The sequence below is a fragment of the Tardiphaga sp. 841_E9_N1_2 genome (assembly GCF_051811065.1).
GTDB classification, from domain to species: Bacteria; Pseudomonadota; Alphaproteobacteria; order Rhizobiales; family Xanthobacteraceae; genus Tardiphaga; species Tardiphaga robiniae.
The window spans coordinates 5,915,656-5,971,825 of the sequence record NZ_JBPWQC010000001.1 but is presented as its reverse complement, the minus strand read 5'-3'; the positions used below and the strand labels follow the sequence as shown (position 1 = coordinate 5,971,825).

Genomic DNA, 56,170 nt, shown 5'->3' with positions numbered 1-56,170 from the left:
TCGCTCGGCGTCGCCTTTCCGATCTATATCAACGCCACGCTCGGCATTCGCCAGATTGATCCGAAGCTGATCGAGCTCGGCCGCGTTCAGGGCCTGTCCACGCTGCAATTGATCCGGCGCATCATCCTGCCCGGCGCGCTGCCGTCGATCCTCACCGGTGTCCGCTATTCGCTGGCAACGGCATGGCTGGCGCTTGTGGTGGCCGAGACCGTCGGCGCGCAATCAGGCCTCGGGTTCCTGGCCATGGACGCCCGTGAATTCCTGCGCACAGACGTGATCGTGCTGACCATCGTGATCTACGCGCTGATCGGCGTTGCCGCCGACTCCATCGCCCGGCTGCTCGAACGCAAATTGCTCGCCTGGCATCCGAACTACGGCAAGGGCGCACGATCATGAGCCCGACATCCGTGACATCTAGCGAAACCGCCGTAACCGTGAGCGGCCTGACGCGCGCCTATGGCCCGCGGGTGGTGATCGACAGGCTGGATCTCCGCATCGGGCGCGGTGAATTCGTCGCACTTCTCGGTGAGAGCGGCTGCGGTAAGACGACGTTGCTGCGCGCCCTCGCCGGCCTCGACCCGATCCAGGGCGGACATATCGATGCGCCTGGGCGACCTGCCGTGGTGTTTCAGGAACATCGCCTGCTGCCCTGGGATACGCTCTGGCAGAATGTCTCGCTCGGTCTTCCCGGCGCGGATCCACGCAAGCGCGCCGCCGCTGCTCTGGTTGAGGTCGGACTCGGCGACCGGCTGGACGACTGGCCGCGTAATCTGTCTGGCGGACAGGCGCAGCGCGTCGCCCTCGCCCGCGCGCTGGTGCAGGAGCCCCGGTTGCTATTGCTCGACGAGCCCTTCGCAGCACTGGACGCGCTGACGCGAATTCGCATGCATGTGCTGGTCAAGGAGCTGGTCGCCCGCCACCAGCCTGGCGTTCTTCTCGTTACACATGACGTCGATGAGGCGATTGCTCTGGCCGACCGAATTCTGGTGATGCGCAACGGCGTGATCGCCTCCGAGCACCGCGCCGACACTCATGGCGGGCCGGCTGCATCCCGCGATCAACTGCTTCGCGAACTCGGCGTCGCCACCAATCTCCAGGTCGCCTAATTCCACCTCACAGGAAGTTTTCTCATGTCAAATCCGTTCTTCACATCGTCACGCCGGGATTTTCTCAGTCTCGCGATGGCTGGTGTCAGCGCCTATGCCGGCATTCATCTCGCGAGCCATGACGACGCCATCGCGCAAGGCACCGGGCGAAAGACCGACAAGGTCCGTCTCACCTGGGGCTATCACGGCCTCACGCTGATCGCGAAGGAACGCGGCGAGTTCGAGAAGGCACTCGCCCAGCATGACATCAAGGTGGAATGGCTCGGCCCATTCCCGAACCACGCGCCGACCTTGCAGGCAGTGACCGGTGACAGTGCTGATTTTGGCTTTGGCGGTAGCACCACGCCCGCGCTGGCGGCCATCATCGCCGGCTCGCCGCTCGTCTTTACCCAATTTGTGCTCTACGAGCCGCGCACGACGGCGATCATCGCCAAGGATGATTCCGGCATCAACAAGGTCGAGGACCTTGTCGGCAAGTCGGTCGCGGTCAACCGCTCCGGGCTTGGCGAATTCCTGCTCATCGCAGCGCTCGAGAAGCACAAGGTTGATCGCTCCAAGGTGAAATTCGTCTATCTCAACCCGCCGGACGCAGCGCCGGCACTCGCATCCGGCAAGGTGGATGCCTGGTCGATGTGGTCGCCGGGCGTCGACATCGCGCGGCTGGACTACAAGGCTCACGACGTCTTCCTTGAGGGACGCGACCTGCCGTTCCAGATCGACTTCTCCTCTTACGTGACGGCGCGCAAATTCGCGAAGGACAATCCGGCCATCCTGCGGGCGCTCAACGCGGCCTACGAGAAGGAAGCGCAGTGGGTCAACAAGAACACCACCGACGCCGAGCATCTCATCCAGAAGGTCGCGAAATATGACGACCGGATTCGAGACCAGTTCATCGAGCGCAAACGCAACTACACGCTCATCCCCGTGTCGGACAAGAAATTCGTCGGAGAACTGCAAACCGCAGCGAACTGGCTGACCGAGCGAAAGGTCCTGCCCGAATCCGTCACCGTCTCGGATCATCTGGCCAGTCTTTAAGTTTTTATCGCCGCTCGATCCTCCCACCGGAATCGCCGAGAAGGAATCCCATGAACAAGCCCACACCACATCACGCGTTCGACGTGTCGCAGCCGATCCGGATCGGCTCGTCCGATCTGCAACAATTGTTTGATCACATCGCGCAGGGCGAGGCAGAGCGCGAGCACGACCGTGTTCTGCCTTACGACATCATCGCGCTGATCCGCCGATCGCGGATCGGCGCGCTCCGCATTCCCAAAGCCGACGGCGGCGGCGGCAGTACCGTACGAGAATTGCTCACTACGGTCATCAGGCTGGCGGAAGCCGATGCCAATGTCGCGCATATCCTGCGCAATCACTATAGCGTGGTCGAGCGCCTGCTGGCCTCGCCGCCAAGCACGCAGAATCGCAAGTGGCGCGACGACGTCGCGGCCGGCGCCATCATTGGCCTTGCCACCACCGAGCTGGGCAGCTCGCAGGTGGGAGACATCGCTCCCGCCACCACCGTCACGCCGGATGGCGACGGCTACCGCCTGAACGGCACCAAATATTACAGCACCGGCACGCTCTATGCGGACTACGTGCTGGTGCGCGTCGCGGACGGCAATGAAGCACTCGCGACCACGATCATTCCGGTCAAGCGCGAGGGCATCGAGCTGGTCGATGACTGGGATGGTTCGGGCCAGCGCCTGACCGGAAGCGGAACCACGCATTTCCGCAACGTCCGGGTGGAAGCGGCAGAACTGATCTTCGATCAGCCCAATATCGGTTATGGGGCCGCCTATCAGAACACGTTCGCGCAACTCTACCTGACGGCCATCAATGCCGGCATCGCCGCAGCCATCCTGCGTGACGCCAGCGACCTGGTCAGGCGGCGCGCGCGCAGTTTCTATTACGCGCCCACGCTTCGCCCACGCGAGGACCCCATCCTGCAACAGACTGTCGGCCAGATCGCAAGCAACGCGTTCGCGGCAGAAGCGACCGTGCTGGCCGCGGCCGATGCGCTTGACGTATCGAGCAAGGCCCCTGATCGGGAAGATACCAAGCCGGCGCTGGATGCCGCCCTCGCATCGTCCAAGGCCAAGATCGTCGTCGACGAACTGGCCATCCGCAGTGGCAGCCTGTTGTTCGATGCCGGCGGCGCATCCGCGACCAAGAAGTCCGACAACCTCGACCGTCACTGGCGCAATGCGCGGACGCTGTCGTCGCACAACCCGGTGACCTACAAGGCACAGGCGATCGGCGCCTATGAGATCAACGGCACGCCGCTGCCGGCCAAGGGCTTCTTCTAGGTCATCCGGAAGGCTGCGCCGTCGTAGCGAGCGCGATACATTCACTTCATTCCCAACCTGGATACATCATGAAAGCTGCATCTCGATTTCTCATTCTCTCCCTTTCAGCGCTTGCACTGTCATTACCCGCCTTGCAGGCCAACGCCGCCGACAAGCCGCTCAAGGTCGGCGTTTCGGCAGGGCCCTATGGTGACATTCTTCGCGAGGCCGCGCGGCTTTCCGAGAAAGAGGGATTGAAGGCGGAGATCATCGAGTTCAGCGACTGGAACCAGCCCAATGCAGCGCTGCAGGCAGGCGACATCGACCTCAACAACTTCCAGCACCGCTTCTATCTCGCCAATCAATCGAAGGCGCGCGGTTACAAGCTCTCCGCCCTCGATGAATCGATCCTGGTGCCGGCCGGCGTCTTCTCCAAGAAATACACCAAGGCCTCCGACATTCCCGACGGGGCCAAGATCGCCATCCCCAACGATCCGACCAATGCAGCGCGCGCATTGTTGCTGTTTCAGACCGCTGGACTGCTCAAGTTGAAGACCGATGCTGGCCTCTCGGCGAGCATTCTCGATGTGACTGAAAATCCGAAGAAGCTGCAGATCGTTGAAATCGACGCGGCCCAGTTGCCGCGGTCTCTCGATGACGTGGCTGCCGCCTTTGTGTCGTCCAACTACGCCTATCTCGCCGGCCTGGACCTCAACAAGGCGCTTGCGGCCGAGACCAGCGTTGTCGAAGCCAAGCCATACTATACCCTCGTCTTCGCCGTGCGTGACGATCGCAAGGACGATTCGCAGATCAAGAAATTCATCTCGATCTATCGTTCGCAGCCGGTGAAGGATTTCATCCGCACCAAGTTCAACGGCTCGATCCTCGCCGCCTGGTAATCCCAACGGTAGGGCAGCTCGCCGATCCCTGACGCGATATGGCATGGCCCGACCACGGGCCGCGCCTGTCGCGACAGCGGCAGCGGGCCGGCTATCCAACCATCATCGCGGGCTGATCTTGCTGCGCACCGATGCCTGCGTCACGAAACTGTTGGGCGGTACGTCTTCGGTCAACCAGACATTGCCGCCGATGGTGGAGCCGCTTCCGACCACGATGCGTCCCAGAATGGTCGCGCCCGCATAGATGATGACATCGTCCTCGATGATCGGATGGCGCGCATTGCCCTTGATGGCCTTGCCCTCGTGATCGGTGGGGAAGTGCCGGGCTCCAAGCGTTACCGCCTGATAGATTCGGACGCGATCGCCGACGATGGCAGTTTCGCCGATCACGACGCCGGTGCCATGGTCGATGAAGATGCTGGCGCCAAGACGCGCGCCCGGGTGAATGTCGATTCCCGTTGCGCTATGCGCCAGCTCGGCGATCAGCCGCGCCACCATCGTCGCCCCGAGATTGTAGAGCAGGTGCGCGACGCGGTGATGGATGATTGCCACCATGCCGGGATAGCCAATCAGGATTTCGGGAAAGCTCGTCGCAGCAGGATCTCCCACGAAGGCGGCCCTGAGATCGCTGACCAGCCTGCCTCGGATCTCCGGCAGCCGGGCGGCGAAGTCGCGCGTCAACGCAACAGCATCCTCGAAATGTCGCTCGGTCGGTGCGCCGTCGGAAACGAAAGTCTGCCCGCGGTAGACTTGCTCAAGCAAGCCATCCAGCGCAGCGCCCAGTTTGCCTTCGACAAATGCGTCGATGCTTTCGGTGCCGAAATCGGAACGGCCGTAATGCCGGGGGAACAACGCCTCGGTGAGGCTCTTGAGCACCTCCGCGAGGGCCTCGCGCGACGGCGCCCGTCTGCTCGGCCCACGCTGCCAGATATTATGGGCAACGTCGCGGGACTCGCGCAGCCCGGCAACGATCGTACCCAGGTCCCAAAGTGGCGCCGGACCGTCCCGATCTGTGTCTTGTTTGACGTCCTCGGCAACCCTCGACATCGCGGCTCCCCTGTTGCGATCTCATGCAGCTGCAACTGTGACTCATGAGCCGAGGACAAGGAATTCCAAAAGTGCAGCATTTTCGATACGTCCATGCTTCCTTCTCACGCACCGACCTCACGTCACGTGCCCTTCGCTTCCGACACGATCGCGGTCGGGCACTGAACCAGCGTGCGCGCAGCTCCCAAGCCTGTGCAAGCTGCACGGCGGAACGATTTTACCGTGATCGGATGGCTGCTGCCGTCGCCAAACGGCCGTTCATTCGCCGCACATGCCTGCGCGCAGCATCGTCGTCATTGCGGCGCCGATAAATTTAGATGGCCATTTCATTGACGAACGAACGCCGACGTCGGATATTCCTCACACAGATTATGCACTTCGGAATGCCTGCAATGACCGCATATGAGACAACAGTAGTGAGCCAGTTGCGCAAGCGCGTAACCCGCCGCTGCGTGTCCGCGGCCACCGGCGCGTGTTGTTGATTCCAGCGTAACGGCTCACACCGAACATCCCATCACTCACCGATAGGATCGCTGCCTCGGCGGCGAACAGAACGCGCATGTCCAATGCCTATGTCATCGAAGTCTTCAATCGTACTGCCGGAATCGTCGTCGCCGAAGAGCGCGGATTTCGTTTCTTTTCATCCGAGCCTGCCTTCGACACGCTCGAAGGCGACCATTTCGGATCGGCCCGTGCAGCGGAACGCGCGGCGAAGGCACTCATGGACCAGCGAAGTCACAAAGCTAGCCAGTACCGTATCGTCACGGCTCGCTGAGTTCGAGACTGTCCTCGCTCGACCAGAATGACAATCAGCGTCGAACGAACAAAATTGCCCGGCGCAGACGGCATGGAGAATATTACTCCACGCCGGAACGCACCGGCGTGCTGATCATCATTATTTCTGGCACGCGCTTGCGTAGACCGGATTTATCGCCTTGTTATCTGCAAATGTCGCGTTGGAGAAAGATGATGCGTGAACTATCCGCGGAAGCCCGGTTGCATAACCGTGCGCGCGCGTCGTCGGACCGCACAGCGGTGCGCCTGCACACGGCTGCCGTTTACGGCGCATTTGCGCTAATCGCAGCCATCGTGTTCGGCGCGACATCGGTGCGCCCATTTTGATAACGGCACGGGACGGTGAGTCGCACGCAAAAATGCGATCCCATCGTCAGAGGACATCATGAGCGATCGTTCGGAGTTTCTTTGGTACATCCCGAATGACGTGAAGGCAGGTCACCGCGGCGATGTCGTCGATCCAAACCACAACAGCGTCGAGACGCTTGCCGATCAGGCGCAAGCGCTGGAACGTCATGGGTGGCAAGGCGCGCTGATCGGAACCGGCTGGGGAAGGCCGGACACATTCACCGTCGCGTCAGTGCTGGCGGCCCGAACGACGCGTTTCGAGCCGCTGATAGCAATCCGTCCCGGCTATTGGCAGCCGGCGCATTTTGCATCTGCCGCAGCCACACTGGATCAATTGAGCGGTGGCCGGGTTCGCATCAATATCGTCTCCGGCAAGGACAATCTGGCGGCTTATGGGGATGACGAAGCCGACTCGTCGCAGCGATATGCGCGGACCAAGGAGTTCATGCGCATCGTCCGGCGGCTGTGGACCGAAGAAAACGTCACCTATTCCGGCGCACATTTTTGCGTTTCAGACTCGACCGCGGCGCCGCGCATACTCCAGCGCGGCAATCGCCGACATCCGAAGCTGTATTTCGGCGGGGCGTCGGACGCGGCCGAGCACGTCGCCGCAACTGAAGCCGATGTCCAGCTGTTCTGGGGCGAACCGCTTGGCGACGTCAAACAGCGCATCGAACGGCTCAAGAGCTTAAGTCAGCGCCTTGATCGGGATCTCCCGCCCCTTGAGTTTGGACTCAGGATCACGACGCTTGTCCGGGAGAGCTCCGCCGAAGCCTGGGCTGCGGCGGAAGCCAAGGTTGCCGACATGGCGCAGAAAGCAGGCGCGGGCTGGAACGACCACGGCCCTGCAGTCGCCATCGGCCAACGACGACTGCTCGACCTGCAGGCCCGCGGCGACGTCCTTGACGACAATCTCTATACGGCACCAGGAAAATTCGGCGCAGCCGGCGCCGGCACCACCTGGCTGGTCGGTTCGGCATCCGAAGTGGCCAGTTCGCTGCAGAAATACCGCGATCTTGGAATCAAGTATTTCATCCTGTCCGACACGCCCTATCTGGCGGAGATCGAACGGCAAGGCAAAATACTCCTGCCCTTGCTTCGAGATTGATTTGCACGGCACCATCCGTCCTGATCCGGATTGGCACCATCATTCTCTGTCCTGTTCGAACCAGCCTATTGCTACCTTGATCTTGCGCTCGATACGCCTGAAGAAGACGCGCATTATATAATTGATATCATTATATAATTTATGGGAGCGCCTTTAGGCTCAATCGTGCCGAGGGCCGCTTGCGGCCCAGTCCCGCTTCCAGAAGGACGATGTAGCCCGTCCGGAATGCAGCGCCGGCTTCCGCCGGATCGCTTTCGCTCCGACGAGGTAAACTAGGCGGATATCGCTGCCCCGTTCGCGATACTCTGGCGCGCAAATTTAATTGCGGCGGGCTGCCGTAAGTGATTGAGTTTTCAGCAACTCGACTCAACTAATGATGGAGATACTTTCGCCAGCGAGGTTACTGCCATGCTTGCCGAGAAGTTTTTTCTGGTGCTCGAGACAATCAGAAGTCACGCCTCCGATGATAAGCTGTCCAATGGTAGATCATCTCCAGTCGTGACCGGTCCCGTACCGCAGACCCCGATCAAACCGCCAAGCGAAAAGCAAACTAAGGCCGCCAACTGAGGCAGCGTTTTGCTTTTCACGAATGTGGGCGTTCGCACCATTCGAACAGCCCTGAGTCCCGCTGGTCCCGATCGATCCGGAAATTTCCGTCGTAATTTACCGCGTCATTCCATCGCCATCTTGGGCATGTCTTGCTAGTGTCATAAAATATGATGCGTGCTTCCGATGGAGTTACCATTGAACGCCCAGCAGCCAATCGTGCCCGATTCTGCTGGCGCAGCAATTGCTGTACGACCGGGTGAACAGGCGGAAATCGAACTTAAGCTGCTGGCGCCGCAAGCTATCCTCGAAAAACTGCGCGAGATTCCCGTCATCGTGCAGTATGCGCGCAATCGCGGCGTGGTCCGCCGGCTGGAGACAATTTATTACGACACGCCGGAGAGAGCGCTGTTTCAACGCGGCATGTCGCTGCGCGTGCGACGCAGCGGCAAGCATTTCATTCAGACATTGAAGCTTCTGCCCGACATCGGGCGGCCATTGGCGCGACGGCAGTGGGAAACATCGGTTGACGGCATGACTCCCGATCTGGCGCGGCTTCCTGTCGCCGAGATCGGAGATCCGGTGACGACGCTTACGCTCGATGCGCTCGTGCCGGCGTTTGCGACAAGAGTTCGCCGGCATGCACGGCAGCTCGATCTGCCTGATGCGTCAGTTGAAGTCGCCTTCGACGTGGGGACTATAGAGGTCGGTACGCGTCAAGAAGTCCTGTCCGAGATCGAGCTCGAATTGAAGAGCGGCAACGCTGGCGCGCTGTTTGATCTTGGAACGCAGTTGCTCGATGCCGCGCCGCTGCAGGTCGGCACACGGAGCAAGGCGGAACGCGGCTATGCGCTTGCGTTCGACGTCGTGCAACCGGCGGTGAAAGCCGAGCCCGTCAACATCACTGCCGAGCACGCGGTTGACGATGTCATTGCGCTGCTGGGGGGCGCCTGCTGGCATCATCTCCTGCGCAATCATGCGGTGGCAAAGGAAGGATCCGACCCCGAAGGCGTGCACCAGATGCGCATCGCTCTGCGCCGTTTGCGCACGATCTGTGCGCTGTTCCGGCGCGAGATTCCATCGCCCTCGTTCGAGGCGATCAACAGCGAAGCGAGATGGCTGATGCGACAGCTCGGCCGAACCCGCGATTGGGACGTTTTCGCCACCACGATCGTTTCTCGCGTGGCGACGACGACGCCGGAGGTCGACTTCGGCGGCTTGCGCGAGACAATCGAGCGGCAGCGCAAGTCGAGCTATGGCAGCCTGCAAGCGGTTCTCGACGATCCGCGCTACAGCCGTTTTCTGCTTTCGCTCGGGCACTGGGTCGAGCGCCGCTGCTGGCGCAACGATATCGACAGCGATGCGCTGGCTGTCCTGTCGCAGCCGATGCCGGCGCTCGCCGACAAAATTCTGGCGCGACAGCAGCGCAAGGTGCGCAAGCGTGGCACGCACTTCCGGCAGCTCGACACCGCTGCACGGCACAGTCTCAGGATCCAGCTCAAGAGGCTGCGCTATGCGGCCGAATTCTTCTTGCCACTTTACGCCGGCCACGCGCCCGCCAAGCGCTACGTGGCTCGGCTCGCCAGGCTCCAGAAGAGTCTGGGACGCGTGTGCGACATCGCAAGTATCCGCGGATTGCTCGGTTCCGTCAGGCAGGACGGTCAGGCCGCGCTTCACCTCGCCATCGGCACGGTCACCGGCTGGCAGGCCCGCGACGACATTGCGGCCGCGAAAACGCTGCGCAAGAAATGGCGGCGCTTCAAGGCGACGCCGGCATTCTGGAGCCGGTAAAGTACCTTCAGGATTGCTGGAAAGCGGCGCTATTGAACCGTGATCGGTGCCATCACTTTCTGAGCACGAAATGACGCCACTGGATTGACAGGACTATCTGTCGATAGCTCACGAGCTCCACAGGTCCGTTACGCTAGCGATAAGCCCCTTCGATCCCAGAGCGTTTAACGCGATATTGTGAACTGTCTCAGTTGGAGCACTGCAGAGTTCACCAATGACCCGGACCGAGAGGTCGTCAGCCGCGCGCGATAAGGCGGTGAAGACAACACAGTTCTGCGTCATCATTCCACAGATCAGCAGTTCGTCCGTTTTCGTTAAATGAGACGATAGTTCCGTCTCCTGGAAAGCGTCGGCGAACTGTTTGGTGACGATCGGAGCATCGGCTGCGGCAGCAAGAACGGCTGGCCGGATCGCGCTGCCTGAACCGCCTGCCGCGAATAAACCGGCGTCTGCCTTCGACACGTGTCGGACGAGGACGACGTTGTCTCCTGAAGCTCTTGCCCGCGCGATGGCGGACACGATGCGGGCCTCAATTTCATCGGGATTCCATAGTGGAAGCAGGCCACCGGGGAAATATTCGTTCTGGACGTCGATCACGAGAAGCGTGCGGGTCATAATGAGGCTCCTAAGGTTTCAGCGACCTTTAACCCGCACGCACCTGCGTCTGTCAGTGGCCCGATGGACATTTTTGGTGTAGATCGGGCCAATGCGAATTGCCGTCCTCGCCTACGATCACATCAGTCCGTTCATGCTGTCGACGCCGCTCGCAGTGTTCGGCGAGCCGTTCCTGGCCAGCAGTCATCGGATCGACGTCTGTTCGAACGACCCTCGTCTAAACACCACAGGCGGATTGACGATCGAGGCGAGCTATCCGTTAGAGGCGGCCCGCGAGGCAGATGTTGTGATCCTGCCGGGCTGGCGGAAGGTCGACGAGCCGCTGCCGTCGGATATCATCGCGGAAGTGCAAATGGCAGGCGAACGCGGGGCGATCGTCGTCGGTCTTTGCCTTGGAGCCTTTGGTCTCGCCGAAGCCGGCTTACTCCATGGACGCCGCGCGACAACGCACTGGGCTCAAGCGAAAACGTTTGCGCTACGTTATCCCACAGTCGATGTCGATGCCGGCGCGCTCTTTATCGACGAAGGGCAAATATTGACCTCGGCAGGTATTGCATCCGGGCTGGACTGCTGTCTGCATCTGCTCGCCCGCATGTCCGGACTCGGCGAAGCCAACCGCGTCGCCCGTCACCTCGTCCTTGCGCCGCAACGCTCGGGCCAGCAACCGCAGGTGCTTGAGCGGCCGGCGATCGGATCGTCCTCCGATCGGCGCGTCACCGAAATTCTGGAAGGGCTGCGCGCAGATCCGACCCGGACGCCGTCGCTCGACGAACTGGCGGAGCGTGCCGGCATGAGCCGCCGAAGCCTGTCGCGTCATATCCGCTCGCGGATCGGCGGCAGCCTTGGACAATGGCTGAAACAGGTGCGTCTGTCGCGCGCCCAGGAGATGCTGACATCCGGCGTACATGGCATGGAAGATGTCGCCCTTCGCAGCGGATTTCCAGATGCGCACGCATTGCGGTCAGCATTTCGTGCCGAGCTCGGGCTTACGCCGACGCAATGGATGGCGCGGCAGAAAGTCGGTTGATCGCGGACCAATCGATCTGGAGCTGGCTATCGCAAGAGCTCCGTCATTCTAGAGCCTCAATGACACGCAGCTAGTTTTCGCCTCTCAATGAGAGCGGCAACATCTCGATCGTTTTCGATAACGTTCATTCGCCGAAATGAAATTCTTGTTCTTGCTGAACGAAGATCGCACTCAATCGCTGATCGCGACGTCGGTCTCTCAAAGAAGCGATAGTTCTTTCTTCACCCCGGGCCATTGCGGCGTGTTTGTCCTCCGCTTGGAGCAATATCTGAAATTGCCAGAGCGAATGTTGTGGGCAAACATTCACGACAGCTTCTGACGCCTTGCGGGCGCATCTCGATTTGCAGCGGAGACATGAAATGAGCGACAACGCGCCTCGCGTCGATGCACGCATAGCGGACGGCGTCGAGCTCGATGCCGACGTGCTGGTGCTCGGCGGCGGCCCGGCCGGCACTTGGGCGGCAATCAGCGCTGCCGGCGAAGGCGCGCGCGTCGTGCTCGTCGACAAGGGTTTTTGCGGGACCTCCGGCGCCACAGCGCCATCCGGCACCGGCGTCTGGTATATCGATCCAACACCCGACAAGCGCGAGGCCGCCATGGCCAATCGCGAGAAGATGGGCGGCTATCTGCAGGATCGCCGCTGGATGTCCCGCGTCCTCGATCGCACCTACGACCAGAGCAACAGGCTCGCGGAATGGGGCTATCCCTACCCGACCGATGACAGCGGCCGATCTCAGCGCAACTCGCTGCAGGGGCCGGAATATATGCGGCTGATGCGCAAGCGCACCAAGGCCGCAGGTGTCACGATCCTGGATCACAGTCCAGCGCTGGAATTGCTGGTCGATGAAGCCGGCGCCGTCGCTGGCGCCGCCGGCCTGCAGCGCCAGAGTGGAAAGCCATGGCGCGTGCGCGCTGGTGCCGTCGTCATCGCAACGGGTGGCTGCGCCTTCCTCAGCAAGACGCTGGGCTCCAACGTTCTCACCGGTGACGGATATCTGATGGCCGCCGAACTCGGCGCCGAGCTGACCAGCATGGAGTTCTCCAATCCCTATGCGATATCGAGCGCATTCGGATCGGTGACCAAAACGCTGTTCTTCGGCTGGGGCACCTTCACCTATGAGGATGGGACGCCGGTGCCGGGTGCTGCGTCGAAGGGTGGCCGCTCGGCCATCGCGCGCGCATTGCTGCAGGGTCCCGTCTATGCGCAGCTCGACAAGGCCGATGCCGACATTCAGGAGGCCATGCGCGCTTCGCAGCCGAACTTCTTCCTGCCTTATGACCGCACGGGACTCGATCCTTTCACCCAGCGCTTTCCGGTCACGCTGCGTCTCGAAGGCACGATCCGCGGCACCGGCGGCCTGCGCATCGTCGATGACAGCTGCGCCACCACCGTGCCCGGCCTCTATGCCGCCGGCGATGCCGCGACGCGCGAGCTCATTTGCGGCGGCTTCACTGGAGGCGGCAGCCACAATGCGGCCTGGGCCATGTCATCGGGCTACTGGTCGGGCCAGGGCGCGGCACGTTACGTCAAGGGCACGCGCCGCATCCGCCGGAACGCAACGGGCGCCGGCACCGTGGGCCTGCAGGAAAGCACGCGCCCGACATTGAACGGCGCGGCGCTTGCCACAGCCGTGCAGAACGAGGTCTTCCCGTATGAGATCAACTATTTCCGCGAAGCTGGTCGCCTGACTGCATCGCTCGCGCGCCTGGACACACTCTGGCACGACGCCACCAAGGCAGGCGCTGTGTCGGGCATCGACGCGGTCCGCGCGCGCGAAAGCGCCGCTATGCTGGCGACGGCACGCTGGATGTATCGCAGCGCGCTGGCGCGCAAGGAAACCCGTGGCATGCATCGGCGAGACGACTTCCCCGCGCAGGATCCGTCGCAGCGCCATTACATCACCACCGGCGGCCTCGATGAGGTCTGGACAGCTACCCGTCCGCACGCCGAAGCATCTCTTGCGGAGGCTGCCGAATGATCGAGGTCATCGATTCCGAAACTTGCACTTCCTGCAATATCTGCGTCCGTGTCTGCCCGACAAATGTGTTCGACAAGACCGAAGGCGTGCCCGTCATCGCCCGGCAGGACGATTGCCAGACCTGCTTCATGTGCGAACTGTATTGCCCTGAGGACTCGCTCTACGTCTCACCCTTCGCGGATGTATCAGTCAGCCTCGAAGCCGCGGAGCTCAAGCAGACCGACGCACTCGGCAGTTATCGACGCGCCATCGGCTGGACCAAGGAAACACGGGATCAGCGCGGCATCGATCACAGCTATCGGCTATTTGGCCACTGACAATACCCGATGGTGTCGGACGCATTGCGCGTCCCGGAGCTTCGCATGAACGTCAGATCCGTGGCCGTCGACCGTGTCGTCGATCGCTTTCCCGCCGTTCGCCGCATCTGGACGGCGCGCGCGGTCGGCCATCGGCTGCTGCCACTCGCGATTCCACTGATCGTCCTCATCGCATGGCAATGCGCGGCATCGCTGCGGCTTCTGCCGGTGCAGATCCTGCCGCCGCCGCTACTGGTGGCGACCACGGCCATCGACCTGATCCGCGGCGGCGAGATCGTCGACGGGCTTCGCGTCAGCCTGTGGCGGATCGGAATCGGCTTCGCCATCGGCGCCGGCAGCGGCTTCGTCTTCGGCGCGCTGCTCGGCCTGTCGCGCACCGTCGAGGCCTATTGCGGACTGACCTTCAGACTGCTCGCGCAGATTCCGTCGCTCGGCTGGCTGCCGATCCTGCTGCTGATCTTTGGTCTCGATGAGACGCTCAAATTCGTTCTCATCGCCAAGGCCAGTTTCGTCCCGACCGTCATTGCCACGTCCGAAAGCGTCAAGCAGATCCCTGCCCCGTTTCGCGAGGTCGCGCGCGTGTTGCAGCTGCCGGCACGATCCTATCTGCGACGCCTCGTCCTGCCCGCAACCATTCCCGGCATTTTCAGCGGCCTGCGCACCGCATTGAGCCATGCATGGATCGCGCTCATCGTCGTCGAGATGCTCGCCGCCACCGAGGGCGTCGGATACACGATGGTGTGGGGACGCACCCTGTTCCAGATCGACATCGTCATCGTCGGCATGGCGGTGATCGGTCTGATCGGCCTCGCCATGGATACCGGCCTTGCGCGCATCGAGCAGCGACTGCAGCGTTGGGAGCCGCGTTCATGACCGGCGTGGCGCCATCCGAAATTCTGCCAGAACGAACAGCGCAGACCGGCGCATTGCCGTGGTCGCGCGGTCTGGTCTTGCCGTTCGCCCTCGCGCTCGTCTGGGGCTGGTCGGTACATGTCGGCTGGCTGTCAGGTCCGCTCGCCATTCAGCCCGAGCGAATCCTGCTCGCTCCGTTCGACGATGCGGCCGGCCGCGAGATCTGGCGAGCCATCGCTGCCAGCGTGCTGCGTTACGCTGTCGGGACGGGCATCGGCATCCTGCTCGGCCTCGCGCTTGGCGCTGCGATGGGCCTCTCCTCCACTGTCGAGCGCGCTAGTGGCCGCTCTTTCCATGCGCTGCGCCAGATCACGCTGTTCGCCTGGATTCCGCTGCTCACCGCCTGGTTCGGCAACGGCGAGGCCAGCAAGATCGTCTATATCGCGCTGTCCGCCTTCTTCCCGGTCGCGCTGAACACCGCCACCGGCCTGCGCAACGTGCCTATATCCTATCGCGAAGTGTCGCGCGTGCTCGGCCTGTCGCGCCGGCAGGAGATCCGCCGTGTGCTGCTTCCCGCCGCCCTTCCGGCCATCACCATCGGCATCGAGATCGCGCTGATCAGCGCCTGGATCGGCACCGTCGGCGCGGAATACGCGATCGGCAACGGGCGCGGCATCGGCACCTTCGTTTCCGAAGGGCGTGAACAGTTTCGCATGGACATTGTCATCATCGGTGTCATCGCGCTCGCGGCCACCGGCTATCTGGCGACACGTGTGTGTCGTCGGTTGTCGTCGCTGGCCTTGATGCGCGCTTCAGGCCTGACGTGATGGAAACCGCATGACAGAATTCACCGAACTTGCGATCCGGCATGTCACCAAGACCTATGTGGTCGACGAGATGCCCCTACCCGTGCTGCAGGATGTGTCGCTGTCCGTGCTGCCCGGCGAATTCGTCAGCATCGTCGGCGCCTCCGGCTGCGGCAAGTCCACGTTGCTGCGTCTCATCGTCGGGCTCGACGACCTCTATCGCGGCGAGATCCTGCTCGGCGGCACGCAGGTGAGCGGCCCCGGCGCCGATCGGGGAATCGTGTTTCAGGATCACCGGCTGTTTCCGTGGTTGACGCTGACCGAGAATGTCGCGCTCGCCCTCGATGCCTTTCCGTTGCCGGCGGAAGAAAAAGCGCGGCGCGTCCGCGACTCCATCGCGTTGGTAGGTCTGTCCGGCTTCGAGCGGGCACGCCCTGCGCAGTTATCTGGGGGAATGGCGCAGCGCGCGGCGATTGCGCGCGCGCTGGTTCGGCGGCCTGCAATCTTGTTGCTGGACGAACCGCTTGGCGCTCTCGACTCGCTGAACCGCACGCGGCTTCAGGACGCGCTGCTGGACATCTGGGAGGCGCAGCGGACCACCGTGATCATGGTGACCCACGATGTCGAGGAAGCGGTCTATCTCTCCACCCGCATCGTGGTGATGGAGCCGCGCCCCGGCCGCATCCGCAGCATTTTCCCGGTCGAACTGGCGGCGCGCGACCGCGCCGCGCCCGATTTCGTCGCGCTCAAGCAGCGCGTTCTCGCCGATCTCCGACACTGAAACCAGGAGCAACCATCATGGATGAGATCACGCGACGCAGTTTTACCGCGGGCGCCGCCGCGCTACTGGCAGCCGGCACGACTGCCCGCGCCGCCACCGACAATCCCGACACGATCCGCTTCGGCGCCTTCGGTGCCGGCTTCGGACAGCCTTACGGTGTGGCGACCTTCGGCGTCGCCCAGGCCAAGGACTTCATCGCCAACGAATTCAAGGACACGCCGGTCAAGCTGGAATGGACCTATCTCGCGGGCACGGGCCCTGCGGTCAATGAAGGCATCGCCAACGGACGGATCGATTTCGCTCAGTACGGCGCATTGCCGAACGTGATCGGCCGCGCCAACGGTCTGCCCACCCGCGTGCTCTTGAATTACGGTCCCACCACAATCTTCGGCGCCGCGCGCAAGGGACTGCCGATCCATTCGATCCAGGATCTGAAGGGGCGCAAGGTCACCTTCCAGAAGGGGACCATCCTGCATTGGGCATTCCTGCGCGCGGCGCAGGTAAACGGTCTATCGGCCAAGGACCTGACCATCGTCGATCTCAAGACTGCCGATCAACTCGCTGCGCTGGCCGCAGGCAGCGTCGATGCCAGCATCGGTTCGAGCTCGGTGCTGTCGCTGCGCGAGAAGGGCATCGTCGATATCTTCTATACGTCGAAGGACATCGGCCCGAAGGCCATCGGCTTCGGCGGAATTCTTGTTACTGATCAGTTCCGCGAGAAATATCCCGACGCCACGCGCCGGGTCGTCACAGGCCTTCTCAAGGCGGTCGCGTGGATCGGCGACGAAGCCAATCGCGACGAGGCGTTGCGCATCTGGTCGAAATCCGGCACGCCCTACGAGGCCCTGCACGAGGAGTTCCGCGGCCAGTCGCTGAAGGAAGCGTTCAATCCGCTCGTTGACGAATTCCTGCTGGCCCAATTCCAGGATGTCGTCGATTTCTCCAAGTCCGAAAAGCTGATCCGCAGCGATATCGACGTGAAGGAATGGGTGCTTGCGGCGCCAATTCACGAGGCACTTGCCAGTCTCAAGCTCGAGAAATTCTGGATGCCGCGACATGCCGATGGATCGCCGAAAGCATAAGGCAACGATTCAGGTTGTCCGGATCGTACTGGCTGGGAGATTGTGATGATCGATTTTCCGCTCAAGCGACGCTATGAGCGCTGTCCCGTCGATCTCGACGAAGCGGACACACGGGCGGCATTCGCCGCCTGCGACGCCATTCCATTGGCGATGCGGGCGCGCGCGCAGACCTTGCGCTCGCTGGACCGCTGTGTCCGGCTGCGTCGAACGCTGCGGACACAGCGCCCGGATCGTCCGCAACTGCGCTGCGCCCTCAAGGCCGAGCAACGCGTGCTGGCCCTGATCCGTCAATGGGCGGACGGCCAACGCGTGCATTGAAGTGAAAGGCCTCCTCGCAATAGTCGACGGGCGCATCGTCCATGATGCACGCTGACGCCGTAAAGCGAGTATAGTCCGTCGCATGACCGACGCTCCCCGCTCCATCATCCGCCTCTCGCATAACGAGAGCCCGTTCGGCCCTTCGCCGCACGCGCTTCATGTCATCGAGGAGAACCTCACCCATCTCGACCGCTATGTCGGCGCCGAGCTGGACCAGCTGACTGCCGCCATCGCCGCGCATGAACGTATCGCGCCGGAGCAGATCGTGCTCGGCGAAATCCTCGACGTGCTCGGACTGTATCTCTCCGCCCAAGGCGGTCCCGGCGGCGAGTTCATATATTCGGAGCCGGGCTACACCGCGCTAATCGATGCCGTCGCGCCGGCCGGCGGCAAGATCATCGCCGTGCCGCTGAATGATCGGCTCGAAAACAACCTTCCGGCCATCGCCAGCGCAGTAAATGCGCGAACCCGTGCCGTCTATCTCGTCAACCCGCACAATCCGAGCGGCACTGTGAGTCCGGCCGAGGAATTCATCGCATTCGTCCGCGATCTATCGAACCGCGCGCTGGTGATCGTCGACGAAGCCTATCTCGACTACACGCCAGATCCGGAACGGCGCACCGTAGCTGGCCTCGTGCGTGACGGCCATCAGGTCGTCGTATTCAGGACCTTCGCCAAGATCCACGGCCTCGCCGGTCTCGCCATCGGCTATGTGCTGGCGCCTGCCGAGCTCGCCCGATCGCTCAGGCAGATCGGCATTGGCGCGTTTCATGGCCTCAACCGCCTCGGCCTCGTCGCCGCTCAGGCAAGTCTGGCCGATCGCGAACATATCACCGCAGTGCGCACCGCGGTTGCCGCCGAGCGCGAGAGTTGGCACGCGTTGTTTCGCGCGAACGGCATTTCCTTCTCTGCAGCGCAGGGCAATTTCGTGTTCTTCGATGCCGGCCGGCGACAAGGTGATGTGACTGCAGCCCTTGCGGCGCGGGACATCGCGATCAAGCAATCCTATCCCGCGCTGCCGACCTGGCTGCGGATATCGATCGGCCTGCCCGATGACAATGTATTGGCGCGCCAGATCGTCGCCGACAGCCTACGCTGATCACCCACAATGGCACCGAACGCCGGCAGGCGTATTTCAAAAGAAGTACGGCCACCAGCGCGCGCATCAAAGCGTGCGGAGGAAGGCGACGACAGCGACGCTGCATCCGGATAAAGCGGATGCACCGCTTCCGCGGCATTCCGCGCCCACACCTCACCGCCGCCGATCTGGCGGGCAGGCGTCGATCTGCTCTCTGAGAGAATGCTTTCGCAATATCTTTGTTCTCGAAAACTGCGCACGATAGGCGCCGCAGTTCGAATATCGCTTCGCAGCTCTATTCGGCAATTAATTGCTGCAAGGCGGATGTCGCGACGCCTACCCATTGTCTTGTCAAGCACACAAGGGGATGAGGCATGGCAATCCAAAGCGCTTCTGGTCAAGCGAATGTATCGGATGCAACGAGCGGCGCCGACGTCGCATTTCTTTCCGCCGTCGAACTTGTTGAGCTTTACCGTCAGCGAAAACTGTCACCTGTCGAAGTCACACGCGCAATTCTCGATCGCATTCAACGGCTGGAGCCGAAAATCAATGCATTTGCCTTGCTTGACGCAGACACTGCACTCGCATCCGCTGAAAGATCTGAACAACGTTGGCACCGCGGTGAACCTGCGGGTCTGATCGACGGCGTTCCAGTTGCGCTGAAAGACCTGATCCTGGCGAAGGGTTGGCCAACGCTGCGCGGCAGCCGCGCGGTCGATCCGAACCAGGAATGGAACGAAGATTCACCGGCGACCGCGCGCCTGCGCGAGCACGGCGCCGTCGTGCTCGGCAAGACCACCACATCCGAATTCGGCTGGAAGGGGCTCGGCGACAGCCCGCTGACCGGCATTACCCGCAATCCCTGGAATACGGCGCACACACCGGGCGGCAGCAGCGGCGGCTCGGGTGCGGCGGCGGCGATTGGCTTCGGCCCGCTGCATGTGGCAACCGATGGCGGTGGCTCGACGCGGCTTCCCGCTGCACATAGCGGCGCCTTCGGCTTCAAGCAGACATTCGGCCGCGTGCCGGTCTATCCGCCGTCGCAGAACGGTACGTTGTTTCACGTCACCCCACTCACCCGCTCGGTGCGCGATGCCGCGCTGCTGCTCGACGTCATCGCGCGGCCCGACCTGCGTGACTGGAATGCACTGCCTCCGCAGGACGTGGCGTGGCAGAGCGGGCTTGAGGACGGCGTCAAGGGTTTGCGCATCGCTTATAGCCCCGCCCTCGGCTACGCGACGGTCGATCCCGAAGTCGCAGCCATCGTCGAGAAAGCAGTAAAGGTATTCGTTGATCTCGGCGCCATCGTCGAGCAGGTCGACCCCGGCATCGAGGATCCGCTGCCCATCTTCCTGACTTTCTGGCAGGCCGGCGCCGCGAAACTGGTGGACAGCTTCGCGCCGGAACGGCGCAATCTCAGCGAGGCCGGCCTGCTGGCCGCAGCCGAACAGGGCCGCGCGATCGACGTCGTGTCCTACGTGAAGGCCATCGATCAGCGTGAGGCGCTGGGTCGGCACTTCAGTCGCTTCCATCAGTCCTGGGATCTGCTGATCACGCCGTCCACGGCATTTCCTGCTTCAGCCATCGATGCATCGCAGGCCGATCTTGCCGCGCGGCCAATTCGCTCGCCCTTCACCTATCCATTCAATCTGACGCAGCAGCCGGCGGCATCGATTCCGGCCGGACTGACCGCGGCGGGCCTGCCGGTCGGCCTGCAACTGATCGGTGCGAAATTTGATGATGCGAAGGTCCTGCGCGCAGCGCGGGCCTTCGAGATCGCGCGGCCCTTCGCAACACCGAAGGATCCCACGTGACCTACCTTGCATCTGAAATCGAACTCGATCTGCCGAAGCTTTCAGCCGCCTATGCGGATGGATCGCTGACACCTTCGCGAGTGGTGGAGTCGATCCTCGATACGATCACAGCGCGCGGCGATGATGGCGTCTGGATCGGGCATGTCGGACGCGACGCGATTTTCGCCCGTGCGCGCGAGCTCGAAGCGCAATCGTCAGCCGAACGCGCGGCCGCATCGCTCTGGGGCGTGCCTTTCAGCGTGAAGGACTGCATCGACGTCGCCGGGCTTCCTACGACATCAGCCTGCCCCGGCTATTCCTATGTCCCTACCCGGCATAGTCCTGCGGTCGCGCGGCTGCTGGCGGCCGGGGCGATCCTGATCGGCAAGACCAATATGGATCAGTTCGCTACCGGGCTCGTGGGCGTCCGCTCGCCCTATGGCGTGGCACGCAACCCGTTCGATGCCGACTACATTCCGGGCGGATCGAGTTCGGGTGCCGCCGTCTCGGTCGCGGCCGGCCTCGTCAGCCTGGCGCTCGGCACCGACACCGGCGGTTCAGGCCGCGTGCCCGCCGCGCTCACCAACGTGGTCGGTCTCAAGCCGACGCGCGGCCTCATCAGCGGTGTCGGCACGGTGCCGGCCTGTCGCTCCATCGAAACGATCTCGGTGTTCGCGCTCACCGTCGCCGACGCGCAGGCTGGCTTCGACGTCATCCGCGCGCATGATCCCGAAGACCCGTTCGCGCGGCCGCTGACGCTACGCGAAGCGGACGCATGGCCGTCGTTCCGCTTCGGCGTGCCCGCGGCGCCCTGGCTAGAGTTCTTCGGCGACACAGCGGCGGCCGCACTATTCGATGCCGCCGTCGCGCGCCTCACGGCGATCGGCGGCGTGCGCGTCGAGATCGACTTCGCGCCGTTTCGCGAAATCAACGACATGCTGTTCCTCGGTCCATGGCTCGCTGATCGCTACGGCGCGCTGAAACCGTTCCTTGACCGCAACATCGACGCCGTGCTGCCAGTCACTCGCGACATTCTGCTGGGCGGTACGCAAATCACGGGCGCGCAGGTCTTTGCAGGTCAGCAGCGTCTCGCCGAACTGAAGCAGAAGATCGACGCCGGGTGGCGCGACATCGACGTTCTCTTCGTGCCGACGACGCCCACCACCTACAGGATCGGCGAGATTGCAGCCGATCCCATCGCCCTCAATGCCCGTATCGGCACCTACACCACATTCGTCAATCTGGCCGATCTCGCTGCGGTTGCAGTGCCCTCGGGCTTCCTGCCGAACGGCCTGCCGCAAGGCGTGACGCTGATCGGCCCGGCTTTGTCCGACCGCAGCCTCGCACGGCTGGCCGGCCGGTATCACCAGCATTCCGGACTGCCGCTCGGTACGCGCGGTCTTGGCATCGCGCCCCCCATACTCAATAAGGAGCTTGTGACGTGACGAATTCAGAACGGTTTTTCGGCCATGCCAGGCGATTGGCCCGCACCGCGTTGGTGCTGGGCGCGGCATTCGTCGCCTCGGCTGCGACGGCGCGCGCGGAGGATGTGACGATCGGCGCCGGCCTCTCCATGGGTTGGGGCCAGTTCTTCGTCGCCGATCAGGCCAAGACCTGGGACAAGCAGGGCCTCACGCCCAAGACCACGATCTTCGCCAGCGGCCGCCTCGCACTCGACGCTCTGGTCGGCGGCGGCGTGGTGGTGGCGACCGCAGCCGAAACGCCGGTGCTGTTCGCGAATCTCAACGGCCTGCCGGTGCGCATCATCGCCACGCTGAATCGCCAGGAATCCTTCGACCTTGTCGCCGTCAAGGACATCAAGACGATCAAGGATATCAAGGGACACAAGATCGGCTATTCGCAGGGCACCAACGCGCATTACTACCTGTCGAAGCTGCTGAAGGAAGCGAACCTGACTTTCGCGGATATCACGGCCGTCAGCCTCAACCCCGGCGATTTCGTCACCAGCCTGTCGAACGGTGCGGTCGATGCATTCATCTGGACCGAGCCACATATTTCGCTGGCGCTCAGGCAGGGCGGCGACAAGTTCCATGCGATCCGCTCGCCCGGACTCTATGTCGGGTTCTCCACCGTGATCGCGCTGCAATCGACCATCGACAAGAATCCCGACCTACTCGTGAAGGTGCTGAAGTCGCTGATCGATGCCAACGACCTCATCAAGAAGGATCCGAATGCCGCAGCAGCGCTGATCGCCGAGCGCATCAAGGTCGATCCGGAGATCGTCCGCAACTTCCTGCCGCGCACCCGCTTCAATATCGATCTCGAACGCGCGGATCTCGTTGCCGAACTGCAGACGCAGGCGAAATGGGCGATCGACAACAAGCTGGTGCGGCCGGACGTCAAGGTGCCGGATTTCAACACCGTCGTGGTCGGCTCGCTGCTCGACAAGGCGCATGAGAAATAGAAACGGCGTTACCGGAGTCTTCGCATGAATGTGAGAGTGGACGTTTCCACGGCATCCGCGGTCCAGCGACCGCTGATCGCCTGTCACGATCTCGGACATGTCTATGACTCCGGGCGCGGCCGCACGGTCGCGCTCGACCAGGTGTCGCTGACCATCCAGCCCGGCGAATTCGTCTGCGTCCTCGGCCCGAGCGGTTGCGGCAAGACCACGCTGCTCAATATCCTCGCCGGGTTCGTGCAACCGTCGCATGGCGAGGTGCTGATCAACGACCATGCGATCGCCGGGCCGAGCCCCGAGCGCGGCGTCGTGTTCCAGGACTACTCGCTGTTTCCATGGTTGACCGCGAAGGCCAATGTGGGTTTCGGCCTGCGCATGGCCGGGCGCGCGGCCGCGGAGCGCGAGGCCGTCGCCAGCGATCTGCTCCGCCAGGTCGGGTTGCCGGAGGCCGGCGACAAATATCCGTTCGAACTGTCCGGCGGCATGAAGCAGAGGGTGGCGATCGCCCGCGCGCTGGCGACCCGGCCGGCGCTGCTGTTGATGGACGAGCCGTTTGCCGCGCTGGATGCCATGACCAGGGCTTCACTGCAGACAAGGCTGATCGACCTGCAGCAGCAGAGCGCGCAGACGATCCTGTTCGTCACGCACAATATCGCCGAAGCGCTGGTGCTCGGCACCCGGCTGATCGTGATGTCACCGAATCCCGGCCGCGTGATCGAGGATATCGCCGTCGATCTCGAACGGCCGCGACGGCGCACCTCGCCGGCATTCAACGAACTCTACGACCATGTGGCCCGCGCCATCGGTCTCGATACGGCAGAATAGACGATGGCATTCAAGCTGAAGCGAAACACCGTCGCAGGCGCGTTCGGCACCGTCGGCTTCTTCGCGATCTGGGAGGCGATCAGCCGCAGCGGCCTCGTCAACAACATCATGCTGCCCGCGCCAACCACCATCGTGCTGTCGGGCTGGGAGCTGCTGGCATCCGGCGAATTGCTACGCCATCTCGGCGCCAGCCTGTGGCGCTCGCTGCTCGGTTTCGTTGTCGGCTCGGTCCTCGCTATTGCAGTCGGCGTCGCGATGGCGCAACTGCCGCTGCTGAACGCAACCATCAATCCTCTCGTGCAGATGTTTCGCGCCATTCCTGCACTGGCCTTCGTGCCGCTTGCGATCTTCTGGTTTGGCATCGGCGAACTGTCCAAGGTTTTCCTGATCGCCTGGGGTGTGTTCTTCCCTGTCTGGGTCAATACCTATCTCGGGGTACGCGACACCAATCCACTGCTCGGTCGCGCCGCGGCGAGCCTCGGGGCGCGCGGCTGGCGCAAATTCGCCTTTGTCGTTATTCCCGGTGCCCTGCCCTTCATCATCGCCGGCCTGCGCGTCAGTCTGTCGGTCGCGCTGGTGCTGCTGGTCGCCTCCGAACTCGCCGGCGCAGCATTCGGCGTCGGCTATCTCATCCAGATGTCGCAGCAGGTGTTTCGCGTCGACTACATGTTCGTTGGCCTGATCGTACTCGGCATCATGGGTGTGGTTGCCGACTTTCTGTTCGAAGGCGCCGTACGCCGCCTGTTGCCCTGGTATGGCGCTGAGAAGTCGCTGCGTGGAGCGGCCGGGAACAGGAAAGAGCGCAAACTGGCGGAACCAGCCGCCTGATTTGGGCACACCGCGCGGAAAGCAATTTATTGCAAGCCGCGCCGGCGACCGACGGTTACAGATCGATGCGAAGCTGGAGATTGCACATGCAACCGACCGAAGTCGCATTGATCGAAGACCACACCGTTCTCGCCGTCACCTGGGACGACGGCGAAACCAGTCGGCTGGATGCGGTGACCCTGCGCCTGGCCAGCCGGGCGGCGAGCGAGATCCGCCGTCAGGCCGAGGGGGTAGCGTTAACGCTGCCGCCGGCGCTTCGCGTGCAAGGCGTCGAGCCGATCGGCAACTATGCGCTGCGGCTATTCTTCTCCGACGGGCACGATCGCGGCATCTATCCGTGGGTGTATCTGCGCGAACTCGCCGGCCAAGCAGCGTAAGGAACAGGCGATGGATGAGATCAAGCAAGGCCTGTCGGAAATCGAATGCGACGTGCTGGTGATCGGCGGCGGCACCGCCGGCCCGATGGCGGCTTACAAGGCCAAGCGCCGCAATCCCAAAGCGCGCGTGGTGCTGCTCGAAAAGGCCAATGTAAAACGGTCAGGCGCCATTGCCATGGGAATGGACGGGCTCAACAATGCCGTAGTGCCGGGCTTTGCGACGCCGGAGCAGTACACCAAGGAAATCACCATCGCCAATGATGGCATCTGCGATCAGGCGCCCGTCTACAAATATGCTTCGCGTTGCTTCGACGTCATCCAGGAATTGGACAGTTTCGGCATCAAGTTCCAGAAGACCGAGAATGGCGATTTCGACGTCAAGAAGGTTCACCATCTCGGCTCCTATGTGCTGCCGATGCCGAATGGCGAGACGGTCAAGAAGGCGCTGTATCGCCAACTGCGCCGCGAAAAGGTACTGATCTCCAACCGCTACATGGCGACGCGGCTGTTGACGGCGAAGGACGGCCGCATTGCCGGCGTCATCGCCGTCAATACGCGCAGCGCGGAATTCCTAGTGCTACGCGCCAAGACCGTAATCCTCTGCACCGGCGCCGCCGGCCGTCTCGGCCTGCCGCAGTCCGGCTATCTCTGGGGCACCTACGAGAATGCGACCAATTCGGGCGACGGCTATGCGATGGCCTACCATGCCGGCGCAGGGCTCGCGAATATCGAATGCTACCAGATCAATCCGCTGATCAAGGACTACAACGGGCCGGCCTGCGCCTATGTGGCCGGTCCGTTCGGCGCCTATACGGCGAACAGCGAGGGCAACCGCTTCATCGAATGCGACTACTGGTCCGGCCAGATGATGCAGGAATTCTACAACGAGCTGCAGTCTGGCAAGGGGCCGGTGTTCCTCAAGCTCAATCATCTGCACAGTGACACCGTCGGCCAGATCGAGGCGGTGCTGCACAAGGTCGAGCGGCCCTCGCGCGGACGCTTCCACGAAAATCGCGGCACGAATTATCGCGAGAAGATGATCGAGATGCATATCTCGGAGATCGGCCTGTGTTCGGGCCATAGCGCCTCGGGCGTGTTCGTCGACGAATTCGCCCGTACCACCGTCACGGGTCTTTATTCGGCGGGCGACATGGCAAGCGTGCCGCACAACTACATGCTCGGTGCCTTCACCAATGGCGCGGTGGCCGGCGAACATGCGGTGGATTTCGCCGCCGAGGTCGACCTCCCCGATTATAACCGTGACGATGTGGTGCGCGAGCAGGAACGCGTGCTGGCGCCGACGCGGCGTGACGACGGCATTCCGCCGAACCAGCTCGAATACAAAGCACGCCGCCTCGTGAACGATTATCTGCAGCCGCCGAAGGTCACTGCCAAGATGCAGATCGGCCAGGCGCGTCTCGCCGAAGTGCGCGACGATCTCGACAATGCGATGATGGTGCGCGATTCGCACGAGCTGATGCGCGCGCTGGAAGTGTCGTCGATCCTCGACTGCGCCGACATGGCAGCTTACGCCTCCTTGTTCCGCACCGAAAGTCGCTGGGGCCTCTATCACAACCGCGTTGATTATCCCGAGAAGAACGACGAGGACTGGTTCTGCCACAGCATCCTCAGCAAGCGCGACGGGCGCATGACTGCCGAGAAGCGTGCCGTCGAGCCCTATCTCGTCCCGATCGATGAGAGCGAACGCGACGCCTATGATCGCCAGCGCATACGCCAGCACGCCTGATACGGAGCCGCCATGCCCATTGCCTATGCACCCACCACCGTGCCCGTCGTCGTGGACGATGCCAAATGCATCGCCGACAAGGGCTGCACGGTCTGCGTCGATGTCTGTCCGCTGGACGTGCTGCGGATCAGCGACCTCACCGGCAAGGCCTATATGAAGTATGACGAGTGCTGGTACTGCATGCCATGCGAGACCGATTGCCCGACCGGGGCGGTGACCGTCAACATTCCCTATCTGTTGCGCTGACATGTCCGCATTCGAATCCTTCAGCGACGTCGCCGAGATCGCAGAAAATCTGCGGAGTCCTGATGCCTCGGTACGCCGCCTCACGGTGATCGAGATCGCCGAGACGGCAAGTGACGAGGCCGTGCCGCATCTGGTCGCGGCCATCAGCGACACGGCACCCGAGGTCAGGCTGCAGGCGGCGCGTGCGCTCGGCGAGTTTGATGGGCTTTCGGTCGCGCAGGCGCTGGTGCGCGGCGTGACGGATGCGGACCGTGACGTCGCATCGGCCGCCGCAGAGAGCCTCGCCGAACTGCGCGATACCGCGGCCGATGCAGCCCTGCTGCCGCTGGTGTCGCACCAGTCAGCCTTTGTTCGCGAAGCTATATTTCGAGCACTGAAGGAGCTGCGGAGTGCGATCGCCCTTGGCCCGGCTATCTCGGCACTGCAGGACGCCGATGCTGCCGTGCGCGTGCAGGCAGTCGGCGTCATCGCCTATCTCAAGAGCAACGAGACCCTGCCGTCGCTGATCAGTGCGGCGCGTGATGCCGATGCGCAGGTGCGGCTCGCTGCGGTCAACGCGCTGTCCTTTGCCCGCAATGCGGTTGCTGCGCAGGCGGCTTCGGCCGCGCTGGCCGACGACGCCTGGCAGGTGCGCGCCGCCGCGGCGGAAACGCTCGGCCGGATTGGCGAGACTTCGGCTGCCGCGGCCGTGAGAGGCGCGCTCGGTGACACGTTCTGGCAGGTGCGCCAGAAGGCGCTGCAATGCCTCGGCAAGCTGAAGGCGCGGGATGCAGTCCCAGCCATTCTCGGCATTCTGGATGATCCCCTACCCTCGTTGCGCAAAGAAGCAGCTGCGGCTCTGGGCGACATCGGCGATATCAGCGCGCAGGCATCGCTCGCTGCGCATGCCGCCGATCCCGATCCGGACGTGCGCAAGACCGTCGCCTGGGCGCTCGGCCGATTGCTTGAGCGCTAATCCTTCAGCAGGATCTGTTCAAGCTGGTCGAGGCGGTGGATACGGATAACGCCGCCATCGATGGAGACGATGCGCTTGGCGTGGAACCGCTTCAGCATCATCGTGACCCATTGCCGGGTCGAGCCTACCATCGCCGCGATCTGATCGTGCGTCACCTTGCGGTTGATGACGATCGCGTCACCATCGGCCACGCCATAGAGCTCCGAGAGGTTCAGGATGTATTGCGCGAGGCGTTCGATCACCGAGCGCGTGCCCAGCATCTGCGCCATGGACGAATAGCATTTGCCCTTGGCGACCAGCCCGTCGATCAGCGCTAACGCGAAAGTGGGCATGCGCAGCAACAACGCCTGCAGTGTGGCGCTGGAGAGATGCGTGATATCGCAATCCTCAATGGCGACGCCGGACCACATATGGGTGCCGCCGCCCGAAATCGACGGACCACCGATGAAGTGGCCAGGCGTCCAATAAGCCAGGGTGATCTCGCGTCCGGTCGGCGCGGTGTAGAACACACGCACCTGGCCGCGTTCGATGATAAAAATTCCCTGATGATGCGCGCCCTGGCTGAAGATCGCCTCGCCTTGCCGCACCGTGAACTGGCGTCCGCTCTCGCGGATCTGCGCGCGCTCCTCCACCGTGAGGCGGTCGAGAAAATAGGCGCCATCGTTCAGGTCGTCGATCGTCTCGCTCATGAACAGCGCCGACAGATCGCTCTGCCGCACAGCCGGCGCGGTTGTGATCGAGCGACCGGATGCAACGCCCGCGGATGACGGTGACGTCCGGCATGCGTGCCCGCCACGCAAGGTCACGGCGGTTGCGGGAAGATACGCCTCACGAGAGTCCGAAAGCGCTTTCAGGCTGGTCATCGCATTTTCACTTGTGCTGAAGGTCTTGAAGCGAGGCTAATGGTGCGGCGCAGAGGAAGTCCACTCTTTTGAGCATCTCCAGATCGACTTGAAACGCCTGATGCGCGGATCGACGAAGCACGAGAGAATTCGTCTGTAATGCATCGAACTCCTGCAAGATAATTTTCGGTGCCCCTCCCAGACGCAACGCCGCGTCATGTTCGCTCGCCCGTGACGCCGGCACGCTCGCAACTAATTGCTTCAGTGGCATCGTGCACCGGTTCAACATCCGGGCGGAGCGTATCCGATCACTCGGATAACAAGGGGACATGCCATGAAACGTTTTGGATTGGGGATTATCGCGGCCTTTGCGACGGCGTGGGCAGGAACGGCAAGCGCCGAGACTATTCGCGTCGCACTCGGCACGCAGGATACGACGATCAATTGCGCCACCGGTGGGCTGATCGTGCGCGAGCTCAAGCTGCTCGAGAAGTATCTGCCCCGCGACGGCAAGTACAAGGACGTCACCTACGACATCCAGTGGAAGAACTTCACCAGCGGGGCGCCACTCACCAACGAGATGGTGGCCGGCAAGCTCGATTTCGGCGCGATGGCGGATTTCCCGGGGTCCCTTAATGGCGTTGCATTCCAGAAGGCCGGCCGCCGCAGCCTCTTCATCACCACACTGTCCGGCAGCACCAAAGGGAGCGGCAATGGCATCGTCGTTCCGACGAGTTCGCCCGCGCAATCGATCGCCGACCTGAAGGGCAAGACCATCTCGGTGCCGTTTGCGTCGACGTCGCACGGCATGTTGCTACGGGCGATCAAGGCGCAGGGCTGGAATCCCGAGACCGACGTCAACATCGTCACCCAGGCGCCGGAAGTCGCAGGTCCCGCGCTGCAAACCAACAAGATCGAGGCCCATGCCGATTTCGTGCCGTTCGCCGAGCTGTTCCCGTGGCGCGGCTTCGCCCGCAAGATCTTCGACGGCTCGCAGGCGGATGCACCGACCTTCCATGGCGCGCTGGTCGATGCCGAATATGCGGAGAAGTATCCGGAGATCGTGCAGGCCTATCTGAGCGCGAGCATCGAGGCGGACCGCCTATTCGCCGCCGAGCCGGAGAAATACAGCGAACTGATCGCCAAGGTAACCGGCATCGAGGCCGAGGTGAACTATCTGTTCCACGGCCCGCTCGGGCTGCAGACGCGCGGCCTCACCTGGAAGCCCGAATATCGCCAGGCGGTGCAGACCTCCATCGATACGCTGAAGCTGCTCAAGCGCGCCGATGGCGATCTCGATATCGACAAGTTCGTCACCGACAAATATATCCGCGCGGCCTTCGTCAAGGCCGGGCGTGACTACGACACGGAGCTGAAGGATTACGCCCAGCTCGCGCTGAAGGCAAAGGACGCCCTGACCGGTGCCGAGATCACCGATGTCAGCCGGGTCGCGCAGATCTGGGTCAAGGACGAACCGTTGGTGCGGCACTATGCATCGCCCGAGAACGCCCTGAAGGCGCTGGCGACACAGGAAAAGGACGGCAAGAACGCGCGGGTCGTCTACGCGCAGGACCGCGAAAGCGGCATCAAGCTGTTCGCGCAGCAGGCCTGGTTCGTGCGCGCGGCCAATGGTGAACTCGGCGCCTTCCTGTCGCGCGGCGCCGCCGAAAAATGGGCCGCGGCCAAGGGCGGCCAGGTGGTCGATTTCGCCGGCGCGCGTGAAGCCGTGGTGGTGAGCCGCTGATGGCGACGGCGACGGGATCAGGCGGCATGCATGTGGGCCGCCTGCTGGTGCAGGTGGGATCGATCCTGGCCTGCATTGCTTTCTGGCAGGCGGCGTCCACCCTGCGCCTCAATCTCGGCATCGTCACCTTTCGCAACGTGCCGCCGCCAACCGAAGTGCTGCAGTCGCTGATCGTGCTGCTGCAGTCACCCAAGCTGCTGGCGCATCTCGGCAGCAGCGTCGGACGTGTCTTTGCCGGCTACGGGATCGCGGCACTCTTGGGGATTCTGCTTGGCTTTGCCATCGGCCGGTCGCGTGCAGCGAGCGACGTGCTGCTGCCGCCGCTGGAACTGCTGCGCCCCATTCCGGCGGTCGCCTGGATCCCGTTGTCGATCCTGATGTTTCCATCCTCAGAACTGTCGATGATCATCATCACTTTCATCGGCGCGCTGTTTCCTATTGTGCTGAACACCATTCACGGTGTTGCCAATGTGGATCGCCGCCTGGTCGCTTCGGCGCGCAGCCTCGGTGGCAGCCGCTCCGCTATTCTGTGGGAGATCGTACTCCCGGGCGCGGCGCCAAGCATCGTCACGGGCCTCGCAATCGGCATGGGAACATCGTGGTTCTGCCTGGTGACGGCGGAGATGATCTCCGGCCAGTTCGGCATCGGCTATTACACGTGGGAATCTTACACCTTGCAGAATTACGCTGACATCATCGTCGGCATGCTGGTGATCGGCTTGTTCGGCATGGGCAGCAGCTGGCTGCTGACGACGCTCGGACATGTCCTGATGCCCTGGCGAAGCCCGATGGTGGCGCGATGAAGGCACCGCGGGTTAACGGCCACGGCGTCGGCCTCGGGCGAATTGCGATCGCAGACGCATCGATATCGCTCGGTCACGGCGACGATGCCTTCGAGGCGGTCGCCGGTCTCGACATCTCTGTCGCGCCAGGCGAGTTCGTTTGCATCCTGGGGCCGTCGGGCTGCGGCAAGTCCACCCTGCTCGGCGCTCTGGCGGGGCACGTAGCAAACAGCGGCGGCAGCCTTACCGTGGACGGACAGGCGATTACCGGCCCGAGCCCGGATCGCGGCATCGTGTTCCAACAGCACACCCTGTTCCCTTGGAAAAAGGTGCGTGAGAACGTCTGCTTTGGGCCGAAGATGCGCGGCATCGGCAAGGTTGCGCGGCGGCAGCTCGCGGACGAATTGCTCGCGCTGGTCGGGCTATCCGGCTTCGAGGAGTTTTATCCGTCACAATTGTCAGGTGGCATGCAGCAGCGTGTCGAGATTGCGCGCGTACTCATCAATCAGCCACGCGTACTTTTGATGGACGAGCCGTTTAGCGCGCTAGATGCCCAAACCCGATCGATGATGCATGAGTTGCTGCTCGACATCTGGACAGAACGCCCCACCACGCTGATCTTCGTCACGCATGATATCGAGGAGGCGCTGTTTCTCGCCGACCGCGTGATCGTGATGAGCCGGCGCCCTGGGCGGATCGTCGAGGATCTGCGAGTGCCATTCGCGCGTCCGCGGCCGGCTGATATCGTCACCGAGATTGAATTCGCGCGTCTGAAGCGGCACCTGCTTCTGCTTCTCCGTCCGGATCAACCGTCTACTGCGCTGCCTGAACACCAGAGCGAACACGCATTGGCACCGAATTAGTTGGCGAGCGGCTCTCGTCGCGCAAGGCCGCCCCCGCAGAATTCGACTATACCCTGCGGAGCGCGAGTTGGCCGCCGTACCGAGCCGCGCGGTCTCTGTGCCGAGACGTCGCCTCTAAGACTGCGCAAGGAAGGCGAATAAAACTGTCCGGAACCGGCAGCGCGGAGAATTCTGAACCGCTGACTGCACCACAGACAGAGCGCGTATCGCTATTTTCTCCGCCCGCTTGAACGCGGGAGCAACCTGCCTTGAAATAGACGGATGATCGATTGGAGAAAGACCGTGCGAGATCTATCAGCCGAAGCCCGCTTGCATCTTCGTGCCCGTTCGTCGTCGAACCGCGTCGCGGTAAGGTTTCACAACGTCGCCGTCTACAGCTCTCTCGCGTTGATCGCCGCCATCGTATTCGGCGCGGTTCCGGTACGCCCGTTCTAGTTCCGACGTCGCGTAACCCGGGATCTTACGTGCTTGGCTGCCAGGCAACATTCGGGGTCCGACGCTACTGCAGGTGATCCAGAGGAGCAATTGGGATGAGCGACCACCCGCCGATTTTGCGGCAGTCATTCTCGGGCTGGACGGCTTTGTTGCCGGGCCTCATCCCTGCATTCCTGTTCGTGGCAGTTTACGGCATGCGGCGCGCATATGATCTCGTGGGCGCAATAGCGGCCTCATTTTGACGCGCAGCATCGTTGTCATCCGTCTTTGGCAGGATGAACACCAGGTCGGTGATAGTACCGTGGCAGCGCTGGCCCTGACCTTGCTGGCCACATAGGCGGCCCACAGCGTCTCCTCTGAGCTGCGCGCACCATCAACATTTCGAACGCTCATGACGTGTCAGCGTTGAGCCGGCTCGGGTGCGATGGGCAGCGAAGTCGACGACTTCAATGTCTTGACCACATAATGCGGCCGCGTCGACTTGATCCGCACCAGTGCGTTAAGCTGACGATGGAATTCCTCGAATTCGGATGCATCGCTGACGACGATGCGAAGGCAGTAGTCCACGTCTCCCGCCATGCGATAGCAAGCGACCACTTCCGGCATATCCTTGACGACCGACGAGAATTTCCTGAGCCAAGCCTCCGAATGATCGTCGCTCTGGACATCGAGAAATATTGTCATATCCAGACCGACCGAGGATGGATCGACCAGGGCAACCTTGCCGACGATGACTCCATCGCCCTCCAGCCGCTTGATCCGCTTCCAGCAGGGCGTCGCAGAGAGCCCCACGATATCTCCGATATCGGCAACCGACAGTGACGAGTTCTCCTGGATCAAGGTGAGAATCCTGCGATCGATGGCGTCGAGACGGCGACCGATCGGCGGCGTTGTTACATCAACATCAGTCATGCGCGCCTCCCGCATGGCCGCAAGGATCGGAGCTAAGGGCCGGTGCGTCGGTATGAAAGAAGGACAATCCATCTGGGTGACTGTCGTACAAGGGCGTTTCGACGACCCGCAAAATGGCTTTCGGATTCTGCGACATTTATAAACTCCTCGATGGCTGCCCGGTTGCTTCCAAAAATGGTGGATCGAACCGTTCGACCCTTCGATCTCGTGTGATGCCGTCATGCCGGTACGCGCATGCGGCCGGGCGCGGCGAGCCGGATCAGCGCGCGCGCTGCCGCGTCGAGAAGAAAGCCAAGCAATCCGATCATGAGCACCATGGCCATCAACTCGGAGTAAGCGAGCCGATCGCGCGTATCGAGGATGAAATAACCCACTCCCGCCGACACCCCGAGCATTTCGCAGGGCACGAGCACGATCCACACGACGCCGATGGCGAGCCGCAATCCGGCCAGGATATGCCCCAGGACGCCCGGAATGATGACATGACGCAGCGTCTCCCAACGGGTCGCCGACAGGCTGCTGGCAAGGCGTAGCCAATTCGGTTCAAGCCGTCGCACGCCTTCCGCGGTGTTCAGCAGAATCGGCCAGACGGCTGCAAACGCGAGCAGGAAGTAGATGGGACGATCGCCGATCCCGAACACCATGACCGCAATCGGCATCCAGGACAGTGGCGAGATCATCCGCAGAAACTGAAACGCCGGCGACGTCGCTGCATCGAGACGTTGCGAACGGCCCACCGCAAGGCCAATCGGCACACCGATCAATAGCGCGAGCCCGAGGCCGACCAGGACACGGCGCAAACTCACGAGCAGATGGATCGACAGGTCAGATTGCGTCAGCAGCATCAGCAGACTGGCGAACGCTGTGCCCGGCGCGAAATGACGCACGAAACTCCCTTTCGGGGTCAGCAGATCCGTCCCGATCCACCACAGGACAATCAGGACAATCAACCCGCTAGTGCCCAGCAAGACTGTTGATAGCCGCACAGTCCAACGCGAACGCGCAGCGCGGATGGACCAGCGTCGCCTGCTCCCGTCACCGCTTTGCGCATCGTGTCGGACCGGCGCGATGCCGGCCTCCAGGCTGCTCGTCACGCGCCGACCACTTCCGTTCGCGTGAACGATTCCGGTAGCCCGAACGCGGCCATGCCGCCTGCTGCGGTCACCGCAGCCTTGACGAAGCGGTCATCCACAAGCTCCCGTGCCGCGGTTGCGGGATCGAGCCTGTCGAGGAACGCGCGGTCGCCTTCGATCAGCGTATCCTTCAACCGGCGCACCAGCTCCTCGGTATAGCTCGGAAACGGATAGGGCTGGAAATCGATACGTCGCTCGCGCCACGCCGCGTTCCGGATCGCGCCGGATTTGAGATAGGCGGCATTATCCGCTTCGGGCGGCGAGAGAACCTTCTCCAGCACTGCCGTCGTATGCGGCGTGTACTTTTGGGCACCCTCCTTGGACAGCAGCGCCGCGGTCTCAGCGCGGTTCTCGCGGGTCCAGAGTTGCGCCTTGACCATCGCGTTGACGACCTTCTGCGACCATTCGGGCCGCTGCTGCAGATCGCGCTCATGCATGAAGACCACACAGCAGGCGTGATCCTTCCAGACGTCGCCGGTAAAACGCAGGATCTTGCCAACGCCGAGCGTCTCGGCCGTAGCATTGAAAGGCTCGGCAACGATAAAGCCGGCGATCTGATTGGACGCGAGCGCGGGCACCATATCCGCCGGCGCCATGACGACGAGATTGACCTCGTTGGCCTGCGGTTGACCCGTGCGCTTACTCACCGGGGTCAGACCGTTTTCCCGCAGCAGCGCCTGCAGAACCACATTATGGATCGAGTACCAGAACGGAATGGCGACGGTCTTGCCGCCGAGTTCCTTGACGCTGTTGATCTGTGGCCCGACGCTAAGGCCGGAGCCGCCGGTATGATTCCAGGCCACGACCTTGGCCGGCGCCTGGCTGCCGAAACGTGCCCACACCGTCATCGGCGACAGCAGGTGAATAACGTTCACCTGGCCGGAGATGAACGCTTCCAGCACCTGGGCCCAGCTGCGCAGCATCACCGGCTTCTCGGCCTTAAGGCCTTCGGCTTCGAAATAACCTTTACCGTGGGCAACCAGCAGCGGCGTGGCATCGGTGATCGGGAGATAGCCGATGCGTACCGGCGCATCAGCCTCCTGCGCCCTCACCTCATAGGCACGCAGCAACGGAAGCGCCCCCGCCGCGGTGAACAGCGCCGACAGTTTGATGAGTTCGCGGCGCGAGAACTGATCCATGGACATGCGGTTACCTCATTTCAGTTGCGGCGCGATGCGCCTTTCAAGGCCTTAAGAATGTCGATCCGGATGGCGCCGAGTTCTGCGACATACTCGTCGCGCGGCTTCGGTAGCTCGATCACCCAGTCGCCGACCTGACGCGCGGGCGCGCCGCCGAGCAGGATGATCCGGTCGGACAGCAGCAGCGCTTCGTCGATGTCGTGTGTGATGAGGACGGCCGCCGTCTGGTGATCGCGCACGACTTTAAGCAGCAGATGCTGCATCTCCTCCCGCGTGACCTCGTCGAGCGCGCCGAATGGTTCGTCGAGCAGCAGGATTTCCGGCGTGCGCGCAAGGCAGCGGGCGAGCGCTGTACGTTGCGCCATGCCGCCGGACAGTTGATCCGGGTAAAGGCGGCGGGCATGGCCGAGACCAACCTCGTCGATGGCGGCATCCACACGCGCACGACGCTCGGACGCCGATATCTGAGGCTGATGTTTGAAGTCGAGACCGAAAGCGACGTTGCGCTCCAGCGAAAGCCACGGCAGCAGGCTCGGATCCTGAAACGCTATCGCGACGCGTGGATGCGCGCCGTTCAACGGCTTCCCGTGCACCTGTACCGTCCCGCCGGCCGGCTGCATCAGACCTGCGAGCACACGCAGCAGGCTGGATTTCCCCACCCCACTCGGCCCCAGAATGCTGACGGTCTCACCGGCATGAAGCGACAGGCTGAAGTCATGCAGCACGTGTTCGCCCGCCAGCGAATAGCGGAGCGCGATATCCGCGGCTTGCAGCAAGGCCTGCGTCATGCGGTTTCGACGATCGCTTGACGCCGCTCGTGTTCGCGCAGCACCGTCTTGAGCTGCACCAGGCTCGGCGTGATGATCGGCACAAAGGCCGCCTCGCGCAGACGACGCTGGAACGACCGGCCGGGCTCCGACAGATAGGCCTGGCCGCCGGACGCGGCGAGCTCAAGCTGCACGGCCCCTGAGACAATGGCAGCGAATTGCAGCCGAATCCGGAAAAGCGGGGCTGGCGCCGCGATGAAGCGTGCATCGAGCAATCCTGCCGCCAGTTGCCCTTCCGCGATATCGAGGTCGCGCGACAGCGCGTCGACGTCAGCTGCAAGTACGTCGCGATTCTTGTTGAGCCTAAGCTCAGTCTCCGCCAGCGAACGCTTCGCAAGACCGATGGACATGGCGCATTGCAGACCGAGAAATGCCGGACGGACCTGCGGCAGCCACACGCCGGCATCGGGATGGATAATGTCATCTTCGCTCACGCGAACGCCGTTGAGGTCGACAGCGGCCGTGCTGCTGGCGCGCATTCCCATCAATGCCAGATCGGGCGAGCGCCTCACCCCCGCGCTGTCCGACGACAGGCTGGCGACGAACGGCGTCGATCCGCCTTCGCCCTGCACTGCTGCCGCGACGTCGAAGCCCGCCGCACGCAGATTGGTCACCCAAGGCAGCTTTCCGGTGACGGTGCGCACGCCGTCCTGCACTGCTGCCTTGATCTGGAGCGCCTCCACGCCCGACAGGAACTTCATCGCGTTCGAGAGCCCGGTTGCGCCCGCGCGGCGCCCCGACAGCAGGTCCGGCAGCAGTCTGTCCCGCAGCCTTTCGTTGGGACTCTGCAGCAGATATTCGATGAATGTCCGATGCCCCCAGAACACGAAACCCGCTGCCAGAGAATGGCTGGATACAGCGGCGATCGCTCCGACGGCATCGTTGATGTGTCCGCCCAGGCCGCCTTGCGCGCGCGGCACGCCGATGCGCAGCACATCCGCGTCCGCAAGCCGCGGCAGAATGCTCGCCGCGCCGTCCGCTCGCTCATCGAGATCATCGGCGTTGGACGCGATCCAGCTTTTCAGTTCGGTTGGAAGTTGCACCATCGATACAGGCCCGGCGGACTATTCGGCCGCAGCTGCCGACGCGTTCGTCCAGGCGTAGGGACGCAACTCGTCGTTAAGCGGTGGTTGTCCGAGATTATTGGCGAAATTACACAGTGTCGCGAGGCTGACGCCAAGCACGACCTCCAGAGCATTGGCATCGGTGAAGCCGGCGGCGCGAAACGCCTTTACCTCGGCGTCGGAAACCGCACCGCGGCTCCGAATGACGGCGCGGGTGAAATCGGCGACGGCATTCAGCCGATCATCCAGAACCTTTCGGCCGTCGCGCAGCGCTTCGGCGACCGCTTCCGAAAGCCCCGCCTTTTTGTAGGCGATAGCCGTATGCCCGGCGACGCAGAATCCGCATCCATGCGTTACCGCCGCCGTGATCTGCACGACCTCGCGTTCGGCGAGGTTCAAACCGCTCCTCGCGTTGATGGCAGACACGGTTTGATAGGTTTCCAGCGCGGCCGGCGCATTGGCGAGCAACCGCACAAGGTTGGGAAGAAAGCCGTTATTGATCTGAGCGGTCTGCAAGCCAGCCTTCGCAGCATCCGGGGCGTTCTCGATGGTAAGCAACGGAAGTCGGGACATAGATGCAGCTCCGCTCGCATGATGCCGGGCAATGATGCCTCATCCATCATCATCAACTGGCGCCAGTTGTAGCGACTTCGCCTGCGATGCAAAGGCGCTGGCGAAAAAGAGGAAGTCTTGATCGCGTCAGCCAAATTTCTAAAAGAGACATGCCGTAATCCGGCGATTGACGCAGCATTCCGACTGCTCATCGAAGCGCATCGCATCGCGCTTGGTCGCGCGGGTACAGGCATCAATCCTGCACGCACGGACGCCGCCGCGTCGTCCCGATTTGCAGATCGAATCAACGGGGCGATCCAGTCGTCTTATCGCGCTGAAGGACCCGACTACAGTATACCGACGTCTGCTATAGCAATCGAATATCCAATATCACGGACACATTCGCCATTGGGATAGCCGTCCGGCCGTCTTCTTGGATAAAAGCGCGACGGCAGGACATTCTCCAATTGAACCTAATGTCAGCACGTTTAGTCTCCCAACAGCAGGCAGGACAGATCGTTTCTGCCGAATGAATTGGAGACTGACAATGAACGCAGCAATGCAGATGATGCCGATGCCTATGATGATGGGCGGCATGATGAATCCGATGATGTCGGGTAGCATGATGAACCCGATGATGGCCGGTGGCATGATGAACCCGATGATGATGGGTGGCATGCCGATGATGGGCTGCCAGATGAAGTGCACCATGACTGCCAACGGCATGACCTGCGAAATGATGCCGATGGATCCCGCCATGAAGGACATGTTCATGAAGTGCTGTGAGAACATGATGAGCATGATGCAGATGGGTATGCCGATGATGATGAACTGCGGCGGCATGATGATGATGTGCATGCCGATGAAGACCGCGGCCTGATCGCGACTTTTCACTGACAGAGATGGCGGGCTGGCTTTGTCAGCTCGCCATCTTCGTTTCTGCGGTCAGGTTGCTACGACGCAATGTCCGCATAGGTCATGACGAGATAGAGCACGGCCTCGCTCGCAACGAGGTTTCGGTAGACATGCGGTACGTCCGCCTCGAACAGGACGGCGTCGCCTTCGGCCAAGGTCTGCGGCTTCTCCGATCCTACGGTAAGTTCAACCACGCCCTTAACGACCACCAGATTCTCACGAGTTCCAGGCGCATGCGCCTCTGCCGACTCGCGATGCAGAGCTGCGATCTTGAGCTCGTAAAATTCGACCTCGTGATTTCCCTCGAAGGGAAACAAAGCACGCGAACTGAACTGCCCCTGGCTCGATGTGAGCAGCTTCGCCTCCGAACGCCGCAACACCACCGATCCACGCGGCGCCTCGGAATGCAGCAGATTTGCGAACGGGACATTCAACGCATTCGCGACTTTCCACAACAGCCCGATCGTCGGCACGCTCTTGCCGGTCTCGATCTGGCCGAGCATCGCGCGGCTTACGCCTGACTGCTTCGCAAGCCGCTCCAGCGAATCTCCACGACGGGTTCGCAGGCGCCGTACATTGCGACCGACAATCGCCGGGAGATCCGTTGGCATGTCGGGCGCAGCTAGATGGTGAAGCTGGTCGTCAGCAACAGGGCTCAATCTGCCGTCGCTCACAAAGCGTCCCGATTTGTTAAAGCAGTTGCGTCCATCGGGACTGGCATCCAGACCATCATCGGCCAGAACCAGTAGACCGCTCCCTGATAGAAATTGGCTTGCTCTGACGGAGCGCTCGATTCGCGGACTGCAGTCTTGCGCGCCCGATAGGCGCTGAAATCGATCACGTTTGCTGAACTATCTGCCACGCAATTTTCCATATCTTCAACAGCTTGAGCGATATGGTATTGATGTCAGGGCTCGAAACAAGCCGCCGGAGAATAAAACAACAGACGTGTCGGAGGACGCAGCTGCACAGCAAGCTATGCTAGGCGCGACGCGGCGTGGAGCATGCCTCCCTCGAGACGGCCGCATAGCCCGGTAACCTGCAAGGCGCAGGCGATCGGTGTCTATAAGGTCAACAGCACGCCGCTGCCTGTGAAGGACTTCTTCTAGCAGCAACCAAAAGCTGCGGCGCATCAACCGCGCGGCAACAGGCCAAGCCGGCGACCGCTCCAGAGCGTGACCGCCGTGCCGGTGAACAGCGACGCGCCAAACACCCAACCCGACAACGCACCGGCGGTGATGCCGGAGAACAACGTGCCGACGGTGCAGCCGAGGCCGGTCATCGCGCCCCATCCCAGCAATACGCCACCCGTTAGACCGCGCAGGACGTGGTCGATCCGCGGACGTTGCGGCTTGAACTGCCCGGCCACCAGTGCCGCGGCCAGCGATGCGGCGACCAGTCCCAGCACGAACGCGCCATTCGGCGACAGCAGCGCGTCGCGGACGACGGCGATGCAGCCGCGCAGACCATCGAGGCCTTGCAGCCGTGTCGGTGCAAGTTCCAATGCGCCTGCAAGCTGTCGCGCGCGGCTGCCGATCTCGGCCGTGACACCGAGTGGCGCGACGCGCAGATACGACATGGTCGCGAGCACGCCGATGATGGCACCGCCAATCCATGCGGGCCAGCGATCAACGAAGATCGCGGTCGCCTGGTCGCGTGCGCGCGCATGCTCAGCTGGCTTCCGCGGAGCCGATCGCGTCACAGCATAGGCGATCAGGCCGAGCACCAAGCCAGCGACCAGCAGATGCCCGGCATAGCCGAGCGTCCGCGGCAGCCACACCACCGGCGCATCTGCAACGGCGGCAAGATAGATGGTGTTCCAGCTGACAAAGCCCAGCACGAAGCCGATAATTACGCCGATGAGTGCGAATGACGCTGTGGCCGATCCCTCGCCAAGCCGATAGAGATGCGCGCTGACGCAGGAACCGGAGATGGCCATGCCGGCGCCGAACGCCATGCCTGCAGCTACCAGCGCGATGCTGACAGGCCCGATAAACGCATCCGGCGGCAGCCGCCCAGTGCCGGCATCCGGCAGCCATGCACCGAACACCAGCGTCGTGCCGACCAAGCCAACGGCCAGTGCAACGATAAGACCCAGCACACCCTGCGATGCGCGGTCATCGAACCATTCGCGAAACATGCAGAAGAAGCAGAACCTCGCGCGTTGCAGCACGATACCGAACGCCGCGCCAAACAGAAGCGAGATGGCGAGCGCCGGACTGCCCTGCCCGTGCAGCACATAGGCGGACACGCCGATTGCCAGCACAATAGCAAGAGCGACTGTGACGGAAACCTTGTGGTCCGCAAACGCAGCAGGCGCCGGGTCGATGCCCGGCGCCTGTTCGTCGCGATGTGAAGACCCTGTGAGGGTCTCCACGGATGCGCCGTCGGTCACTTGCCGCTCCAGACCGTGCCCGCGACGTTGACGACCGGGACGCCGACCGAGTTGCCGTATTCGGTCCACGAGCCGTCATAGTTCTTGACGTCATAGCCAAGGATTTTCGAGAGCAGGAACCAGGTGTGGCTCGATCGCTCGCCGATCCGGCAATAGACGATGATCGGCTTCGATCCGTCGATGCCAGCGGCGGCATACAGCTTCTTCAGCTCGTCAGCCGATTTGAAGGTGCCATCCTCGCTAACCGCACGGCCCCATGGCACGTTGAGCGCGCCGGGGACGTGGCCGGCCCGCACCGTTAGTTCCTGCGAACCGGGCGGCGCAAAGATCTTGCCGGAATACTCATCGGCAGAGCGGATATCGACAATTGTCGCATTCTTGCTGTCGGATGCCGTGCGAATATCGGCGAGGCGTGCACGCAGCTTCTGGTTCGGCTCGGAGACCGTCAGCTTGCCCAGCTGTACCGATGCATTGCGCGTATCCAGCGGACGCTTGTCAGCCTCCCACTTCTTGCGGCCGCCATCGAGTAGCTTGACGTTCTTGACGCCATAGACATCAAACACCCAGGCACCCCAGGCTGCGAACCAGTTGTTGTTGTCACCGTAGAGAACGACGGTGGTGTCTTGATCGACGCCCAACTTGCGCGTCAATTCCTGGAACTTCTCCTTTGAGGCGATATCACGGGTCACCGTTTCGACGAGGTCCGTGTGCCACACCACATTCTGGGCGCCAGGGATATGGCCGCGCTCATAGATGCCCGGCTCGACGCTGACTTCGACGACGCGAACCTTCGGATCGTTCAGATTCTTCTCGAGCCATTCACCATTGACCAGCGGGCTGCTGCCCTGCGCCAATGACGCTGTCGCCAGTGCGACGGCGCCAAGGCCCACGGCCAGCGTCGTTGCGATAATCGATTTCAGTTTCACAATCATTCTCCATCAATGGGCAGAGCACAGGGCTGAATTTCAGTTGCCGAACGTCGCCCCCGGCCGACAAATTTCCCGAGTGCATCTCCTCACTGCACCAGCAGCGCGTCAATTGACCGCCTGACGCAGCCAAAAATGACCTTCTCGCAAATGTCGGAATCGCCGAATGGATCGAATGTGCGAGCTCGCTCACCCGGAATGTCCTTCCGGTCGTGGCAACCTGTCGCAGGTGATATGCGCTCGTTACGAGCATTCGCAGCGACAAGCCCACCGTCTGAGAAGCACTGCAGGATAGCGCCACCAGTGAGGAGGGAGCAGACCGCGGCCCTCATTCCGACTGTATTTGACGGCTAGTCTTGCGATAGCGCCCCTCAAGCTCTACATCCGCGCGTCGCTTGCCTCCCAACCAGGACTCCCATGACCACCCGCCGACAGCTTCGCTTCAATGCCTTCAACATGACCGCGCCTAGCCATAACTGGGCCGGGCTCTGGTCTCATCCGCGCGATGCATCCATCGATTACAACAATCTGGATTACTGGATCGACTACGCGCAGATCGCCGAACGCGGGTTGTTCGACGGCATCTTTCTGGCTGACGTGTTCGGTGTCTATGACGTGTTCGGTGACAGCCCGGACACAGCCGTGTCGCACGGCGTGCAATTGCCGAATGCGGACCCTACGCTTCTGGTCTCGGCCATGGCGCTGGTCACCAAGCACCTCGGCTTCGGCATCACGTCCAATATGTCGCTGGAGCATCCCTACCAATTCGCGCGGCGATTTTCGACGCTAGACCACCTGACCCGTGGACGGATCGGCTGGAATATCGTCACCGGCTATCTCGACAGTGGCGCGCGCGGCATGGGCTTTGCGGCCGGCCGTGCCCATGACGACCGTTATGATGTCGCCGAAGACTTCCTCACGGCTGCCTACAAATTATGGGAAGGCAGCTGGGAGCAGGACGCCGTGCGTCGCGATCGTGCCACCGGCACGTTCACCGATCCAACGAAGGTTCACGCCATCCGCCACGACGGTCCGCATTACCGCGTCGATGGCATTCACCTCTCCGAGCCCTCCCCGCAACGCACGCCATTGCTGTATCAGGCTGGCGCCTCGAAGCGCGGGCGCGCCTTCGCCGCCAGACATGCCGAGGCGATCTTTCTCAACGGCCAGACCAAGCCGATCCTCGCCAAGGCCGTGCGCGACATCCGGACGGCCACAAAGGACTTTGGCCGCGATCCCTACGACATCCGGCTGTTCGCCGGTCTGACCGTGATCGTTGCGCCGACCCGTGCGGAGGCGAATGATCTTCATGCGGAATACAGCCACTATGTCGACCAGAAAGGGCAGCTTGCGCTGCTCTCGGGCTGGACCGGTATCGATTTCTCGACCTACAGCCCGGATCAGGCGCTGCAATATGTCGAGAGCAACGCGATCCAGTCGATGGTCGAGAACCTCACGCTGCGCAGCGAAACGCCGCTGCGCATCGGCGATCTCGCCAGCCTGAGCGCGATCGGTGCGCGGGCTCCTTTCGTCGTCGGATCACCGCAGGATGTTGCGGACGAGCTCGCCGACTGGGCCGAACAGACGGACATCGATGGCTTCAATCTCGTCCGTCTGGTCGCACCGGAATCGCTTGAGGCATTCGTCGATCTGGTGGTGCCGGAATTGCAGTCACGCGGGCTGTACAAGTCTTGCTACGATCAGGGAACCCTGCGTGAGAAACTGTTCCCCGGTCGGAACGCCCTGCTTCATGGCACGCACCCCGGCGCGCAGTTTCGCCGCTGAGGGCCAGCTGGCCTATCGCGCCTGAGCAAATTGTCGCGAAGCCGCCACGCTGGCGTGACGGCTCCAGACCTCCATCACCACGACGGCAGATAAGCGCCCTTGAATCGCGTCAGGATGAACTGCTTCACCGGTTCTGAGTGATAGGCATCGACCAGCTTCGCCACCCATGGCTTGCCTTTGTCCTCTTCCCGCACGGCGATGATATTGACCCATGGGCTTTCTAGCGGCTCCTTGATCAGGCTGTCACGCACGGGATCGAGGCCAGCCTGGACGGCATAGTTGTTGTTGATCGCCGCCACATCGACATCTGCCAGCGACCGCGACAGCTGCGCGGCATCGAGCTCGACAAATTTCAGCTTTTTGGGATTCTCCGCGATATCGACGATCCCTGCAGTGACGCTGGTGGGGTCACGAAGCTTGATCACGCCATTGGCTGCCAGAATCTGTAGCGAACGCGCGCCATTGGTCGGGTCGTTGGGAATCGCAACCGTCGCACCATTTGGGACATCGGCAACGCTCTTGTACTTCTTCGCGTAGAAGCCCATCGAAGAAACCGTGGTGTAGGCAACCTTCACGAGCTTCCAGCCGGTCTTGGAGATCTGGTTCTTCAGATAAGGCTCGTGCTGAAACGAATTGGCCTCAAGATCCTTGTTGGCCAGGGCCTGGTTCGGGAACACATAGTCCGTGAATTCGACGACCTTGATGTCGAGCCCGCGCTCCGCGGCCACTTTCTTGACTGCGTCGAGCACTTCCGCATGTGGGCCGGCCGTGACACCCACGCGAATGGTCGTTGGCTCTTGTGCATTTGCGACCGGTAGACCTGCTGCAATAGCGGCGAACAGGAATGCGGCCACCCCGCCGGTGCGAGCGAGCGTGGCCAGCCGCAACACGTCCGATTTCATTGACGAGTCCCTTATGTGAGTGTGCGAGATGACGATGACGGCGGCCGGCAACTTTCGCTGCGCCGCCACGCCAATGATTATGAATTTCTCCCGAGCTGACGGAATTCTTTTGTTAGCCCGGTTTGGAAGAGACTTTGCTGCGATCAAGGGGAAACGCAGCACAAACACAGTGGCAGCGCCAGGATCGCATCGTCGATCGCGACGGAGTTATCGATGCACGCACAGATTTCGTTCGCACCAACAGCACCGACGGTGGCGCGCCCGCGCATTCAAGCGAAATGGCACGCCGCTACGTGGCTGTCTGCCACGGTGCGAAGGATTGGGCTTTCCACAGCACAGAACTCTTCTGCGCGCGGACACCTGGTATGGAAGTGGCATCCTTCAGGCGGATTATAGGCACTCGGCAGATCGCCCTGCACCATATGCCGCCGCCGACCGAGATCGCCGGTATCAATGCGCGGGATCGAGTCAAACAGCGCTCGCGTGTAGGGATGCGCGGGGCTTGACCACAATTTCTCCCGGGTCGATGTCTCCACGATACGTCCGAGATACATGACCGCGACGCGATCGCTGACATATTCGACCACGGACAGGTCGTGGCTAATGAAGAGATACGCCACGCCGAGTTTGGACTGCAGATCGACCAGCAGGTTCAGGATCTGGGCCTGCACGGACACGTCGAGCGCAGAGACCGGTTCATCCAGGATGATTAGTCGTGGATCAAGCGCCAGCGCGCGGGCAATGCCGATCCGTTGCCGCTGTCCACCCGAGAACTGATGCGGGTAACGGTCGGCGGAATCCGCGGAAAGTCCCACTTTTGAAAGCAGATCGGCGATCCGGTTACGGCGCTGTCGCCGATCGCCGATGCCATGAATCCTCAGCGGTTCACCGATCAGCATTCCGACGGTACAGCGCGGATCAAGCGAGGCCAGCGGATCCTGGAATACGACCTGGATATCGCGTCTATAGGGCCGCATGCCGCTCCGTGTCAGGCGCGTCAGATCGACGCCGCCCAGACGAACGCTGCCGCTTTGCGGCTCGACCAGCCGCGCAATCGCCCGGCCGAGCGTGGATTTCCCACAGCCGGATTCCCCAACGAGACCAAGCGTTTCACCGGGCTTGATCGACAACGAGACGCCGTCAACCGCGTGCACTGTTCCGCGCGAAGAATCAAAGCGCACGACGAGATCGTTCACCGTGAGCATGGCTCAATATGCGTCGCAACGAGCGGCTGCGTGTTCTGATGCACGGGCTTCCTCAATTCTCAGACAGGCTACGGCGCCATCTGCGCCAACGGGTATCAGCGGCGGCCGCGCGATCCGGCAGGCGTCGACCACAAACGAGCATCGCGCGGCAAAGCCGCATCCATGCGGCATCTCGGCCAGCGAAGGCACCATGCCCGGGATTTCGCTCAGTCGGGTACGAAGGCCGTTGACGTGATGGCGCCCCGGCCGCGCTGCGATCAATCCGCGCGTATAGGGATGCAGCGGCGACTTCAGAAGATCACGGGTGGTGCGCTCCTCGACCTTGCGGCCCGCATACATCACCAGCACGCGATCGGAATATTCCGAGACTACACCGAGATCGTGCGTGATCAACAGAATGGCGGTTCCGGACTCGCGCTTGATCTGATCCAGCAACTCCAGGATCTGCGATTGAATGGTGACGTCGAGCGCCGTGGTCGGCTCGTCGGCAACCAGCAGCGCCGGATTGCAGGCGAGAGCGATGGCGATCATGACCCGCTGTCGCATGCCGCCGGAGAGATGGTGCGGATAGTCGTTCACGCGGCGACGTGGATCGGCAATCCGCACCCGATCAAGCAATGAGACTGCGCGATCGCGGGCCTTCTGGTGTGAAATGTCCTCATGTGCCGTGATGGCCTCGATGATCTGCTCGCCGATGGTCAGCACCGGATTGAGCGCCGTCATCGGTTCCTGGAAGATCATCGCGATCCGGTTGCCACGCAGCCGGCGCAGCGCCTCGCCTTCAAGGCCAAGAATGTCGCGCCCCTGTAGCTTCACAGAGCGACCCTCGATGCGGCCGGGCGCCGCCACGAGGCCAAGCAAGGCAAGAGCGGTGAGCGACTTTCCGCAGCCGGATTCGCCTACGATGGCCAGCGTCTCTCCCGCAGAGATATCGAAGCTGAGACCGTCCACGGCGGTCAGCGCGCCGCCCTTGCGGTCGAACCTGACACTCAGCCCATCGACCGACAGCACTGGCTCGCCCATCACCGGCGCTCCTGTTTCGGGTCGACGGCGTCATTGAGGCCATCCCCCAGCAGATTGAGCGCGAGCACCGCAACGACGATCGCCACGCCCGGCAGCGTTGCGATGTACCAGTCCGAACGCAAGACTTCGCGGCCGGCGCCGACCATGCCACCCCAGCTCACAACGTTCGGATCGCCGAGACCGAGAAACGCCAGACTAGATTCGGTCAGGATGGCCGTCGCGACCATGACTGATGCCGAGACGATGATAGGCGCCAGCGTGTTGGGCAGCAGATGGCGGAAGATAATGCGCATATCGGACGCACCGAGCGCGATCTCCGCCTGCACCATGTCGCCGTGGCGCAGTTTGAGAAATTCGGCGCGCACCAGCCGTGCCAGGCTCGGCCACGCTGTGACGCCGATCGCTCCGACGATGGTCGCGATGGAGGGCTGCAGGATGGCGACGATGGTCAGGGCGAACAGAAACGGCGGAATCGTCTGGAAGAACTCCGTCAGCCGCATCAGCGACGCATCGATCTTGCCGCCGTAATATCCTGCGAAGGCGCCGACATCGACCCCAATCACCAGCGACATGGCGGTCGCCACCGCGCCGATCAGAAGCGAGATGCGCGCACCGTGAAATATCCCCGACGCCAGATCGCGCCCCAGCATATCGGTGCCGAGCGGGAAGCTGGGATCCTCGCCGGGACGCTGGAATGGCTGACCGACAAAATCCAGGGGATCGCCAGGGAAAATCTGATTGGCGAGCAGTGCCATGGCCACGACGAACCCGAGCAGCAATACGCCTACAACCGCCGACGGCTGTCTTGCGGTCCGGAAGAACGCGTTATTCTGCGCGATGCGCGCCGGCGGGATATGCGCAACGATATCGACGAAGGCCATGGTCAGCTGAGCTCAATGCGCGGGTCGAGCACGGTATACAGGAAGTCGATCGCCGCATTCGCCAATACCACCACGACCGAACTGCACAGCAGTATGCCGAGAAGCAGATTGAGGTCGCGCTGAAACAGCGCTTCAAAAGCGAGCCGCCCCAGCCCGGGCCACGAAAACACGGTTTCAACCAGCACAGCGCCGCCAAGCACGGCGCCGACCTGCACGCCGAGCATGGTGAGAACAGGCAGCAACGCATTTCGCACAACATGACGATAGGCGATCCGTCCCGGACGAAGGCCCTTGGCGACGGCAGTCCTGACAAAATCTTGCTGCTGCACATCGATCATGGCCGCGCGCATCAACCGCGTATAGACGGCCAGAAAGAACAGCCCCAGCGTGGTTGCAGGAAGTACCAGATGTGCCGCGACATCTTTCAGATAGGCCAGGCCGGTATAGCCACGCTCGATGCTGGTCATGCCGCCGACCGGTAGCCAGTCGAGCCACACCGAGAAGACCACGATCAGCATGATCCCGGTCCAGAACACGGGCGTTGCATAGAACAACAGCGCGATGCTGGAGATCACGGTATCGGTCGCCCTGCCTGCACGGCGCGCGGCGGCTACCCCCATCGCCGAGCCGACCAGCAATGCGAACGTGATCGACGTTCCCATCAGCAACAGCGTTGCCGGGAGCCGCTGGGCGATCAGTTCCAGCACGGGCAAACCCTGACGGAACGAGAAGCCGAGGTTGAGTGACAGCAGGTTGCGCAGATAGAGCGCGAACTGCACCGGCAGCGGTTGATCGAGCCCGAACTGCTTGCGCAGTGCGGCCAGATATTCCGGCGTCGCCGAGCCCGCCTCGCCTGCGAGCACCTGCGCCGCATCGCCCGGCGCTAGTCGCAGCAGGAAGAAATTGGTGATGGCAATGCCCAGCACCACGATCACGAGTTGCAGGGCTCGCCGCCCGAAAAATCTGACCGATACAGGGATCATGCGCGGGCGCTCAATTCTGCGCCGGCGCCTGATCGAACCAGGCATTCTTCAGCGAGCCATAGGACTGGTCCGCCTGCAACACGACGTCCTTCAGAGCCGAAGAGTGCAGCGTGAAGAAGCGTAGTTCGAGCAGTGGCAAAGTCGGCAGATCGCGTTGAACGATCTGCTGGAAGCGATTGAAATCTTCAGTACGCTTTTTCGGATTGCCTTCGACCGCAGCGGCCTGGATCAGACCATCGACCTCGGCATTGCGGTAGCCCGACCCGTTCGTCCACGGCGTCTTGCTGCCGAGCCAGCCCGACCAGTATTCGCGAACCACACCAATCTGCGGATCAGGGAAAGCGCCGTTGTAGGAGCTCGAAATGTCGAAGTCGCGGTCGGCATAGACGCGTTTGATGAAAGCTGCGGTGTCCTGGGCGCGGATGTTGATCTCGATACCCACACGTTTCAGCGCCTGCTTCAGATATTCGCCGGTTCGCTTGTAGTCGTCACCGTAAGGCAGGAAATCATGATTGAGCGTGAACCGCACCCCATCAGGCCCGCGCCTGAAGCCGGCTTCGTCGAGCAAGGCTTCGGCCTTTTTCAGGTCGAACGGATATTTGGGCACGCTGGCATCGTGAAATGCCGTCAGCGCCGTCGGAACCGGGCTGACAGCAGGCTTGCCGTAGCCATACCAGACGACCTTGCCCAGCGCTTCCTTGTCTAGAGCAAACGCGATGGCCTGACGGACGCGGACGTCCTTGAGATACTGGTTCTCGACGTTGAAATCGAGATACAGCACGGGCGACAGCCAGTCATAGCCGCGTGTATCGACCTTTAGCGACGGCAGCTTGGCAAGGCGCTCGACCTCACGGAACGACACCGGATTGAATGTCGCATATTGCACCTCACCCTTCTCGATCGCCGCCGCGCGTGCCGCCGCGTCGGGAATGATCCTGAAGATGACTTTGTCGAGATAGGGTTTCGCGGGCTCCCAGTAATCCGGATTGCGTTCCAGCAGAATGTATTCGCCCTTCTTCCACTCCTTGAAGACGAATGCCCCCGTGCCGACCGGCTTGTTGTTGTACGCATTGTTCAGGATGTCGGTACCTTCATAAAGATGCTTCGGCAGAATCGGCCCACCGACGGCGTTGAGCACGCTCAGAATTGGCAGCGACGGCTTCGACAAATGAAGGATGATCGTATTATCGTCAGGCGTATCGACCGTAGCGACGTTCTCGAATATCGCCTTGTTGCGCGGATGGATGGTCTTCCAGACATTCTCCAGGCTCCATTTCACGTCCGCGGACGAGAACGGTTTGCCATCATGCCACTTGACGCCCTTGCGCAGGTTGAAACTGATGGTGAGGCCATCCTCCGTAACTTTCCACTCCATCGCGAGCGATGGCTGCGGCTTCAGCGCCGGGTCGTAATAGACCAGACCATCGAAGATATTTCCCGCAACGATCTGCGTCGGCGTTGCCGTATTGAATGCGGGCGTCAGGGTGACCGGCTCAGGCTGCACGATGGCTGTCAACGTTCCACCGCGCTTCGGACCGTCGGCTGCGCATGCCGGCGTCGCCGGCAGGACCGCCACAGCCGCCAGCAGGACCGACAGTCGTGCGACCAATGATGTTTGGAAAGAGATTGCCCGAAAGAGTTTCATGATGATTGCCCAGCTCAATTCTGCTTCGGAACGTCAAACCAGAAATCGCGGAAGCTGCCATAAACCTGATCGCCGCGAATGGCCGAGGTCTTCAGATTCGCCGCCTGGACAGTGAAGAACTTCAATTCCACGAGCGGCAGCGTCGGCAAGTCGGTCAGAACGATCTTCTGAAAGTCTTTGAACAGGGCGATGCGTTTCTCTGCACTGGCTTCGCCCTGCACCTTCGAGATGATGTCGTCGACTTCGGCATTTTTGTAGCCGGAGCCGTTGGTCCACGGGATGTTCTTCCCCACAGATGCCGACCAGTAAGCGCGGGTCACGCCGATCTGCGGATCGGAAAACGCTGCAAACCATGCGATCGAAAGATCGAAGTCACGGTCGCCGTAGACCCGCTTGGTAAATGCCGCGGTATCCTGCGTCCTGATCGTGACGTCGACGCCGACACGCTTCAACGCCTGCTTGATGTATTCCGCGGTCCGCTTGAAGTCGTCACCATAAGGGATGTAGTCGATGAACAGCGAGAAGCGCGTGCCGTCCGCGTTGCGCTTGAAACCGGCCTCATCCAACAGCGCATCCGCCGATTTGACGTCGAACGCATCCTTGTCGGCGCTCGCATCGTGGAACGCCGCCAGCGTTGAGGGAACGGGGCTGGTCGCGGGCTTGGCAAAGCCGTACCAGACCACGTTGGAAATCGCCTTGCGATCGGTCGCGCGTGCCAGCGCGTGTCGAACGCGTGCATCCTTCAGCGGTCCACGTTCGACATTGAAATCGAGAAACAGGAACGGCGACAACCATTCATACCCGCTGGTTTCAATCTTGAGGCCGGGCAGCTTGCCGAGCCGTTCGGCGTCCTTGAGCGGCACCGGACTGAGCGAACCATACTGGATTTCGCCCTTCTCGAAGCCGGCCGACCGGGCCGCTGCATCCGGAACGACCTTGTAGATCACCTTGTCGAGATACGGCTTTCCCTTGGCCCAGTAATTCGGATTTCGTTCCAGCACGATGTACTCACCGCGCTTCCATTCCTTGAACACGAACGGCCCCGTACCGACCGGCTTGTTGTTGTTCGGATTGTTGAGGATATCGGTGCCGTCATACAGGTGCTTGGGCAACACCTGCGCGCCGTTGCTGTTCAGCGAACTGAGGATCGCGGGGGAAGGTTCGCTCAGCCTCAAGACGACGGTGTTGTCGTCGGGGGTATCGACCTGCTTCACCTTGGCGAAGGTCGCCTGATTGCGCGGATGGATCGTCGTCCAGACATTTTCCAAGGTCCACTTCACATCCGCCGATGTGAACGGCTTGCCATCATGCCAGAGCACGCCCTTGCGCAGGCGAAGGGTGAGCGACAATCCATCCGCCGCAGTCTCCCAGCTCTCCGCCAGCGCCGGCTGAGGGTTTAGGCTGGCGTCGTAGTCCACAAGTCCATCAAAAATATTGCCGCTGACCGTTCCGGTCGGCGCGGCGGTGTTGATGGCGGCCGTGAGGATGACCGGCTCGGGTTGAATGATCGCCGTTAGCGTTCCGCCGCGCTGCGGCGTTTGAGCAAAGCTCACTGCTGGCATCGCCGCACCAACTGCGAAAAACAGACCGACTACTGCGCGACATGATCTATCGGCGATCAAGCGAGGGAGAGCCATCCAACGACGATCATTCTGTGGCGTAGCGGCAACCATTCTTCCCCCTGCTTGATATCGATCGATCTGTATTGCCTGACGAACGGCGTTTTCTTTGGCATCGCGATATATCGACGCCACCGCGATCAATCGTCAATTTCGAATTGCACACGATACCAAGGACAATCGCGCCGCCAACACGGCCGATTGCAGAAGCTTTCTACTTCGCAAGCAGGCCCGTCTTTTGGCAGGTCAACAGGCGCCGCATCCACGGCCGCCGACGATGTACCAGCCGTCGCCGAAATCTTCGGCTTCGCACCTTGGGAATACCATAGCCCCGCGTTTGAGATTGCTCAGCGCAGGCTTTCCTTCATCGAACTTGTATCGAGGAGAATGATTGAACTCTCGATCGTCGATCTTTGGACTTCAAAAATCTTATTCTCTGACCGAGAGTCGATGCTGGTCGTTACGCAAATGAGCGACTGAAGGCGCGGAGAAAAACGACGGCCTGAAAATATTGGGAGCAGCTGCTTGAGCATCGACGATGACAACATTCTAACCCAGCGGCGGCGCGGCCCGACTTCGGCCATCACGTTCAGTATGCGACAGATAGGCTATCGCGAATGGACGGCTGTGGAGAAACACAAGCTAAAGGGATTGGCCGAGCGAGGCTTGTCCGCTCAGAAGATCGCCAGATCGCTCAAACGATCCGTTTGCATTACCCAAGCAATGGCATCGAAGTTGGGTATTCGCTTCGCGGATGAATTGTAACTGCGATCAAGTTAGGCATATGCGTTCCAGGATTCATCCATATGATTACCATTTCTCCGACAGCCTCAAGGAGACCATGTGCACCAATGTTGGCCACGATGAAATTGCGCCCGCGATGTGATTGGACGTCAGTCCGGCAACGCAGGTGGCGCAAACAACCATCCCGGGCGTGCAATTCGCGGAAGGCGCGCAGGGCGATCTCGCACCGTGTTGCCAAAGCCCCAGTTACATGAATCGGCATTGCCACTGAAGCGCAGCGCTTTTACTTACTTTCCGAAGCGAAACGACAGAGAACAGAACAATGGCTGTCTATCTGGATCATACCGGCCGCCCCCTTCAGCAGAAGCTGACGAAATCGGACGGTATTCGTTTTCATTATATCCGCGGTGGCAAGGGACCTGCCGTCGTTTTGATCGCCGGCTTTCCGCAAAGCGTCTACGCATGGCGGCGCGTCATTCCTCTGCTCACCGATGCCTATGAAGTGATCGCGCTCGACCTTCCGGGCCAGGGCGATAGCGACAAGCCGCTGGATGGCTACGACACAGCGACAGCGGCGAAACGAATCAACAGCTTCCTCAAGACCATAGGTGTTGGACGCCATTATTTCGTCGGGCACGATATCGGATCCTGGATCGGATATCCAACACATCACCTCCCTCGCCTGGAAAATTGCTTGATCTAGGTCAACGTAATCTCCGCTGCCAAATTAAAGATGAGAGATGGGGATGGGCAACGGAGGAAGTAGGCATGAGGACGACTACTCTGCGAACAACGATAATTGCTGCGGCAAGCCTGGCATCTGCGACGCTGCTGTCGCCGGGCTGGACTGAGCAAGGTGGTCTATCGCTGACAGTCAGTCAGGCGGAGGCACAGACCCGCGTCTACATCAGGAGAGGTTATCTCGGGAGTGACTACTACACTGCGACTGGCCTTCCTTGGTACGCTGTGAGGGCCCACTATTATAATGGGCCATGGAGCGGCGCCGGATTCAGCTACGCAGGCTGGAGCGACTACGCTGCGCGCAATGGTATCGGCTGCACGCCCGGCACCGCGATCAAGGGCGGCGATGGCATCATGTATAACTGTCAGTAAGTCGAGGGTGTTGGACTGGGTGAGATTATCCACTCAGTCCAGCAAACTTCCGCTAATGGGACGGTCTGCTTCCGCCCCACCCCCGGCGGTCCTCGGCGTTAATTCGTAACAGTGCTTATCGCCAGTTTTTTTGCATCGCGTTCATAACGGTGTAGGTCTTATTTTTTTTGCAGTACTCTGTGACTACCTTAACGTTCCGTTTGACGTACCGCAGATCCAGCTCGTTGAGGTTTTTGGTCGCGCTGAAATAGCCGCTCATCCACCAGCCGATCAGAGCTTGGCGTTCAGTATCCGTCTTCAGGAATTGCCCGCAAGTGATCTGCGAAAGATCGATCACGACTTGCGCGTTGACCGGCGATATCGGCGTGCCGGTCAGCACAAGGCAGCATGACGCGATGTATCTGTTCATACCTTCCCCATTTCTCTTGTGACATCTATCGGCTTGTCGCCCGCTGAAGTCCCGACATAACTGTTTGCGTTGGATTGGAAGCGCACCAGGACTTTAAGTTGGCGACGTTCCGGGCATACGCATCCAGATCCACGTAGACATAGCCGGTCTTCTGATTGAACCAACCACTCATCCATGCCGAGAAAACGGCAGAGTCCGACGCAGACAGAGCCATGTACTGCGCGCAGCTGACCCGCGCCATGTCCAAGGACACTTGAGCTTGTGCCACCGATGTGAAGACCAGGCCAATGAGCGAGAGGTAGGACAACTTCTTCATGATGCACTCCTTATGTGAACACCTTCTTGATGTCGCCGGAGCAAACGTTGATCTATATCAAGAGTAGGCCCCACGTTTCGTGGGCAACAGTGACGGAGGTTTCGCCTGCACAGCCCGTGGAGAGGCAAAATGTTCAGATCAACCGCACTGGTCTTGCTAGGGCTATCAACGGCATCTTCGGCGTATGGTATGACGCTGCCCCCCCTTCCTGGACCAAACGCCATGGTCATCGAAATCGCAATTGGATGCGGCCCCGGCAGAACCCGAATAGACGGTGTATGCGTCGCGCGAACGACCGTTCGACAAACTCGCCGCGCGGTTCGCAGGTGTGTGCGATGGCAGGCCGGCGTCTGCGCTTTATACCAGTGACAGCTCAGTCCCGTGATTGATCGCGGCAGTGGTGCGATTCACTTCGTCAGCAAACGGAGGACGCAGACATCGCCGCGCCTGAAGAGCGTTCGTCGAGTAGAGGTCCGTCGCTGGCACCTCGCGCGTGGAAAACCGTTTCATTGACTTGGGTCAACGAGCCATCGCGGATGCTGTGGCCGATGACTTCGTAAGAAATTATCCGTTGACCGCGTTCGACTTGGCCGGGGAGCCCCTTAGCGAAAATCACGGTCATTCGAGCAAATCTCGTCGCACCGGCTGAAATAAACATGACTTGCGTCTGGTATGTCACCTTTGAAGTACCTAGAAGCGGTACGTTGTTACAACGGCGAAATCCCCGACTGAGCAAGATCTTTGAAACCGAGGCGGAAGCCAAGGCGTTTGCGCGACGGAAGTTCGACGCAGGTCTGATCGTGACCGCGGGCACTATCAATCCCTATCGTCCGAGAGTGGCAATTCCGTCGGAGAAGATTCTTGCATGGTTTGAAGCGCGCTACGCGGTCGATCAATCAGACAAGAACGGCTCACCGACTTAGAACGGCGGTAGAATACGCCGCACTATCTCGCTCGATGCGGAGCCTTCCTTCCTGCAACCGATAGCCATTCCAGGCCCGTCGCACTGTGCTCTGGTAGGCGTTCAGAACGTTCGGCTTTAA

General features: G+C 61.7%; 60 protein-coding genes (1 of these 60 cut by a window edge). 37 read left to right on the top strand and 23 right to left on the bottom strand.

Features of this window, described 5'->3' with window-relative positions; translation table 11 throughout:
- From AB8A50_RS28700 to AB8A50_RS28680, 5 genes are all read left to right on the top strand, one after another.
- Positions 1–396 carry the 3' portion of an ABC transporter permease subunit gene (locus AB8A50_RS28700; protein ID WP_439080052.1) on the top strand. Its footprint begins 330 nt before the window's first position, so 396 of the gene's 726 nt are visible here — the last part of the coding sequence; the start codon falls outside the window, past its left edge; its stop codon occupies positions 394–396.
- Complete coding sequence (locus tag AB8A50_RS28695) at positions 393–1,106, top strand: ABC transporter ATP-binding protein (protein WP_093759204.1); 714 nt, start codon at positions 393–395, stop codon at positions 1,104–1,106. Before AB8A50_RS28700 ends, AB8A50_RS28695 begins: the two co-directional genes overlap by 4 nt.
- A 24-nt stretch (positions 1,107–1,130) precedes the next feature.
- A complete protein-coding gene (locus tag AB8A50_RS28690; protein ID WP_439079725.1) occupies positions 1,131–2,141 on the top strand; it encodes an NrtA/SsuA/CpmA family ABC transporter substrate-binding protein in 1,011 nt (336 codons plus the stop codon).
- 50 nt (positions 2,142–2,191) lie between these two features.
- Positions 2,192–3,412: an acyl-CoA dehydrogenase gene (locus AB8A50_RS28685; RefSeq protein WP_439079724.1), complete on the top strand. Its 1,221-nt coding sequence runs from the start codon at positions 2,192–2,194 to the stop codon at positions 3,410–3,412.
- Between the two features lie 68 nt (positions 3,413–3,480).
- Entirely contained in the window at positions 3,481–4,290 is an 810-nt protein-coding gene (locus AB8A50_RS28680; RefSeq protein ID WP_439079723.1) for a MetQ/NlpA family ABC transporter substrate-binding protein, read from the top strand.
- A gap of 102 nt (positions 4,291–4,392) precedes the next feature.
- Here AB8A50_RS28680 and epsC read toward each other — a convergent pair whose 3' ends face one another.
- Complete coding sequence (gene epsC, locus AB8A50_RS28675) at positions 4,393–5,337, bottom strand: serine O-acetyltransferase EpsC (RefSeq protein WP_439079722.1); 945 nt, start codon at positions 5,335–5,337, stop codon at positions 4,393–4,395.
- Between the two features lie 559 nt (positions 5,338–5,896).
- On the opposite strand from epsC, the gene AB8A50_RS28670 reads away from it, so the two are divergent.
- The 4 genes from AB8A50_RS28670 to AB8A50_RS28655 all read left to right on the top strand — a co-directional run bounded on the left by AB8A50_RS28670 (position 5,897) and on the right by AB8A50_RS28655 (position 9,925).
- A complete protein-coding gene (locus tag AB8A50_RS28670; RefSeq protein ID WP_120288756.1) occupies positions 5,897–6,112 on the top strand; it encodes a hypothetical protein in 216 nt (71 codons plus the stop codon).
- Between the two features lie 194 nt (positions 6,113–6,306).
- Positions 6,307–6,459, top strand: coding sequence for a hypothetical protein (locus AB8A50_RS28665; protein WP_439079721.1), 153 nt, complete (start codon positions 6,307–6,309; stop codon positions 6,457–6,459).
- 58 nt (positions 6,460–6,517) lie between these two features.
- The gene (locus AB8A50_RS28660) at positions 6,518–7,588 is read left to right on the top strand and encodes an LLM class flavin-dependent oxidoreductase (RefSeq protein WP_439079720.1); all 1,071 of its coding nucleotides are present in this window, start codon (positions 6,518–6,520) and stop codon (positions 7,586–7,588) included.
- 765 nt (positions 7,589–8,353) lie between these two features.
- Positions 8,354–9,925, top strand: coding sequence for a CYTH and CHAD domain-containing protein (locus AB8A50_RS28655; protein WP_439079719.1), 1,572 nt, complete (start codon positions 8,354–8,356; stop codon positions 9,923–9,925).
- A gap of 108 nt (positions 9,926–10,033) precedes the next feature.
- Here AB8A50_RS28655 and AB8A50_RS28650 read toward each other — a convergent pair whose 3' ends face one another.
- Positions 10,034–10,540: an isochorismatase family protein gene (locus AB8A50_RS28650; protein ID WP_439079718.1), complete on the bottom strand. Its 507-nt coding sequence runs from the start codon at positions 10,538–10,540 to the stop codon at positions 10,034–10,036.
- A 91-nt stretch (positions 10,541–10,631) separates the two neighbouring features.
- On the opposite strand from AB8A50_RS28650, the gene AB8A50_RS28645 reads away from it, so the two are divergent.
- The 18 genes from AB8A50_RS28645 to AB8A50_RS28560 all read left to right on the top strand — a co-directional run bounded on the left by AB8A50_RS28645 (position 10,632) and on the right by AB8A50_RS28560 (position 27,973).
- Positions 10,632–11,567 carry a GlxA family transcriptional regulator gene (locus AB8A50_RS28645; RefSeq protein ID WP_439079717.1) on the top strand — a complete coding sequence of 312 codons (936 nt, stop codon included), beginning with the start codon at positions 10,632–10,634 and terminating at the stop codon, positions 11,565–11,567.
- Positions 11,568–11,926: 359 nt separating this feature from the next.
- Positions 11,927–13,546 carry an FAD-binding protein gene (locus tag AB8A50_RS28640; RefSeq protein WP_439079716.1) on the top strand — a complete coding sequence of 540 codons (1,620 nt, stop codon included), beginning with the start codon at positions 11,927–11,929 and terminating at the stop codon, positions 13,544–13,546.
- On the top strand, positions 13,543–13,863 hold the full coding sequence (locus tag AB8A50_RS28635) for a 4Fe-4S binding protein (RefSeq protein WP_439079715.1): 321 nt from the start codon (positions 13,543–13,545) through the stop codon (positions 13,861–13,863). The genes AB8A50_RS28640 and AB8A50_RS28635 overlap by 4 nt, the downstream gene beginning before the upstream one ends.
- 45 nt (positions 13,864–13,908) lie before the next feature.
- Positions 13,909–14,736, top strand: a complete 828-nt coding sequence (locus tag AB8A50_RS28630) for an ABC transporter permease (protein ID WP_439079714.1) — start codon at positions 13,909–13,911, stop codon at positions 14,734–14,736.
- The gene (locus AB8A50_RS28625; RefSeq protein WP_439079713.1) at positions 14,733–15,542 is read left to right on the top strand and encodes an ABC transporter permease; all 810 of its coding nucleotides are present in this window, start codon (positions 14,733–14,735) and stop codon (positions 15,540–15,542) included. Before AB8A50_RS28630 ends, AB8A50_RS28625 begins: the two co-directional genes overlap by 4 nt.
- A gap of 10 nt (positions 15,543–15,552) precedes the next feature.
- A complete protein-coding gene (locus tag AB8A50_RS28620; protein ID WP_439079712.1) occupies positions 15,553–16,302 on the top strand; it encodes an ABC transporter ATP-binding protein in 750 nt (249 codons plus the stop codon).
- 17 nt (positions 16,303–16,319) lie between these two features.
- A complete protein-coding gene (locus AB8A50_RS28615) occupies positions 16,320–17,384 on the top strand; it encodes an ABC transporter substrate-binding protein (RefSeq protein ID WP_439079711.1) in 1,065 nt (354 codons plus the stop codon).
- A 45-nt stretch (positions 17,385–17,429) separates the two neighbouring features.
- Positions 17,430–17,702: a hypothetical protein gene (locus tag AB8A50_RS28610; RefSeq protein WP_439079710.1), complete on the top strand. Its 273-nt coding sequence runs from the start codon at positions 17,430–17,432 to the stop codon at positions 17,700–17,702.
- Between the two features lie 82 nt (positions 17,703–17,784).
- Positions 17,785–18,801, top strand: a complete 1,017-nt coding sequence (locus AB8A50_RS28605; RefSeq protein ID WP_439079709.1) for a pyridoxal phosphate-dependent aminotransferase — start codon at positions 17,785–17,787, stop codon at positions 18,799–18,801.
- Positions 18,802–19,154: 353 nt separating this feature from the next.
- Positions 19,155–20,594 (top strand): amidase, encoded by a 1,440-nt coding sequence (locus AB8A50_RS28600; protein WP_439079708.1) that lies wholly within the window; start codon positions 19,155–19,157, stop codon positions 20,592–20,594.
- Positions 20,591–22,018: an allophanate hydrolase gene (atzF, locus tag AB8A50_RS28595; RefSeq protein ID WP_439079707.1), complete on the top strand. Its 1,428-nt coding sequence runs from the start codon at positions 20,591–20,593 to the stop codon at positions 22,016–22,018. The genes AB8A50_RS28600 and atzF overlap by 4 nt, the downstream gene beginning before the upstream one ends.
- Complete coding sequence (locus AB8A50_RS28590) at positions 22,015–22,998, top strand: ABC transporter substrate-binding protein (protein ID WP_439079706.1); 984 nt, start codon at positions 22,015–22,017, stop codon at positions 22,996–22,998. Before atzF ends, AB8A50_RS28590 begins: the two co-directional genes overlap by 4 nt.
- 24 nt (positions 22,999–23,022) lie before the next feature.
- Complete coding sequence (locus AB8A50_RS28585; RefSeq protein ID WP_439079705.1) at positions 23,023–23,820, top strand: ABC transporter ATP-binding protein; 798 nt, start codon at positions 23,023–23,025, stop codon at positions 23,818–23,820.
- Between the two features lie 3 nt (positions 23,821–23,823).
- On the top strand, positions 23,824–24,648 hold the full coding sequence (locus tag AB8A50_RS28580) for an ABC transporter permease (protein ID WP_439079704.1): 825 nt from the start codon (positions 23,824–23,826) through the stop codon (positions 24,646–24,648).
- Between the two features lie 86 nt (positions 24,649–24,734).
- Complete coding sequence (locus AB8A50_RS28575) at positions 24,735–25,025, top strand: gamma-butyrobetaine hydroxylase-like domain-containing protein (protein ID WP_439079703.1); 291 nt, start codon at positions 24,735–24,737, stop codon at positions 25,023–25,025.
- A 10-nt stretch (positions 25,026–25,035) separates the two neighbouring features.
- Positions 25,036–26,772: a fumarate reductase/succinate dehydrogenase flavoprotein subunit gene (locus tag AB8A50_RS28570; RefSeq protein ID WP_439079702.1), complete on the top strand. Its 1,737-nt coding sequence runs from the start codon at positions 25,036–25,038 to the stop codon at positions 26,770–26,772.
- 12 nt (positions 26,773–26,784) lie between these two features.
- Complete coding sequence (locus AB8A50_RS28565) at positions 26,785–27,018, top strand: 4Fe-4S dicluster domain-containing protein (RefSeq protein WP_184517127.1); 234 nt, start codon at positions 26,785–26,787, stop codon at positions 27,016–27,018.
- 1 nt (position 27,019) lies between these two features.
- Positions 27,020–27,973 carry a HEAT repeat domain-containing protein gene (locus tag AB8A50_RS28560; RefSeq protein WP_439079701.1) on the top strand — a complete coding sequence of 318 codons (954 nt, stop codon included), beginning with the start codon at positions 27,020–27,022 and terminating at the stop codon, positions 27,971–27,973.
- Here AB8A50_RS28560 and AB8A50_RS28555 read toward each other — a convergent pair.
- Together AB8A50_RS28555 and AB8A50_RS28550 are read right to left on the bottom strand one after the other, a co-directional pair.
- Positions 27,970–28,836 (bottom strand): Crp/Fnr family transcriptional regulator, encoded by an 867-nt coding sequence (locus tag AB8A50_RS28555; RefSeq protein ID WP_439079700.1) that lies wholly within the window; start codon positions 28,834–28,836, stop codon positions 27,970–27,972. The genes AB8A50_RS28560 and AB8A50_RS28555 overlap by 4 nt on opposite strands.
- A gap of 7 nt (positions 28,837–28,843) precedes the next feature.
- Positions 28,844–29,086: a hypothetical protein gene (locus AB8A50_RS28550; RefSeq protein ID WP_439079699.1), complete on the bottom strand. Its 243-nt coding sequence runs from the start codon at positions 29,084–29,086 to the stop codon at positions 28,844–28,846.
- A 63-nt stretch (positions 29,087–29,149) separates the two neighbouring features.
- Between AB8A50_RS28550 and AB8A50_RS28545 the strand changes: the two genes are divergently transcribed.
- Genes AB8A50_RS28545 through AB8A50_RS28535 form a run of 3 tightly spaced genes read left to right on the top strand, consistent with a single transcriptional unit; the run spans position 29,150 to position 32,204 of the window.
- Positions 29,150–30,559, top strand: a complete 1,410-nt coding sequence (locus tag AB8A50_RS28545) for an ABC transporter substrate-binding protein (protein WP_439079698.1) — start codon at positions 29,150–29,152, stop codon at positions 30,557–30,559.
- Complete coding sequence (locus tag AB8A50_RS28540; RefSeq protein WP_439079697.1) at positions 30,559–31,362, top strand: ABC transporter permease; 804 nt, start codon at positions 30,559–30,561, stop codon at positions 31,360–31,362. The genes AB8A50_RS28545 and AB8A50_RS28540 overlap by 1 nt, the downstream gene beginning before the upstream one ends.
- Entirely contained in the window at positions 31,359–32,204 is an 846-nt protein-coding gene (locus tag AB8A50_RS28535) for an ABC transporter ATP-binding protein (RefSeq protein WP_439079696.1), read from the top strand. The genes AB8A50_RS28540 and AB8A50_RS28535 overlap by 4 nt, the downstream gene beginning before the upstream one ends.
- An 834-nt stretch (positions 32,205–33,038) precedes the next feature.
- Here the strand turns inward: AB8A50_RS28535 and AB8A50_RS28530 are convergent.
- The 6 genes from AB8A50_RS28530 to AB8A50_RS28505 all read right to left on the bottom strand — a co-directional run bounded on the left by AB8A50_RS28530 (position 33,039) and on the right by AB8A50_RS28505 (position 38,287).
- On the bottom strand, positions 33,039–33,551 hold the full coding sequence (locus AB8A50_RS28530; RefSeq protein WP_175365695.1) for an Lrp/AsnC family transcriptional regulator: 513 nt from the start codon (positions 33,549–33,551) through the stop codon (positions 33,039–33,041).
- 218 nt (positions 33,552–33,769) lie between these two features.
- A complete protein-coding gene (locus AB8A50_RS28525; RefSeq protein WP_439079695.1) occupies positions 33,770–34,501 on the bottom strand; it encodes an ABC transporter permease in 732 nt (243 codons plus the stop codon).
- Positions 34,502–34,641: 140 nt separating this feature from the next.
- Positions 34,642–35,829: an ABC transporter substrate-binding protein gene (locus AB8A50_RS28520; protein WP_439079694.1), complete on the bottom strand. Its 1,188-nt coding sequence runs from the start codon at positions 35,827–35,829 to the stop codon at positions 34,642–34,644.
- 14 nt (positions 35,830–35,843) lie between these two features.
- Positions 35,844–36,611, bottom strand: coding sequence for an ABC transporter ATP-binding protein (locus AB8A50_RS28515; RefSeq protein WP_439079693.1), 768 nt, complete (start codon positions 36,609–36,611; stop codon positions 35,844–35,846).
- The gene (locus AB8A50_RS28510; protein ID WP_439079692.1) at positions 36,608–37,696 is read right to left on the bottom strand and encodes an acyl-CoA dehydrogenase family protein; all 1,089 of its coding nucleotides are present in this window, start codon (positions 37,694–37,696) and stop codon (positions 36,608–36,610) included. The genes AB8A50_RS28515 and AB8A50_RS28510 overlap by 4 nt, the downstream gene beginning before the upstream one ends.
- Positions 37,697–37,714: 18 nt before the next feature.
- The gene (locus AB8A50_RS28505) at positions 37,715–38,287 is read right to left on the bottom strand and encodes a carboxymuconolactone decarboxylase family protein (RefSeq protein WP_175365699.1); all 573 of its coding nucleotides are present in this window, start codon (positions 38,285–38,287) and stop codon (positions 37,715–37,717) included.
- A gap of 526 nt (positions 38,288–38,813) precedes the next feature.
- Between AB8A50_RS28505 and AB8A50_RS28500 the strand changes: the two genes are divergently transcribed.
- The gene (locus AB8A50_RS28500; RefSeq protein ID WP_210269028.1) at positions 38,814–39,146 is read left to right on the top strand and encodes a hypothetical protein; all 333 of its coding nucleotides are present in this window, start codon (positions 38,814–38,816) and stop codon (positions 39,144–39,146) included.
- A 73-nt stretch (positions 39,147–39,219) separates the two neighbouring features.
- On the opposite strand, the gene AB8A50_RS28495 is transcribed toward AB8A50_RS28500, so the two are convergent.
- From AB8A50_RS28495 to AB8A50_RS28480, 4 genes are all read right to left on the bottom strand, one after another.
- Positions 39,220–39,792 (bottom strand): helix-turn-helix domain-containing protein, encoded by a 573-nt coding sequence (locus tag AB8A50_RS28495; RefSeq protein WP_439079691.1) that lies wholly within the window; start codon positions 39,790–39,792, stop codon positions 39,220–39,222.
- Between the two features lie 59 nt (positions 39,793–39,851).
- Positions 39,852–40,043 (bottom strand): hypothetical protein, encoded by a 192-nt coding sequence (locus tag AB8A50_RS28490; protein ID WP_439079690.1) that lies wholly within the window; start codon positions 40,041–40,043, stop codon positions 39,852–39,854.
- A gap of 270 nt (positions 40,044–40,313) precedes the next feature.
- Positions 40,314–41,576, bottom strand: coding sequence for a YeeE/YedE family protein (locus AB8A50_RS28485; RefSeq protein WP_439079689.1), 1,263 nt, complete (start codon positions 41,574–41,576; stop codon positions 40,314–40,316).
- Positions 41,573–42,496, bottom strand: a complete 924-nt coding sequence (locus AB8A50_RS28480; RefSeq protein WP_439080051.1) for a sulfurtransferase — start codon at positions 42,494–42,496, stop codon at positions 41,573–41,575. The genes AB8A50_RS28485 and AB8A50_RS28480 overlap by 4 nt, the downstream gene beginning before the upstream one ends.
- A 423-nt stretch (positions 42,497–42,919) precedes the next feature.
- Between AB8A50_RS28480 and AB8A50_RS28475 the strand changes: the two genes are divergently transcribed.
- A complete protein-coding gene (locus AB8A50_RS28475; protein WP_439079688.1) occupies positions 42,920–44,287 on the top strand; it encodes an LLM class flavin-dependent oxidoreductase in 1,368 nt (455 codons plus the stop codon).
- A gap of 74 nt (positions 44,288–44,361) precedes the next feature.
- On the opposite strand, the gene AB8A50_RS28470 is transcribed toward AB8A50_RS28475, so the two are convergent.
- The 7 genes from AB8A50_RS28470 to AB8A50_RS28440 all read right to left on the bottom strand — a co-directional run bounded on the left by AB8A50_RS28470 (position 44,362) and on the right by AB8A50_RS28440 (position 52,488).
- Positions 44,362–45,189: a MetQ/NlpA family ABC transporter substrate-binding protein gene (locus AB8A50_RS28470; RefSeq protein WP_439079687.1), complete on the bottom strand. Its 828-nt coding sequence runs from the start codon at positions 45,187–45,189 to the stop codon at positions 44,362–44,364.
- A gap of 269 nt (positions 45,190–45,458) precedes the next feature.
- The gene (locus AB8A50_RS28465) at positions 45,459–46,394 is read right to left on the bottom strand and encodes an ABC transporter ATP-binding protein (protein WP_439079686.1); all 936 of its coding nucleotides are present in this window, start codon (positions 46,392–46,394) and stop codon (positions 45,459–45,461) included.
- Positions 46,395–46,397: 3 nt separating this feature from the next.
- Positions 46,398–47,417, bottom strand: coding sequence for an ABC transporter ATP-binding protein (locus AB8A50_RS28460; RefSeq protein WP_175365706.1), 1,020 nt, complete (start codon positions 47,415–47,417; stop codon positions 46,398–46,400).
- Positions 47,417–48,298 carry an ABC transporter permease gene (locus AB8A50_RS28455; RefSeq protein ID WP_439079685.1) on the bottom strand — a complete coding sequence of 294 codons (882 nt, stop codon included), beginning with the start codon at positions 48,296–48,298 and terminating at the stop codon, positions 47,417–47,419. Before AB8A50_RS28455 ends, AB8A50_RS28460 begins: the two co-directional genes overlap by 1 nt.
- Positions 48,299–48,300: 2 nt before the next feature.
- On the bottom strand, positions 48,301–49,281 hold the full coding sequence (locus AB8A50_RS28450; protein WP_439079684.1) for an ABC transporter permease: 981 nt from the start codon (positions 49,279–49,281) through the stop codon (positions 48,301–48,303).
- Between the two features lie 10 nt (positions 49,282–49,291).
- A complete protein-coding gene (locus tag AB8A50_RS28445) occupies positions 49,292–50,926 on the bottom strand; it encodes an ABC transporter substrate-binding protein (RefSeq protein WP_439079683.1) in 1,635 nt (544 codons plus the stop codon).
- Between the two features lie 14 nt (positions 50,927–50,940).
- Complete coding sequence (locus AB8A50_RS28440) at positions 50,941–52,488, bottom strand: ABC transporter substrate-binding protein (RefSeq protein WP_439079682.1); 1,548 nt, start codon at positions 52,486–52,488, stop codon at positions 50,941–50,943.
- Between the two features lie 258 nt (positions 52,489–52,746).
- On the opposite strand from AB8A50_RS28440, the gene AB8A50_RS28435 reads away from it, so the two are divergent.
- The 4 genes from AB8A50_RS28435 (at position 52,747) to AB8A50_RS28420 (ending at position 54,402) form a co-directional block, all read left to right on the top strand.
- The gene (locus tag AB8A50_RS28435; RefSeq protein WP_439079681.1) at positions 52,747–53,025 is read left to right on the top strand and encodes a hypothetical protein; all 279 of its coding nucleotides are present in this window, start codon (positions 52,747–52,749) and stop codon (positions 53,023–53,025) included.
- Between the two features lie 45 nt (positions 53,026–53,070).
- Positions 53,071–53,310, top strand: a complete 240-nt coding sequence (locus AB8A50_RS28430) for a hypothetical protein (RefSeq protein ID WP_175365712.1) — start codon at positions 53,071–53,073, stop codon at positions 53,308–53,310.
- 301 nt (positions 53,311–53,611) lie between these two features.
- On the top strand, positions 53,612–53,992 hold the full coding sequence (locus tag AB8A50_RS28425) for an alpha/beta fold hydrolase (RefSeq protein WP_439079680.1): 381 nt from the start codon (positions 53,612–53,614) through the stop codon (positions 53,990–53,992).
- A 65-nt stretch (positions 53,993–54,057) separates the two neighbouring features.
- The gene (locus AB8A50_RS28420) at positions 54,058–54,402 is read left to right on the top strand and encodes a hypothetical protein (RefSeq protein WP_439079679.1); all 345 of its coding nucleotides are present in this window, start codon (positions 54,058–54,060) and stop codon (positions 54,400–54,402) included.
- 115 nt (positions 54,403–54,517) lie between these two features.
- On the opposite strand, the gene AB8A50_RS28415 is transcribed toward AB8A50_RS28420, so the two are convergent.
- Together AB8A50_RS28415 and AB8A50_RS28410 are read right to left on the bottom strand one after the other, a co-directional pair.
- Complete coding sequence (locus tag AB8A50_RS28415; RefSeq protein ID WP_439079678.1) at positions 54,518–54,811, bottom strand: HdeA/HdeB family chaperone; 294 nt, start codon at positions 54,809–54,811, stop codon at positions 54,518–54,520.
- 25 nt (positions 54,812–54,836) lie between these two features.
- Positions 54,837–55,127 (bottom strand): HdeA/HdeB family chaperone, encoded by a 291-nt coding sequence (locus AB8A50_RS28410; RefSeq protein ID WP_439079677.1) that lies wholly within the window; start codon positions 55,125–55,127, stop codon positions 54,837–54,839.
- Between the two features lie 656 nt (positions 55,128–55,783).
- Between AB8A50_RS28410 and AB8A50_RS28405 the strand changes: the two genes are divergently transcribed.
- A complete protein-coding gene (locus AB8A50_RS28405; protein ID WP_439079676.1) occupies positions 55,784–56,050 on the top strand; it encodes a hypothetical protein in 267 nt (88 codons plus the stop codon).
- Positions 56,051–56,170: the final 120 nt, after the last annotated feature.

Coding starts and splice junctions, on each gene's coding strand:
- AB8A50_RS28695 (WP_093759204.1), top strand. CDS start 393: ATGAGCCCGACATCCGTGACATCTAGCGAAACCGCCGTAACCGTGAGC.
- AB8A50_RS28690 (WP_439079725.1), top strand. CDS start 1,131: ATGTCAAATCCGTTCTTCACATCGTCACGCCGGGATTTTCTCAGTCTC.
- AB8A50_RS28685 (WP_439079724.1), top strand. CDS start 2,192: ATGAACAAGCCCACACCACATCACGCGTTCGACGTGTCGCAGCCGATC.
- AB8A50_RS28680 (WP_439079723.1), top strand. CDS start 3,481: ATGAAAGCTGCATCTCGATTTCTCATTCTCTCCCTTTCAGCGCTTGCA.
- epsC (WP_439079722.1), bottom strand. CDS start 5,337: ATGTCGAGGGTTGCCGAGGACGTCAAACAAGACACAGATCGGGACGGT.
- AB8A50_RS28670 (WP_120288756.1), top strand. CDS start 5,897: ATGTCCAATGCCTATGTCATCGAAGTCTTCAATCGTACTGCCGGAATC.
- AB8A50_RS28665 (WP_439079721.1), top strand. CDS start 6,307: ATGCGTGAACTATCCGCGGAAGCCCGGTTGCATAACCGTGCGCGCGCG.
- AB8A50_RS28660 (WP_439079720.1), top strand. CDS start 6,518: ATGAGCGATCGTTCGGAGTTTCTTTGGTACATCCCGAATGACGTGAAG.
- AB8A50_RS28650 (WP_439079718.1), bottom strand. CDS start 10,540: ATGACCCGCACGCTTCTCGTGATCGACGTCCAGAACGAATATTTCCCC.
- AB8A50_RS28645 (WP_439079717.1), top strand. CDS start 10,632: ATGCGAATTGCCGTCCTCGCCTACGATCACATCAGTCCGTTCATGCTG.
- AB8A50_RS28640 (WP_439079716.1), top strand. CDS start 11,927: ATGAGCGACAACGCGCCTCGCGTCGATGCACGCATAGCGGACGGCGTC.
- AB8A50_RS28635 (WP_439079715.1), top strand. CDS start 13,543: ATGATCGAGGTCATCGATTCCGAAACTTGCACTTCCTGCAATATCTGC.
- AB8A50_RS28630 (WP_439079714.1), top strand. CDS start 13,909: ATGAACGTCAGATCCGTGGCCGTCGACCGTGTCGTCGATCGCTTTCCC.
- AB8A50_RS28625 (WP_439079713.1), top strand. CDS start 14,733: ATGACCGGCGTGGCGCCATCCGAAATTCTGCCAGAACGAACAGCGCAG.
- AB8A50_RS28620 (WP_439079712.1), top strand. CDS start 15,553: ATGACAGAATTCACCGAACTTGCGATCCGGCATGTCACCAAGACCTAT.
- AB8A50_RS28615 (WP_439079711.1), top strand. CDS start 16,320: ATGGATGAGATCACGCGACGCAGTTTTACCGCGGGCGCCGCCGCGCTA.
- AB8A50_RS28610 (WP_439079710.1), top strand. CDS start 17,430: ATGATCGATTTTCCGCTCAAGCGACGCTATGAGCGCTGTCCCGTCGAT.
- AB8A50_RS28605 (WP_439079709.1), top strand. CDS start 17,785: ATGACCGACGCTCCCCGCTCCATCATCCGCCTCTCGCATAACGAGAGC.
- AB8A50_RS28600 (WP_439079708.1), top strand. CDS start 19,155: ATGGCAATCCAAAGCGCTTCTGGTCAAGCGAATGTATCGGATGCAACG.
- AB8A50_RS28585 (WP_439079705.1), top strand. CDS start 23,023: ATGAATGTGAGAGTGGACGTTTCCACGGCATCCGCGGTCCAGCGACCG.
- AB8A50_RS28580 (WP_439079704.1), top strand. CDS start 23,824: ATGGCATTCAAGCTGAAGCGAAACACCGTCGCAGGCGCGTTCGGCACC.
- AB8A50_RS28575 (WP_439079703.1), top strand. CDS start 24,735: ATGCAACCGACCGAAGTCGCATTGATCGAAGACCACACCGTTCTCGCC.
- AB8A50_RS28570 (WP_439079702.1), top strand. CDS start 25,036: ATGGATGAGATCAAGCAAGGCCTGTCGGAAATCGAATGCGACGTGCTG.
- AB8A50_RS28565 (WP_184517127.1), top strand. CDS start 26,785: ATGCCCATTGCCTATGCACCCACCACCGTGCCCGTCGTCGTGGACGAT.
- AB8A50_RS28560 (WP_439079701.1), top strand. CDS start 27,020: ATGTCCGCATTCGAATCCTTCAGCGACGTCGCCGAGATCGCAGAAAAT.
- AB8A50_RS28555 (WP_439079700.1), bottom strand. CDS start 28,836: ATGACCAGCCTGAAAGCGCTTTCGGACTCTCGTGAGGCGTATCTTCCC.
- AB8A50_RS28550 (WP_439079699.1), bottom strand. CDS start 29,086: ATGCCACTGAAGCAATTAGTTGCGAGCGTGCCGGCGTCACGGGCGAGC.
- AB8A50_RS28545 (WP_439079698.1), top strand. CDS start 29,150: ATGAAACGTTTTGGATTGGGGATTATCGCGGCCTTTGCGACGGCGTGG.
- AB8A50_RS28540 (WP_439079697.1), top strand. CDS start 30,559: ATGGCGACGGCGACGGGATCAGGCGGCATGCATGTGGGCCGCCTGCTG.
- AB8A50_RS28535 (WP_439079696.1), top strand. CDS start 31,359: ATGAAGGCACCGCGGGTTAACGGCCACGGCGTCGGCCTCGGGCGAATT.
- AB8A50_RS28530 (WP_175365695.1), bottom strand. CDS start 33,551: ATGACTGATGTTGATGTAACAACGCCGCCGATCGGTCGCCGTCTCGAC.
- AB8A50_RS28520 (WP_439079694.1), bottom strand. CDS start 35,829: ATGTCCATGGATCAGTTCTCGCGCCGCGAACTCATCAAACTGTCGGCG.
- AB8A50_RS28515 (WP_439079693.1), bottom strand. CDS start 36,611: ATGACGCAGGCCTTGCTGCAAGCCGCGGATATCGCGCTCCGCTATTCG.
- AB8A50_RS28510 (WP_439079692.1), bottom strand. CDS start 37,696: ATGGTGCAACTTCCAACCGAACTGAAAAGCTGGATCGCGTCCAACGCC.
- AB8A50_RS28505 (WP_175365699.1), bottom strand. CDS start 38,287: ATGTCCCGACTTCCGTTGCTTACCATCGAGAACGCCCCGGATGCTGCG.
- AB8A50_RS28500 (WP_210269028.1), top strand. CDS start 38,814: ATGAACGCAGCAATGCAGATGATGCCGATGCCTATGATGATGGGCGGC.
- AB8A50_RS28495 (WP_439079691.1), bottom strand. CDS start 39,792: ATGCCAACGGATCTCCCGGCGATTGTCGGTCGCAATGTACGGCGCCTG.
- AB8A50_RS28475 (WP_439079688.1), top strand. CDS start 42,920: ATGACCACCCGCCGACAGCTTCGCTTCAATGCCTTCAACATGACCGCG.
- AB8A50_RS28470 (WP_439079687.1), bottom strand. CDS start 45,189: ATGAAATCGGACGTGTTGCGGCTGGCCACGCTCGCTCGCACCGGCGGG.
- AB8A50_RS28465 (WP_439079686.1), bottom strand. CDS start 46,394: ATGCTCACGGTGAACGATCTCGTCGTGCGCTTTGATTCTTCGCGCGGA.
- AB8A50_RS28460 (WP_175365706.1), bottom strand. CDS start 47,417: ATGGGCGAGCCAGTGCTGTCGGTCGATGGGCTGAGTGTCAGGTTCGAC.
- AB8A50_RS28455 (WP_439079685.1), bottom strand. CDS start 48,298: ATGGCCTTCGTCGATATCGTTGCGCATATCCCGCCGGCGCGCATCGCG.
- AB8A50_RS28450 (WP_439079684.1), bottom strand. CDS start 49,281: ATGATCCCTGTATCGGTCAGATTTTTCGGGCGGCGAGCCCTGCAACTC.
- AB8A50_RS28445 (WP_439079683.1), bottom strand. CDS start 50,926: ATGAAACTCTTTCGGGCAATCTCTTTCCAAACATCATTGGTCGCACGA.
- AB8A50_RS28440 (WP_439079682.1), bottom strand. CDS start 52,488: ATGCCAGCAGTGAGCTTTGCTCAAACGCCGCAGCGCGGCGGAACGCTA.
- AB8A50_RS28425 (WP_439079680.1), top strand. CDS start 53,612: ATGGCTGTCTATCTGGATCATACCGGCCGCCCCCTTCAGCAGAAGCTG.
- AB8A50_RS28420 (WP_439079679.1), top strand. CDS start 54,058: ATGAGGACGACTACTCTGCGAACAACGATAATTGCTGCGGCAAGCCTG.
- AB8A50_RS28415 (WP_439079678.1), bottom strand. CDS start 54,811: ATGAACAGATACATCGCGTCATGCTGCCTTGTGCTGACCGGCACGCCG.
- AB8A50_RS28410 (WP_439079677.1), bottom strand. CDS start 55,127: ATGAAGAAGTTGTCCTACCTCTCGCTCATTGGCCTGGTCTTCACATCG.
- AB8A50_RS28405 (WP_439079676.1), top strand. CDS start 55,784: ATGACTTGCGTCTGGTATGTCACCTTTGAAGTACCTAGAAGCGGTACG.